This window comes from Pseudoalteromonas sp. S16_S37 (assembly GCF_014694405.1).
GTDB lineage: Bacteria > Pseudomonadota > Gammaproteobacteria > Enterobacterales > Alteromonadaceae > Pseudoalteromonas.
In genome coordinates, this window is sequence record NZ_JAAUWV010000016.1 from 1 (window position 1) to 57,671 (window position 57,671).

Below are 57,671 nucleotides of genomic sequence, written 5' to 3' on the forward strand. Positions count from 1 at the left end.
TGGCTTAGAAACAAGGCAAATATTTCGCTATGTAGTTATTCTACATGAGAAATATTTAACGCAGTTAATGAGTCATTTAGCTCGCTAGAATGATCAATGTATTAATAAAATTGGTATTAAACCAAGATCCTTCAAAGTAAGCAGAGAAAACTGAGTCAAACAGTCTGTTTGAACATTTTTCAGCCACATTTAGCGGTCGCCATTACACTCATTTAGGATGAGATTTAAACAAAAAAAATCAGAAAAAGGGATTGGTCACAACTAAAAAGAAGGTTAACTATAAGTGGATAAAAGAAATTTTAGTAAGCTCAACACAACATCTGTCAAGCTTATTAAATCATCGGGTAATATTACTTAACAAAAACTATTTGATCGTCCTTCACATCAACGGTGATATGGTCACCACTGACAAACTCACCCGAGAGTAAACGCTGCGCCAATGGGTTTTCAATATATTGCTGCACGGCACGTTTTAGAGGCCTCGCACCAAATACCGGGTCAAAACCGCTGGCAGCAATTTTATCTAATGCCCCTTCTGTTAGCGTAAACTCATAGCCTTTTTCAAGTAAGCGCGACTCGAGTTTCTCTAATTGGATACTCGCAATTAGCCTTATATGCTCATTTATTAGTGGATGGAATACCACGGTCTCATCAATACGGTTAATAAACTCAGGCCTGAATTGACTTGCTAGAACTCCCATCACCAACTCTTTTAATCTCACATAATCATTGTTGCTTGCTTGCTCTTGAATGATATCGGAGCCTAAGTTAGAGGTCATAATGATCACGGTATTTTTAAAATCTACGGTGCGTCCTTGACCATCGGTTAAACGCCCATCGTCCAACACTTGCAGCAGAATGTTAAACACATCAGGGTGCGCTTTTTCTACTTCATCTAATAAGACGACTGAATATGGTCTGCGCCTTACAGCTTCAGTCAGGTAACCACCTTCTTCATAACCCACATAGCCTGGAGGTGCGCCAACTAATCGAGCTACCGAGTGTTTTTCCATAAATTCAGACATATCAATGCGCACCATGGCATCTTCAGTATCAAACATAAAGTGTGCAAGCGCTTTGGTGAGCTCTGTTTTACCAACACCTGTTGGGCCTAAGAATAGGAAAGAACCTATCGGACGGTTTGGATCGGCCAAACCGGCACGAGAACGCCTAATCGCATTTGCTACGGCATTAACTGCTTCATCTTGACCAATCACTTTTTTGTGTAATTCGTCTTCCATTTGCAGTAGCTTTTCGCGTTCGCCTTGTAGCATTTTTGCTACCGGGATCCCTGTCCAGCGAGATAGGATCTCAGCAATTTCATCTTCGCCAACTTGGTTTTTCAATAAACTCATTTCTTGCATCTCTGCTTGAGATGCTAAATCTAATTTTCGTTCAAGTTCAGGAATACGACCGTACTGCAGCTCAGACATACGCTGTAAGTCACTTGCTCGACGGGCAACTTCTAAGTCTAGACGGGCTTGCTCAAGCTCCGCTTTGATAACTTGGGTACCCTGCAAAGATGCTTTTTCTGCATTCCAAACTTCATCTAACTCTTTATATTCAGTTTCCAGCTCTGAGATCAACGACTGCATTTCGCTGCGACGTTTTTGGCTCGCTTCATCTTTCTCTTTTGCTAGTGCGTTATCTTCGAGTTTTAACTGAATAATGCGGCGTTCAAGCTTATCTAATTGCTCTGGTTTGGAGTCTATTTGCAAACGAATCGAACTACCTGCTTCGTCAATTAAGTCAATCGCTTTGTCAGGTAATTGGCGGTCACTGATATAGCGATGAGATAAGTTCGCCGCAGCTACTATCGCAGGGTCGGTAATATCAACCGAGTGGTGTAATTCGTAACGCTCTTTGAGTCCTCGCAAAATAGCGATGGTATCTTCTACACTTGGCTCACTAACAAACACTTTTTGAAAACGTCGCTCAAGCGCTGCGTCTTTCTCAATATATTGGCGGTATTCATCCAACGTTGTAGCACCCACACAGTGCAGCTCTCCTCGTGCCAATGCTGGTTTAAGCATATTGCCTGCGTCCATCGCACCATCTGTTTTACCGGCACCAACCATAGTATGAATTTCGTCAATAAATAAAATAACTTGGCCCTCTTCTTTTGCCAATTCATTAAGTACCGACTTGAGCCTTTCCTCAAATTCACCTCGGTATTTAGCCCCCGCGACTAACGCCCCTAAGTCTAAAGATAAAACACGTTTGTTTTTTAAGCCCTCGGGCACCTCTCCGTTTATGATGCGTTGCGCTAAACCTTCAACGATAGCTGTTTTACCTACCCCTGGTTCACCTATCAAAACTGGATTATTCTTAGTACGGCGCTGTAACACCTGAATGGTGCGGCGAATTTCGTCATCACGACCAATAACAGGGTCTAATTTACCCTGCTCTGCGCGCTCAGTTAAGTCTATGGTGAATTTTTCCAGTGACTGGCGTGTATCCTCTGCATTCGGACTATCAACCTTTTGACCGCCTCTGATAGCTTTAATAGCGGCCTCAATTTTAGGCTGAGTGATATTAAGCGCTCTAAATATGTCCCCTAGCGGCCCTTTATCTTCGCAAGCAGCAAACACAAATAATTCGCTAGAGATATATTGATCTTTGCGCTTTTGCGCGTATTTATCACAGAGGTTGATTAACGAAATCAAGTTGTTTGAAAGCTGTACGTCACCGCCAACACCTTCAACTTTAAAAATCTTTTCGATCGCTTGTGATAGCTTGCTATTTAGCTCATCAGCACTGACACTGGCTTGTGCGAGCAAGGCGCGAACACTTGAGCTATCTTGCTGCAATAATGAATACATTAAATGTACAGGCTCAATAAATTGATGGTCTCGCCCTAAGGCTAATGATTGAGCATCTGAAAGTGCGGCCTGAAATTTACTGGTAAATCTATCTAAACGCATGGGTATCGACCTTTACAAAAAACTTTAACTAGTTAATTAATGGGTATTGCATGCGAATTGTTCAAGTTATAAATAACAACAAAACAACATTAATTGCGCCAGATCAAGCTGGCCATGCGCCCCGTTTTGCCATCACGACGATATGAAAAAAACAGCTCTTTTTGCGTTACAGTACAATATTGACCACCAAATATCTTAGTAACACCAAGTTGGGCCAGCTGACGCTTTGCTATGGCATAAATATCAGCAATGAACTTGCCATCTTTTTGTGCAAAAAAGTCATCTGCATGAGCTGGATTGAGCGCACAAAATTGTGCCTTAACATCGCTACCCACCTCAAATTTATGCGGGCCTATCGCAGGCCCAAGCCAAACGCACAACTGCTTTGGGTTTGATTGAAATAGAACCAGCGTATTGTCAATAATTCCCTTCGCAAGTGGTTTCCAACCACCGTGGATCGCCGCAACTTCACGACCTTGCTGATCACAAATTAGGATCGGCAAGCAATCGGCAGTCATAATAGCTAATGGTTGCTGTGATAATCGTGTATATAGCGCGTCAGCTTTGGGCCATACCTTAGCTGGCGTGTTTTTATCAATAACCAGCACATCAGCACCGTGAACTTGAGTGAGCCAATGAGCTGGGTTGGGTAAGTACTCTAGCAGTTGCTTATGATTGGCATCGACATTTCTGGGCTCATCATTCACATGATAACCTAAGTTAAAATTCGCAAAAGCCCCACTAGAGCAACCACCTACTCGAGTTGTAGAAAGTGCACCAACGCGATGTTGCATGGACCAATCCGGCAATAGCATAAGCTTAACGCCTAAAGCGCTAGATCTGGATTGGCTTTCGTATCTTCACGTAATGCTTGTGTAAGAATTTGCATATCTTCAGGTACCGCCGCTTCCCATGTCATCATTTCGCCAGTAATTGGATGCGCAATACTTAACTTAATTGCATGCAATGCTTGGCGTTTAAAGTCACGCAGCTGAGCAAATAACTCAGGTGTTGCATTACGTGGAGGACGAGGACGACCGCCATATAACTGATCGCCAATCAATGGGTGGTTTAAATAAGCCATATGAACACGAATTTGGTGAGTACGCCCCGTTTCCAAGCGTAAACGTAGTCGCGTGTGAGCTCTGAACTTTTCAGCCACACGGTAGTGCGTAATTGCTGGTTTACCCATTTCATGTATAGCCATATGCGTACGTTTTGTAGCGTGACGGCCAATCGGTTTTTCAACCATACCACCCGCTGTCATTGTGCCATTACAAATGGCTTCGTATTCACGGGTAAAGTTTTCACGGGCTTGTAGATTTTTCACTAAGTGCGTTTGTGCTTGAATAGTTTTTGCAACCACCATAAGACCCGTAGTGTCTTTATCTAGACGGTGCACTATACCAGCACGCGGCACATTAATGATATCAGGGTGATGATGCAACAGGGCATTAAGCACTGTGCCATCTGGGTTGCCAGCCCCTGGGTGCACTACTAGCCCCATAGGCTTATTGATCACTAAAATATCGTCATCTTCGTATACTATGTCTAAGGCAATATCTTGTGCTTCATACTCTCGTGGTGCCTCAATTTGCGTCTCTATCGCAACCACTTCACCTCCCAGTAATTTTTCACGAGGCGTGTTTAATACACTCCCGTCAACCGTGACTTTATCGTCTAAAATCCAAGTTTTTATTCTCGAACGAGAAAAATCTGGGAACAATTGCGCCAAAATTTGGTCTAGACGTTTACCGCCTAACTCAGTGGGAACTTCAGCTTGAAGAGAAATTTGCTCTGACATCTGTAACTTTACCTAATTTACCAGTGCAAGCTTTGCTCGACTGGGTTAGAATCGCATAAATGCATAGTTTACTCGGTTTTACCCACTTGGCCTAGCCGAAGACAACAAAGGTAGTAAAATAAAATGATAAAAAACTTAAGGAAGCGCGCCTTTTCCATCGTACTTAGCGCCTCATTTTTAGGCTTAGCAGCCTGCTCTTCTGCGCCAGAACAAGATGAAATAGAACGCGTACCAAATAAGTCAGCGCAAGCTTTGTACGAAGATGCCAAAGAAACACTAGATTCGGGGCTGTATGCAAGAGCAATCGAATTATTAAGCGCCATTAATTCACGTTACCCATTCGGACCTTTTTCTCGTCAGGTGCAGATGGACTTAGTATTTGCACATTACCAGACAGGTAACACTGAACAAGCACTGGCACATATTGACCGTTTTATTCGTTTAAACCCGAACCATAAAAACTTAGATTACATGTACTACATGCGTGGTTTGGTAAATATCAAAGCGGATGAAAATGCCTTTCAAGATTACTTTGGTGTTGATAGAGCAGACCGCGACGCTAACCGCACACGAGTGGCATTTCAAGACTTATCAACGCTAGTTAACAGCTACCCTGACAGCGAGTATGTACCTGAAGCTAAAAAGCGACTGGTTTGGCTGTTAAACAAAATGGCCCGCTATGAGTTGAAAGTAGCTCAATACTACTTTGAGCGAGAAGCATACCTTGCTGCGGCAAATCGTGGTAAATACGTTGTTGAACACTACTCTCAAAGCAGCTACCTAAATGCCGCTTTAGAAATGATGGAAAAAAGCTACAAAAAGCTTGGTTTGAACGAACTAGCAGACAATGCTCGTCAGACAAGACAGCTGAATAAACGCTGATCAATCGACTGGTTCGCTAGAGTGTAATACGCCCTAGCGAACTGTATTTATGCAAATACAAGCAATATAAAAAATCCCCACGGTATTGGTCGGGATATCAGAGACTTATATTTATTAAATTGCGTCTTCGTCTTCTTCGCCAGTACGAATACGCACTACACGCTCAACTTCAGTGACAAAGATTTTACCATCACCGATTTTGCCTGTTTGAGCGGTTTTTAATATCACATCAATGGCTCTATCCACATCTTCATCGGCTAACACTATATCCAGCTTCACTTTAGGTAAGAAGTCAACCATATACTCAGCGCCACGATATAACTCAGTGTGACCCTTTTGACGTCCAAATCCTTTTACTTCGCAGACAGTCATACCAGTAATACCGACGTCTGATAAAGCTTCTCTTACATCATCTAGTTTGAATGGTTTAATTATCGCTTCTATTTTTTTCATGGCTCTGCACTTTCCTATGATGGTGCGTCGATTTTAATCAATACTCAAAATGTTAGCAAACAAAGTCATTGCCTTAGCATCAAAAAGCGCGCGATAATGAATAAAATTAATGTAGGACAAGCTGTAAGATGTATAAACGCTATTTGTTTAAAGCCAAAGGTTTTACACTGGTTGAATTATTAATCACCTTCGCCATATTAGCTGTCTTAGCTAGCATTGCATTCTCTGGTAACAATACGCTTGTTGATAACAACCGAGCTGAGTCATACTTGCAAGAATTAAAGCGCAACATTATCTTTGCAAGAGCCAAAGCGACTTCAAGTGATGAAATTGTCATACTATGCCCTGTGGATGAAGGAAATCTAAACCGTGGCAGCGACTTAACTTGCCTTAACAACTGGTCCAGTTCAGCAAAAGTGGTATTCGTTGATCATAATAATAATGGCAGCTTTGATAGCACGAGCGAGTCTATCTTAAGAGTGATAGACCCAATACCTGGTACTGACTCGTTAAGTTTTGCTAACAGCTTCATCCGTTTTGATGGCAGCGGACAAGTTACCAGCAATGTGGGTAAATTCATATACTGCCCTGAATCCACCAGCGCTTCTAATCAGATGTTAACGGTGACGCTATCTGGTAATGCTTTATTCAATGGCACAACTACGTTAGCTTGTAATTAGCACGCATTTTCTATCCCTAAACGCTTATCAAAACTCGAAATTAATTAACGTTATTTCTTTTCCTATGGCTTGATTTTAAGCACTTATAAACTAGCTTTTTAGTTACTTTTCTAAAGTTACAAATCCAAGGATGGATATGACTATAAGTAAAAAATGCGCTGGGCTCACCTTGCTTGAGATACTAATAATTCTCGCTTTGATGGGAGTTTTTCTAAGTCTAGCATTATCAAGTTACGGCGAGATCATCTCTGAGCACAGACCAGAATTTGCACTAAAACAACTCAAACGAGCATTAGCACTAGCCAGAACACAAGCCGCCTCGACAGGCAGCAAGACCACAATTTGCCACCTCGATAACAATCGCTGCACCGCCAACGCATGGCATAAAGAAGTCACTGTGTTTATAGATAGGGGAGAGCTTAAAGTACTCGATAAAGACGATGTACGCTTATATGAATTACCCGCAATACCAAAACAAGATTCACTAGCCTATCCAAGGCCGGCAATTATATTTAATTATGATGCATCAATTAGAGGATTTACCAATGGCACTTTCATTTATTGCTTAGCAGAACAAAATGACGAATCTAAAGGTTTAGAAATGAGTGTAAGTAACGCGGGCCGAGCTCGAATTAGGGACACTGACAAGTGTCCCTTGTAGCAATTTATTAGCGCTGCCAGCAATACTCTTTTGAGGCACTACCTTTGCTAAGCTTTTGACCTAATTCATTGATCATTAATGCAGTGCACTCTTTATCTCCATACACAGGTCCCGCTATTGGTGTTGCAACTACCTCAAATTTAGTGTCATCCACCGTCACGGACATCGAATAGAAGCCATTCTCTGTTTTTTCTGGCACGCCAATATCAGACAGCTTATCGGTGAAAACTCGGTTGTCGACAAAATACTGCTCTTGCTTATTTGCAGCATCAAGCAGCACAACCATTGCCTCTGAACGGGCTGCTTTTACAAGAAATTGTTTATAACTAGGGTAAGCAACCGATGCCACTATTCCCAAGATAACCAAAACGATTAGTGCTTCTAAAAGCGTAAACCCTTTTCCTTTAATCTGATTATTTTTCATCGTTCTCTTCTTTTTTGTAAATGAACATCTGCCTAGTCTTCAACCCAAAGTCTACTTGCTCGCGGATCAAGTTAACTTTGCCATTGATAACGACAGGTTGTGCTTCAGTCACAATCCCCGCCGCCTTCCATGGTGTTCCCACCACAGGCCCCTTGCCTTGGCCCGAACCTTCACTTTTTTTAATTGCAGGCCCAACCATGCGAACAACCGTTTCGCAATCAGTACCACTGCCGTTTTCGCAGCTCACATACTTCTTAGGGGTGTCTGGTACTACAGGTGTGGTTTCGTATTTGAGCTTGTCATACACTTGCGTACCATAATGTAAATGAAATGCATAAAGCCCGCCCGTTCCTGCCGACGCTTCACAGCGACTCACAGTGGCAGGGGGTGTAAAAGACGTAAAGTAAGCAACGCCTCCAACGACTGTTGGTGATGCAAGGGATTTTTCATTAGCTGAAAGTGCATATTTCCAACCATGGAAGCTACCTAAAGTCACCTCAACATCGGTAAAGCCATCAAGATCACTTAGTTTTGCAGCAAAAGGGTCATTACTAATGTCCATTAAATTATTAATTTTTATCGGCTCAGGAACATTGGATTGAAAAGACTGTGTCACCGTATTTTCATCTCTGATCATAAACAGATAGTCCCTCACGCCATTTAGCGTGGGTCGAGATCGATTGCCAGAGCCTAATAATATCGCCTCATAAGGCGTATCTTTGCGCGTTTTAAAGGTTGTTCCTGACACCGTCGTACGTGTTACTTTACTAAAATAAGTATTGGCTACGGCAGGTTTGTAAAAGAATCGTCGGTCACCTGTAGCGCCTACATCAGCTAACTCCGCTAATTTAAAATGGGTCCACTTCGTGTCTGCATCATTTGGGTTAGCTCCTGGCATGTCTACTCGCCATACATCACCCCCTGTATCAGCAAAATAAAGCCTATCGGTGTAGCCGTCATAATTAGAGTCGAGTACCTCGACATCTCCCGGAATGCTGTGCTTACCTTTAAACCCAGTTTTAGGCGTCAACGACCACACCAAAGTGCCAGTTTTAGCATCAACTATGAATATGCCTCTACCCACGCTATCCAAAGACTTTCCATTACTGTCTTTGTTGGTGTCATAACCCGCAGCAAAGATCAAAACAGGCGAATTACCTTGTTTTTCAATAAAGGTAACCTGTGGCTTTGACCACGTTTGTGCCAGTTCTTTAAAATCGCCATCAGTACCACCAACAATTGGCCCTCCCCACAACAAAGTCGGACTATCTGGAGTTGTTATATCAAACGCATAATAACGATTACCACCACGACGCATCCCCGCAAATAGCCATACTTTGTCTTCACCATTAACTTTTTGGTCTTGGTTAATATCGTGAAAGTAAACGGTCAAAGGCCCATCCATACCATACAGTTTGGTGTCAGCCTTACTCACTCGAGTACTATGCAATATGTCAAACAAGTCTTCAGGAATAAATGCCCAGCTTTCAGATACCGTCTTACCTTCATCTTTAAACATATGTAAAAGGCCTGCGTTGGTACCAACAATGACTCTAATATCGCCATTGCCATAATCCATGGTCACTGGCTTAGAATGCAGAGGATCACCAAAAATGGTTTCCCTGCGCTCATTTGTATCACCATCTTTGTCTTCATCATCAACATCTTGTCCGTAGACCCAGTTAATTAATTGCTCTACGTTTCTCTTCTTTGGCCCTGAAATGTTGCCTATATTGAGCTTATCTGCAAAAGTCTTCCATTTACGGTACTGTCTTTTGCCTTCTGCTGCACTAAACTCGCGCAGCACGCCTGAGCCATAATCCGAATAGATAGTACGCTGGCTCTGCTTTTGTAATCTCTCGTTCACTCCACCGCGCTTGACGCTGTTACCATCTTGAGAGCCCGACTCTGACCAAAATGTCGTTGCGCCCGCTTTAATTAAACCATTTTCATCTAAAGCTGCGGCACCATGCATATCAACAACGTTATTATTTGAGAACTCAAGTTTTTTTAAATTTCCTTGCCAGCGTGCATTTGGAGAAGCCAAAAACATAGTGTAATAAAGGGCTTTCCCGCTTTGCGTTTGATCTGAACTACTAGTTGCAATAGAGGGAGAGGTAAAACTATCATTTAACTCACGGATGTTATCTAACTGATTTTTTAATGCCTCCGACAGTTCACTTGCGGTATTCGCTTGGGTGTAAACACCACCACCTAGCTCTGCCGTTTTTTCTAGTATTTCAATGCCGTCAGCGTCCATTCCTGTACCAAAGCCAATGGTGTACACTCGACCTCGGTCCTTAACACTACCACCACGCAATGTATAAAGGTCGTCCCGCTGGTGGATAACTTCAGCAAGGGCGGGCAAATAACTGCTGTGCAAAGTCGTCGGCAGTATTGAGAATGTTGCAAGGTATTCGCTGATGATGCTCAGATCACTGTCACTATCATTTGATGGTTCACCATCTGTCATGATAATTACATTAGCGGAACTACCGCAGACATTTGGGTCGTTGGCGATAGCCTCAAAAGGTGAAATATAATGACCATAACGTTCTACACTGGTATCTTGATCGGCAGATGGCCAAAACCATGAATAATAACGAGTGCGCCCACTTAAGTATAAGTAGGATTCCCACAGCGTTTCACTTAATGGCGTTGCACCGTTGGCTTCAAGCGAGCTTACTTGACTCAATATGGTTGAGCGATTCGCCCCGAGGCCAGCTAAAATATAACCGCCATTACTACCATTAAAACGCATCAGACCAAAATCGATATCAGCGTTGTCATTTATTAGCTTGGCGATAGCATTTTTCGCAACCCCTAAGCGATTATCAGGACACAAAATGTAGCGATTGAGACCATAATCGTAACCACATGAGTCACCCGTTATACTCGAAAATGCCATACTGCCTGATGTGTCAAAGATGATCATCACTTTAGGTGTTTGAGGCGCATTAACGTTACGCTTTAAATAAAGCTCTATGTCATCAGCGAAGGCCGTTTTAGTTATGAAAAGCAAAATGCAAACTAACAGTTTCTTCATCTTCATTAGCGCCCTTCTTCTATGCTAATCATTTCTTGACCAATACCTGTGACAACTGTCATTGTATGCTGAGATTTACTGCCATAGGTAATTTTGGTTTCCAACTGAGTCATGTTACAGATAAGCCCTGATGTATATGAGTACGACCTAGGACAATTCAGTTCCAACGGCCCATTGTTTAAGCTCGTCACGGTATTGACCGTGCCGTTTAAACCATTGAAGCTGTTTCCTGAAGCAAGCTGCGCTTTACTGCGTGTAAATAAGCTCTCGGCACCTAAAGCCGTTTGCGTAGCAATCGCCCTTTGCACCTCGCCCATCAATACACTGTCGGCTTCTTCACGCTCTTGTGCGGCATTGGTGATTTTTAAGTCCAAGCTACTGGTACTCATTAAAGTAACTGCAATTGCGCTGACAGCCACTATCATGATCATGGCACTGATCAGTACAATACCTTGTTGTTTTTTTATAGACGCCATGCGATTGTTCCCATGTTATTTAGCCTCACAGTGGTTGAAAATACAGTGCGACGAAAATTGTCAGTTACGGTATGCACGCGCTTGTCGGGATCTGAACCTAGGGTATAGGTGCGATTTTTTAGCTCTAAATCAGCATCAGGCTCTAAAGCACGAACCAAAACAAAAATTTGTACAGTTAAAATGCCATTTAAACGTTCCCAATCAGATGCTGTCATATCTTGTGTACTGCGATAACTGTCCACGCGATAATCTGCATCCGTATCTAAACCAAATACAAAGCGAATATCCTCAACACCTTCCATCACGACTTCAACACGCATTCCTCCATCTACCGTTAAGCGCTTACGTGCTAGCACTGGAATTACAAGCTTTTGATCTCTAATGGTGACTTCCTGCTCAGTCACATAATAAACATGATGACTGTAAGGCCAAAGTGTGGAGTTAACCGTAGGCAATGCTGTTTTTTTCACCCCTGATGTGAAAACAGCTTTTTCTTGATCGGCAATAAAATAGTAACGATTGCTAGCCATATCATCGCTCTTGGCCAACCGCTTGCCTTCTAAAAACTTAAACTGCACTACATCGGTGTTTTTCTTAGCGTTTGATATACAGTTGAGCACATCGCTGCTGGTGGCAAGCGTGGCAAAAACCGAGCGAAAGTTAGTTGGGTCAACACTTGGAAAACTGCCATTATTTATGCCACCAAAGCAATCGCCTCTGGGATTTGCAATACCATCAGCCATAGTGACATTGGTTTCGCTGAAGCCTTCTTCATAAAAAGTCCCCCAAAACCCCACTTGCTCAATATCGCGTTTTAAAATATCTAAAGTCAGTCGCCCTGTTTCTTGCATTTCACCGATAACCATCGTATCTCGAGTGGTGACTTTCATACTGACATATGTCGCCCCCACACCGCCTAAGATGAGCACTCCTATAAACATCGCAATAAGTAGCTCAACGATAGAAAAGCCTTTATTAAACATGTATTAGGCCCTCAAAAGAATGTAGCTATTGAGCACCACCAAACGACGTTTATCATTTTTGATACCACAGTTAATAGCTTGATTATCTGCACTTGCTTTCATCGCTTGCCTGCCTTGCCATGCCACCACTACTTCAACATTAAAACCACGATTACGGGTACCACCAACAACGGTTGGGGTAATACATACCGTGGTATTGTCTAACGAGCCGGTATTCTCTCGAGCACGTATGGCTTGACGCCAGTGTTCAATATCCGTTGCCGCAATCGCAGCGGCATTACATTGGTCACTAAAGCAACGGGTGACGGGGTTTAGAGCTGTTTTACTATTGAACACTACTTTGTAGTTAGCACTAATTGCTTGTGTGTCATTCACTCGCAGCCGTTGCATTATATCGTTGGCAAGAGCAATGGCTGCGGCGCGCTGCATCGCGTCAAAACTTGCTTGTTTTGCCTTGGCTTGTAACGCCACAGCACCTAGCAACCCAAAGCTAAGCACCATAAACGCTATCAAGACTTCTATCAGCGTAAAGCCTTTGCTGTTGGCGGCTTTCATTAGCATGTCTAACCTTCAGATAAAGTTATATAGACTTAGCGTACAAAAAGGTAGGAAATAAACAAGGCTATTGACCCATGAATGGTAGATATTGCCGATAAACGGTCAATTGCTGGATTTTATTGCCTTTGCAGCACGGCGGCTCACTGCGATCTGCTCTGGAAAACCTTCTACCGACACAAAGTAACCACCGTCATTATTGACCAGCGCCTTCATGGCACTGCGTTTAACTAAGGTATTTCGATGAACTTGTACAAAATGTTCAGGGTAGCGTTCAGATAGTTGTTTCAGGCTGGTCTCTATGATGGCCTGTCCTGCACGAAAATAGAGTTGCGTGTATTTATCGTCAGCTCGCGCGACGAGTATCTCTCTCACCTCAACCCAGCGAGTCTGATTGCCAAGGGTATATTGAATTTTTGGTGGAAATAAGTGTTGTAACAACTGGTGTAATTCGCTTTGCTCTATTGGTTTAACCAAGTATCCACTGGCAAACACACCAAAAGCATCCAACGCATATTGTGGATGCGCAGTTACAAAAATAATCTTAGGTATTGCGGGTAAAGAATTGATACGCTTTGCCAATTCTAGACCAGATATCTCGGGCATACTGATATCTAAAAATATCAATTGCGGCTGATGTTGGACTATTAATGTCATCACTTCATCGGGCTTGCCCGTTTGCGCGATACATTCAAACTCTGCAAATGAGGCGAGTAACCTTTTGATCCGCTGACGAGCCAGAGGCTCATCATCAACAATCATGTACTTCATGAAACACCTACCAATGGCAGCGTCAAGCGGACGATATAGCGATCACCCACGACCTCTGTATGTAAACCTGCTTTGGCCCCAAAGTGCAATGCTAACCTAGCTCGGATATTTTTCAGCGCCAGCCCGTTCCCTTGAGGCTGGTATGACTGAGAATACGCATAGCTATTGCTTATTTCAAGCTCAATAAATGCCTCACTGTGCGTCAATTTGATGTTTATTTGTGTCGCACCTGAATTACCTTCAACACCATGTACTATGGCGTTTTCAAGCAAAGGTTGTATCGTCAAAACGGGCAGTTGAACATCGGGAATATTTTGTGGTAATTGCCAGTCAATGGCTAAGCGTTCGGCAAATCGCCACTGCTCTAGTTCCAAATATCGCCTAGCTAATTGCAGTTCAGCGGCTAATGAATTGAGTTGCTGTACATGCATTGTTGCTTTACATAACTGAGCTAAGGTGATCACCGCTTGCTCTGCAGCATGTACATCTAACTGGGTCAGTTCGGCAATTGTGTTCAAGCTGTTGTACAAAAAATGCGGCCGAATTCGAGCACTGAGCGCCTCTAGCTCTACTTTTGACAAAGTCTCTACGGTTTGAAGCTTATCTAAAAAAATCGTCATAGTGTGGATAAACAATAACGACACAAATAAGCAAATAGTCATATTTTTGAATAAGAATGACCAATCAATATGTGGTTCTTGCTCAGGGAACAAAAAAGTAATAATGAGGCTGAGCATGCCAGTAATGGCTGCAAAGGTTGCAACGATTAATATTACTTGGCGATACATGCCATATTGGCACAAATACGCTCTCAGCACATAAAGCGCGCTAAAACCAACGGCGCTCACAGTATGGACAAACAAGCTAAACATGCCGAGGCGAACCCAAACATTTTCATAACTCATTGGTGCAAATGCTAATACAAAGGCAAGAATTTGCGAGGTGACAAGCATAGCAAGTACACCTCTAGGTGTGATAATGGTAGGCAGCAGCTGAGATGTTAAATCACTCGACTTAAACATATTAATCCGCCAATAGACTTATCTAAGCTCTACAGGTACAGCGAAGACCACGTTTTCTACTTCGCCTGGGTTTTCAGTTACAGTTTTACCACCTAACTCTTTGAGTTTACTTATCACTTGTTGAACCAGAACCTCTGGAGCAGATGCGCCAGCTGTAACACCAACCGACTTAACATCACTAAACCATTGTGTTTCAACGCTTTGTGCATCATCGATTAGGTAAGCTTTCGTGCCCATTTTATCTGCAAGCTCTCTCAATCTATTTGAGTTCGAGCTATTTTTCGCGCCTACAACAAGCAATACATCCACTTTGTCAGCTAAGTCTCTTACTGCATCTTGTCTGTTTTGAGTGGCATAGCAAATGTCATCTTTTCGAGGTCCATGGATCTGCGGGAATTTCGCACGCAACGCGTCAATTACATCTGCTGTATCATCAACCGATAAGGTAGTTTGGCTACAGTAAAATAGATTTTCTGCGTTCTTCACCTGCAAGTTAGCAACATCTTCTGGGGTTTCAACCAGATAAATTCCACCATTGGGATTATCGTATTGCCCCATTGTGCCTTCTACTTCTGGATGACCATGGTGACCTATCAACACGCACTCAGTACCTTTGCGGCTTGCTCGCGTAACTTCCATATGTACTTTAGTTACTAGCGGGCATGTGGCATCAAATACTTTAAGTTCACGGCGCTTAGCCTCTTGACGTACTTGCTGAGATACACCATGAGCACTGAAAATAACTATGCTATCGTCAGGCACTTGATGCAGCTCTTCTACAAACACTGCACCGCGTTTGCGCAAACCATCAACCACATATTTGTTATGAACAACTTCATGACGAACATAAATAGGCTTTTCAAAAATATCTAAGGCTCGTTCAACAATGCTGATAGCACGGTCAACACCAGCACAAAAACCTCTTGGGTTTGCTAGCAAAATATCCATCAGTTCTTAACCTCTAGAATTTCAACTTCAAAGGTCACAGGCTGACCAGCTAAAGGATGATTAAAGTCAACGGTCACAGAGTCACCCGCGACATCACGGATAAGACCAGGAAGCTCAGTACCATCAGGCTGTGTAAAAGCAATAATATTCCCGACTTTAGCAGGCGCATCAGCACCAAATTTACTGCGCTCTAGGTAATAGATGTTGTCAGGGTTTGGATGACCAAATGCATCTTCGGGCTGCAAATCAAACGATTTGCTTTCACCTGCTTTTAGGCCTAACAAACACTTTTCAAAGTTTTCTGTCAGGCTGCCATCACCCATAAACAACTTAGCAGGCTTATTATGGACCTTTGTTGAATCTGCAGCAGAGCCATCTTCCAATTTAATTGAAAAGTGAAACACGACTTCAGATTGCGGACCAATCACTTGCTCACTCATGCTTTTTTCTCCTGCGCTTTATCGCCTTTAAAGGCATCAAAAATTAACAAACCTGCGCCACCAACAATCGCCATATCTGCCACGTTAAACGCCGGATAGTGCCAATTTTGGTAGTAGAAGTGCAAAAAGTCGATGACATAACCATGGATCAATCTGTCTATCAGGTTACCTAGTGCACCCGCCAACACCATTGCGTAAGCGCTACACAACACCCAGTTACGCGCCGAGAGCTTTTTCAACCAGTATAGTAAGAGTGAGCTGATCGCAATCGCTATGGTGCTTAGAAACCAGCGTTGCCAACCACCTGCTTCACTTAAAAAACTAAATGCCGCGCCGTAGTTATGCATGTATGTAAGGTTAAAAAATGGCAGGATCTCTATTGATTCATAGAGCTCCATATTTGCAATTACAACTGCTTTGGTTACATAGTCTACTGCAAATAGCAGTAGACTCAGCCATAACCAGACTAAACCACTTTTTTGAGTTGTGTTAGTCACGTATTGCTCCTATGCGAACTGACGTTCTTCGCCTTCACCATCAACATTGCTTACACAACGTCCACACAGTTCAGCATGCGCTTCATGTTGTCCTACATCATCACAGTAGTGCCAACAACGCTCACATTTAGCCGCTTGTGTTGCATTAATGGCAATGTATAAACCGTCAATTTCAGTTGAAATCGCGCCTTCTGGCTTCGCATTTACTACTTCAACAACGGCTTTAGATGTCAGCAATACAAAACGCAATTCATCACCGATTTTCTGTAGTGACTCAGCTAAATCGCCGCCTGTGTATAACGTCACTTCAGCTTGTAATGTTGCACCTATCAGCTCTTCTTTACGTGCACTTTCTAGTACTCGGTTCACTTCATCACGAACTTCTAGCAGGTTTTGCCAGTATTCGTTGTTCAATGCACCTTCAGTCACATCTGTAAGACCGCTGTACCATACGTCAGTAAATACAAACTCATCGCGCTCACCAGGTAGAACTTCCCAGATCTCTTGTGCCGTAAAGCTCATGATTGGCGCCATCCAACGAGTCATTGCTTCTGCGATATGATAAAGGGCAGATTGACACGAACGACGCGCGTGGCTATCGCTCTTCGCCGTGTACTGACGGTCTTTAATAACATCAAGGTAGAATGAACCCAACTCGCCTGTACAGAAGTTCATTAGCTTTTGTGTTACGACTAACATCTGGTAGTTATCGTACGCATTGATGATTTCGCTCTGCAGTGCTGCAGCACGAGCCACAATCCAACGGTCTAGCTCAACCATATCTTCCACAGCAACTAAGTCAGTCGCGGGGTTAAAACCACTTAGGTTAGCCAGTAAGTAACGGCTGGTGTTACGAATACGACGGTAGCGATCAGCTGCGCGTTTGAAGATTTCGTCTGAAACCGTCATTTCCGCAGTGTAATCTGTCGATGCAACCCACAAACGTAAGATGTCGGCACCTAGTTTGTTCATCACGTTTTGCGGAGAGATAACGTTACCCAAAGACTTTGACATCTTGCGGCCATTTTCATCTACCGTAAAACCATGCGTTAACACTTGACGATAAGGTGCGTGACCGTTAATTGCGACCGACGTCATCATTGATGACATAAACCAGCCACGGTGTTGATCTGAGCCTTCAAGGTAAAGATCAGCCGGACCAGTCAAGTCTTCACGGGCATCAACAACACATGCGTGTGTCACACCTGAGTCAAACCACACATCGAGTGTATCGAGCACTTTTACAAATTGCTCAGCGTCATCGCCAAGTAACGTTGCAGGCTCTAAGTCATACCATGCTTGAATGCCTTTTTCTTCAACCAACTTAGCTACTTGCTCAATAAGCGCTTTGGTATTTGGATGAAGCGCGCCGGTGTCTTTATCTACAAATAGCGCAATTGGCACACCCCACGTACGTTGACGAGAAATACACCAATCTGGGCGGCCTTCAACCATGTTAGCAATACGGTTTTCGCCCCATTCAGGGATCCACTGCGTTTTGCCAATTTCAGCTAATGAGTCTTTACGTAAATTAGCTTGATCCATGCTTACAAACCATTGTGGTGTTGCACGGAAAATAATTGGCGTTTTGTGGCGCCAGCAATGTGGGTAGCTGTGTTGAAGCGCATGGTGGTGCATCAAAACACCTTTCTCCGTTAGTAACTCAACAATGCTCGCATTTGCTTTAAATACATGTTGGCCTGCAAAAATAGGGGTATCAGGTAAAAAGACACCATTTGCACCTACTGGATTTGCCACTTCTAGGCCATACGCTAGACCTGCCGAGAAATCCTCAGGACCGTGACCAGGTGCAGTATGAACAATACCAGTACCAGAGTCTGTTGTTACATGGTCACCCAAAATTACAGGTACATCCATTTCTAAGAACGGGTGTGCCACTCGTAAGTTTTCAAGAGCTTCACCTTTTACATAACCAAGTACGTGGAAGTGCTTGAAGCCAAAACGGTCCATGGCATCTTTAACTAGCTCAGAACCTAGGATAATACGTTGCTCTTTACCTTCATCTTCTACTTGTACAAGTGCATATTCCAAACGCGCGTGAACTGCAACAGCACGGTTTGCTGGTAATGTCCAAGGCGTTGTAGTCCAAATAACAGTACTTACTAACCCTTTACCCTCATGGCCTGATGCTAAATCAAATGCTTTAATCACCGCATCTTGGTCAACAAAGTCAAAGCGCACATCAATTGCTGGAGATTGCTTATCTTGATATTCAACTTCCGCCTCAGCAAGTGCAGAACCACAGTCTGTACACCAATGCACAGGTTTAGCACCTTTATGTAAGTGGCCTTTTTCGATAATACGACCCAGCACACGAATAGCATTCGCTTCAAAATCGAAGTTCATGGTCAAGTAAGGCTTATCCCAATCACCCAATACACCTAAGCGTTTAAAATCTGCTTTTTGACCTTCCACTTGCTGTGCCGCGTAAGCACGACATTTTTCACGAAACTCAGCAGCAGATACTTTATGACCTGGCTTTCCTACTTTTTTCTCAACTTGCAGTTCAATAGGCAAACCATGACAGTCCCAACCAGGCACGTATGGCGCGTCAAAATCAGACAATGTTTTCGACTTGATAATAATGTCTTTTAGGATCTTGTTTACAGAGTGACCAAGGTGAATATCACCGTTCGCGTATGGAGGACCATCGTGCAAAATAAATGGCTTCTTACCCTTTTTCGCGTCACGAATTCGACCGTATAAATCTTTTTCATACCAAGCATTAAGCATTTTTGGTTCGCGTTGCGCCAAGTTTCCGCGCATTGGAAACTCAGTTTCCGGTAGATTTAAAGTATGTTTGTAGTCGCTCATTTATCCTAGTTTCCGTATCGGCTACTTAAAATTAAAACATTGTTTTGCAGCAGCAACATCTTGAGCGATTTGCGCTGTTAGTTGTTCCAATGTATCGAATTTTTGCTCATCGCGAAGCTTCTTTATCAGCTCCACTTGCATAAAATGTCCGTAGACATCTTCATCAAAATTAAATAAATGTACTTCAAGCAAAGCTTTTGTACCATTTAACGTAGGCTTATTCCCCACATTAGCAACGCCTTGGTATTGATTATCGTCAAGCGTCACTTTAACAGCAAATACCCCTCTAACGGGATTTACCTGACGTTTAAGCGCTATATTAGCGGTGCGAAAACCTAGCTCCCGTCCTTTTTTCCAACCATGAATTACACGACCAGAAATAGCATAAGTGTGGCCTAGCATTTCATGCGCTTTATCAAGTTCACCTTGTACCAGTGCTTGCCTAATTAACGTGCTACTCACTCGGTGGTCATCGCGGCGAAAGCTTGCCGTACTTTTTACGTGCATATTGTGCACATCGCCAACACGCTTAAGCATGTCGAAATCACCCTGACGGCCTTTACCAAAACGAAAGTCATCACCAACCGTTAACGCTTTTACGCCTAATCTGTCTATTAGTACGTGTTTGATAAAAGTCTCGGCATCTTGGCCTGCAAATTTTGCATTAAAACTCACACAAATCACACGCTCAATGCCCAACTTAGACAGCAACACCAATTTATCTCTTAAGCGAGTTAATCGAGCGGGTGCATTGTCTTTGGCGAAAAACTCTTGCGGTTGCGGCTCAAAAAGCATGACCGTACTGGGCAATCCATACTTTTGCGCATCTTGCTTAAGCCCTTTTAATACTTCAACATGGCCAAGGTGCACACCGTCAAAGTTACCAATAGTCAACACGCAACCAAAATGATGCGCTCGAATATTGTGAATACCTCTGATCAGCTGCATAGTATCAATGCCTTATTTCCGCAATGGTTGAAAGTGAGCGATTATACCCAAGTTCCCCAAAAATGCGAACATCAGATATGCTACTGCCTGAGTTCCTTAATGGTTGATAGCCTTACCCCGAGCACAAACATAACGCTAAAATACACTGCCATCGCTTGTACGAGTAAACCACTGAGTAAGATAATTTGCTCAACCCAAGGCCAAGTCTGCCAATTGTATAAAGATATTACGTAGTAAACACTCACAGACATAAGCAGTGCAGCCAACACACTTTTACCTGCAAACATAAAAGTGAAAGTAGAAATGCGATACACATTCTCTTTATTGAGCTGGCGATATAACAAATAGGCGTTACATGACGCAGATAACGAGGTTGCTAAAGCAAGCCCGATGTAACCAATAAAAGGTGCCAAAGCGATATTAAACACCATATTCAGCACCATGGTCATAATGCCGATACGCACCGGTGTTTTGGTATTTTGACGCGCGTAAAAACCTGGAGCCAATACTTTGATCAGCATAAAGCTAACTAAACCAACACTGTAAGCCGCAACACCATAGCTAACTGCTTGCACATGATCCACTTGCGAGTCAGAGAAAGCGCCGTGATCAAACAATACCGAAATGATTAATGGACTGATCGCAATAAGTCCCATCATAGCTGGAAAGCCTAAAAACAGCACAAATCGCACCCCCCAATCTAGCGTATTCTGGAAGTCTTCAAGCTTATCGCCAGCATGCAATTTAGAAAGAGCAGGTAAAATGACGGTCGCGATCCCTATACCAAATAAGCCAAGGGGAAATTCAATTAATCTATCAGAGTAATAAAGCCAAGAAATTGAGCCTGTTACCAACAAAGAGGCTATAACAGTGTCAAGCAATAGGTTGATCTGACTGACTGAAACACCAAACATCGCCGGTAACATAAGCTTACGAACTTTAGTCACCTGTGGAGAGCGCCATGCAAATTGCGGTCTTCGTAGCATTTTTAAGCGATACAAAAATGGTAATTGAAAAGCAAGTTGTACAACTCCCCCTACAAAAACCCCTACAGCTAAGGCATAAGCACTAACAGAAAATGCGTCATGCAGAAATATTGCACAGCCGATTATTGATACATTCAAAAGAACGGGCGTAAAGGCAGCGACGGCAAAACGATTGTATACGTTCAACACAGCCCCACTCAACGCAACGAGACTCACAAAGAATAAATAAGGAAAGGTGAGCTTAAGCAAACCGCTGGCTAACACAAACTTTTCTGCATCTGCGCCACCGTGCCACCAGTCAATAAACCAACCGGTTCCAAACAACGCAGCGATAACCGGGGAGCCAACAACTCCCAAAAGTGTGACTAACATCAAAATAGTACCTAGCGTACCTGCAGCCTGCGCCACAAAGTTCCTGACTTCATCATCACCATGTTTTTCTTTAATCTCAGACAGAACTGGCACAAACGCCTGTGCAAACGCCCCTTCGGCAAACAGTCGTCGTAAAAAATTAGGAATGCGATTGGCAAATAAAAATACATCGGCAGCAAGTCCGGCACCCAGCAAATTTGCTACAACGGCATCACGCACCAAGCCCATGACTCTCGAAATCATGGTCATCGCACTGACAATCATACCCGACTTAAATAACCCTTTGGCCACCCTCTTCCCCTACATAGCAAAAACATCATGAAAAACCTGTCAATTATGCCACAAGATTGTGCCACGATAACCACTCAATTGAGTTCAAACGATGCCCAGAATAAAATTTCTTCCCCTAACACTATGTGAACGTTGCAAGGTTTGTTACAATACGCGCCATTAATCGCAACAGCCGAGGAATTTCTTTGGCATTGATGTGATTCTAATGCCTGAGATTACTGGATTGAGCAAATGATTTGCTGTTGTTTTAGTGTGAACAGGCCACCGATGATAAAGAAACAAAGGCCGCAGTTGTCAAATTGTATTGACTTTTGCGATTAAAACGGGCATATTCCTCGGCCTTTAAATTAAGCTTATTTTAAGATTGTTAGGAGCAAACCTTGGCTAACATCAAGTCTGCAAAAAAACGCGCTATTACTAGCGAAAAAAGCCGCCAGCACAACGCAAGCCGTCGTTCAATGATGCGTACATACTTCAAAAAAGTAATCGCTGCAATTGAAGCTGGTGACAAAGAAGCTGCAACAAAAGCATTTGCTGTTGCAACACCAATTTTAGACCGTTACGCAACTAAAGGTCTTATTCACAAAAACAAAGCTGCTCGTCATAAGAGCCGTTTAGTTGCTAAAATTAAAGCACTATAATTTGTTTTTGATTGAAAAAACCGACGAAAGTCGGTTTTTTTATGCCTGAAATATGAGACTTACTTAACTTATTTCTAGCTCTGGATAAAACTTTTTCAACATAGCTGCAATTTTTTTTGGTGAAAATGGCTTTACAACAAACCCCTTCGCGCCAAGTTCAATCGCATCTTTAACATTTTCGACCGTTGAGTGAGCAGACACCATCACTACATTCAGGTCGGGGTTTATTTCATTTAACTGAGCGATTATCTCTTTGCCATCCCCATCTGGCAGTTCAATATCTAAAAACACAATATCAAAATGCTGCTCTTCACATGCACTGATACACTGACGAACCGTTGATGCTTCCTTCACACGATCAATACCTAGGTGCATTAAGGTTTGGTGTAAAAAGCTACGTACCGTACCGACATCATCGACGATTAGTATTGAGATTTGCTGATCCATAATCCTTTCCCATAGGCTGCGACATAAAAATACGCTATTATTTAGATGATAGAACTATTATAGAGTGCTGCAACTAAAAGGCTACATCTAAGCATGTCAAACAATTTAAATAAACAAAAAAAGCATAAAAAACAAGCATTACTTGGTCAAGTTCAGGGAAAGCACAAAGCTCGGATAAAAAGAACACCTCATCAAGGTAACTTAACGATTGAAAAATCCGCCCCTCAAAACGCCGAGGTAGTCGCTCAACCCGCGAATGAAAAAAAACCTATTGGAAAATGGGTGGCATTGGCCGTATTCACATTGGTCGCATTTATTTTTCCAAAACCAAAGTTAATCACCTACGAAAAACTTGGTTTAGTCTCGCAAAGCGTTTATTGGGATGGCTTGCCTGGCATAGACCCTGTTTTATTCGATTCAAACTTGCACCCTAGACCAGCTTTAGAGCGTAACACCTTGTATTTATGCGTTGATCAGAACAACCCAAACACCTGCCAAAAATATCAGATCCTTGAACAGGCTGGGTTTATTTCTGCGCTAAAAAAGCTAGCTTTGGATTAAAAAAACTAATCTGAAAATTATAAAAATACTCGCTTGAAGCATGGTTAAATGATCACCATAATGGCGCTCCTTTAATCAACAATGGAAGACCAAACAGACCATGCTCAACGAGTTCAACTGGCTCATTAATATTGTATTGCTTACTCTAGGCTTAGGCGCCTTTTTTATTAACCAAATCACGCTTCTGCGCGCAGCTGCAATTGCCGCATGTAGCTTGCTGTTTTTATCGTTCAGCTTGGATCTAGTCAATACGAGTGTGGTATCTAACCTCAGCCTTATTCTAATTAATACATTTTATTTGTTTAAGGTTTATACTTTCGGACAAATCGAACTGAGTTAGTAGTCATCCGTGTTCGACTAAGCTAAAATCCCAGCCATACTCTCAGTTGTATTTCTCAGGTGTAGTATGGCTATGACAGACGAAGAATTATTCCTAGCTTCGATGGGGGATGTCACCCCATTAGCAAAAACCAATCAAATTGAACTTGCACAGATCAAGCACTCACCAACCATATCTCAGCTAGAAAAACGTCGTGCTGCTCAACAAGAAATAGATTTTGATGCCAACTTTTTATCTACCGAATATGTCGATTTAGTAGACCCACACGACCTATTGGCATACAAAAAATCAGGCGTTCAAGAAGGCGTGTTTAAAAACCTGCGGTTAGGCAAATACCAAATTGATGCCACGCTGGATTTACACGGTAAGACGTTCCACCAAGCTCGCAGCGCAATATTTGAGTTTGTTTTAGATTGTCAGCAAAGAAATATCAGAGTGCTCTTGGTTAGGCACGGGATAGGACTGAAAAGTAAACCTTTTCCCGCAATTTTAAAAAGCTATATCAATAAGTGGCTACAAGAGATGCCTCAAGTTTTGGCTTTCCATAGCGCATTAAAGTGCCATGGCGGAAGCGCTACGACTTATGTGTTACTTAAAAAGAGTGATGAGAAAAAGTTAGAAAACAGAGAACTTCACGCTAAACGTTAACGGTCACTGTTGTGTTAGGCTCTTGAAACTCACTTGCTTGAGCCTTTGTAAACCAAGCTGAAACTCCCAATAATATGACCGAAAAAAGGACAATTGAAAACTTCACACCGCTTTGTTTACCTTTCATTTTATAGCCTCCTGTTTTTATTATTTTCTAATAATCTACTGAATATCCCATCAACAAACAAGGTGTTTTTATATACAGGAAAATGAATGTAAAGTGAACTTTTTGTGACTTGGCAGGTACAAGTTTAAGTTAAAATACGCAATGATAAATTTATTACCACTTTTACAAACTAACTCTAACCTATCAAGCAAAGGGTCAAGAATGATTAATACCCTTTTGTTCTATCAACAGTATTTGTTAGTTTATCACTATTCAATAAAGATAAATAATTTTTTGCAATTTGCTCACAAGCCGTTGTGACACTTGTTAGTGCAGCACAGTGTGGCGTAATAGTAATATTTGGGTGCAGCCAAAAAGGGTGATCACTATCGAGCGGCTCTTGAGTAAATACATCTAAACTTGCAGCCGCTAGCTCATTGTTATCCAACGCCCAGATTAAGTCTTCCTCAACAAGGTGCTGACCTCTTGCGACATTAATCAAAACACAGTGGTTTGGCAGTAATGAAAATACGCTTTTATCTAATATACCTTTTGTATGCTTTGTTAACGGCAATAAACATACAAGATAATCCAACTTATGCAAAAACAGCTCTAACTGCTCTTGGCTAGCATATGTCGCAACATTAGCAATATTTTTTTCTGATGCTGACCAGCCACTCACTTTAAAACCATTGTCAACTAATTGATTTGCAACCGCTTGGCCGAGTTCACCTAACCCCATTATGCCAACATGATTTCCTTGATGCGCTCGTTTAGGTTTCCATACTCCCTGCTGCTGTTGCACAAAGTATTGCTTTAATCTCAACTTATGAGCCAAAACATGAGTCAGCACGTACTGGGCCATATCTTTAGTTAGCTGACTGTCTACGATACGCGTCACAGTAACATGCTCTGGCAAAAAATGCATTGCAATACCATCCACACCAGCACCATATGACTGTACAACCTTTAAATTTGGTAGCTGAGTCCAAAGTTCATCAGGTGCATTCCAAGCGAGAACAAACTCAACTTGAGCCAAATCGGGGCAATGAGGCCATTCATATATATCTACGTCAGGCAACTGTGCGTTTAATGTATCTAATAGCTTTGTATTGTCTTTTCGAGTTACGCAAACAAGCAATGACATATGTTTATCCAGTTCGTAATGATTACGGCCAATGCTAACTAAATCAAAACCAAAAACCCAGCGCAGTAAAAAACAAAATGCAGTATTTCAATGTCATATAAATGACAGAATTTTGCAACATGGGTGTCACTAGATATTTTTAATCTAATGTTAATGATATCCAATAGGACAGTTTTATGATCAGTGTCGATAAAGTGATCGAAGCTAACTTGCCACAGTTAGAGCACTCCCCAAAAGTAAAAGGATTAGTTAAAAAAGGACTAGGCTACCTGTTACATGAGCAAGAGTTTGTTGCGTTTGCTGACACTTACCCACACCTACAAGGCATTGAGTTTGTTGAGCAAGTTTTAGATGAACTTGATTTTGATGCACGCTACAAGCCAAAACAGATTGAGCATATCCCCAGTGAAGGAAGCGTTGTAATCGTTGCAAACCACCCAATTGGCTCGTTGGATGCGCTAGCCTTAATTCGTGTTATTGCCAAAGTACGCCCAGATCTGAAAGTAGTCGCAAACCGTATGTTAATGTCGCTTACTCCCATGCACTCATTATTACTCCCCGTTGATAACTTATCAGGGACTAGTCGTAAACAAGAGTTAGCAAACATCCAAGCACATCTGAAAAATGAAGGAATACTCTTAATATTCCCAGCTGGTGAAGTTTCACGCCTTGGCCCTACAGGCATCAAAGACTGTAAATGGAATTCAGGCTTTTTACGTATGGCCAAAAAAGCCAATTGTCCTATTTTGCCTATATATATTAAGGCAAAAAACAGCCCGCTTTTTTACGGCACTTCTATGATCTACAAGCCGCTTGCGAGTTTATTATTGGTCAAAGAAATGTTTAAACAGCGCCAGAAATCTCTTGAGTTCGAGATAGGCGCATGTATTCCTCCTGAGTCGTATATCATCGAAAATTTGAAAGATAAAGAAGTAGTCGGTTTGATACGAAAACAGCTTTATCGACTCAATAGCAAAAAAACACTGCCTCTTAAAACTCAAACCCCAATAGCGGTTCCTGAGTGTAAAAAAGAGCTTAAAAAAGCTCTCGAAGAATGTGAACTACTAGGACAAACCCAAGATGGTATGCAGATTTACTTATACCATTATCAGGGCAGTTCCGTTATTTTCAGAGAGCTTGGCCGCTTGCGAGAAATCGCCTTTCGTGCAGTTGGCGAAGGCAGTGGCAAACGCCGAGATATTGATAAATACGACATGCATTATCACCACTTAGTACTTTGGGATCCAAGCCAGTTAGAACTTGTTGGCGCTTATCGTATGGCCAGTGCTAAACAGGTTATTGAAGAATATGGCCAGCAAGGTTTGTATACTGATAGTCTATTTGATTACAGCGAAAAAATGGCGCCATACTTCGAGCATGGCCTAGAGCTTGGCAGAAGCTTTGTGCAACCAAAGTATTGGGGAAGGAAAAGCTTAGATTACCTTTGGTATGGCATTGGTGCCTTTGTTAAACGCTATCCAGAACACAGATATTTATTTGGCGCGGTAAGCTTATCCAACAGTTTGCCTGACGAAGCGAAGGCGATGCTGGTTTATCACTATCAACACTACTTTTCTCGTTTGCCAGACCATGCTCAGCCTAAAAATGAGTATAAGCTTACCAGCCAACAAATTGAACAGTATAAAAACCTATTCCATGGCAATGACATTAAGGAAGACTTTGCAGAGCTGAAACATGTTTTAGCTAATTTAGGTGCTCAGGTGCCCACACTATTTAAGCAATATACCGAAGTTTGTGAAGAGGATGGCGCTAACTTCCTTTGCTTCAGCATTGATCCCGATTTTAATAATTGTATAGATGGCTTGGTACTGTGTGATTTAACTAAAATTAAACCGCAAAAAGCAAAACGCTACCTAGGCTAGAGCCATAGTGTGATGTGCGTAGGGTAGGTGCATCACACATTCCCCTGCAATCCAAATCATAGTAAGCTTTGGCTACGCTTTCTAACTGTTAATAAGCTTTATGGTCAAAACACTTTTACAAATTGTCATCGCCGTTATTGTGTTCTTGCTATTTAACGCTTACCAACAAAGAGACATGCTACCTACAAGTGAACATCAACCAGCCCCCTATTTTTCACTGCCGCAACTTAACTCTGCAGAGCGTATTAGTTTAGCCGCATTCAGAGGGCAAAAAGTCGTGGTTTACTTTTTTGCGCCTTGGTGCAACGTTTGCCGCTACAGCATGCCAAACCTGAATAAGCTCTATGAACAACAGCAAGTGAATGCAGTGGCCATTGCACTCGACTATGAGAATAAAGCCCAGATCAGTGCGTTTGTTGCCGACCTAAAGCTATCGTTACCTATCTTGCTTGGCAACGAAAATATTGCAGCAAACTATAGAATCAGAGCTTATCCAAGCTACTATGTTATTGACGAAAGCGGAAATATAATCCAGCGAGATATGGGTTACTCAACAGAACTCGGTTTACGTTTGAGAATGTAAGTATATGTAAGACTTATCACACACATTATTACCCAAATTTAAAACACTTCTACATGTCAACAAAGTACAATTCTTGCACTCAATAATGAACTTAGTGCAGGAAATAAACCATGCTCTCTCGTGCCCAAAATAAAGTATTTTTGTTATCCCCCATAATGATGTGTATTGCACTTGCAACACACGCCCAAGACAAACCGAACAATATGGAACACATTGAAGTGCACTACAAACGTAGCAGCATCACAAGCTCTATTACCGAGGATACTGAAAAGCTAGTTGAAATGCCGGGCGCTATGGGCGACCCTCTGCGTGCCGTTTATGCTCTGCCTGGCGTAGTGGCTGCAGGAGGTTCGATGAGCGAGCCTGCGGTAAGAGGTTCATCGCCCAGTGACAATATTTTCGAGGTCGACTTTATGCCTGCAGGTTATATTTTCCATGACTTCGGAAGTTCTATATTCAACCGCCATATTATCCAAGATTTTCAATTGTATTCCGCAGGCTATGGCGCGGCATATAGTAACGCAACCGGTGCGGTATTTGACGTGACTTTGCGCAACCCCAAATATCAACCTATCACCACAACGCTTGATTTTACCATGTTTAATGCTGGAGTTTTTGTTGAAGGCCAAGCTACCGAGAACACCGCTTTTTATTTTTCGGCACGCAAAAGCACCCTGCCATTATTTTTCTCTGAAGGTGAAGAGTTAGAAGATGATGATGGTGAAAAAAACGGCATCGTTGTCAACGATGCGCCTGATGATCATGACTATCAAGGTAAATGGTTATGGGATATAGATAACAACAATACCCTCACCTTTAACTTCACGGGCGCTGAAGATTCAGCAGCAGCTGGATTCAATGAGCGTGCTGAACTCGCAAAAAAAACACCAGAGCTCCAAGGGGATGCTCGGTTTATTCGTGAGTTCACCAGCCAAAGTTTACTGTGGGATCACTACAGTAAAAACTATCATCTAAGAGTTGGCGTGGGTGCACTAGACCATTCAGGACGACTTGAATACGGTAAAAAAGCGACTTTAAGTTCGGGTTATTTTGAACAAGAGGAAGAGAAGCAATACAGCTATAAGGCACAACTTAACTATCGTATCAACCAAGCACATAGGATCATTACTGATTTTGCTTATTTTGATAACGAGACCACCTTCAAATACGATACTTTTCAGTACTTATGTACCGAACTTGACCCTGATTGCGACTTAAAAAAAGGTGAACGTATCACAGGCAAACAACAAATTGCTATCGACTCCGGTTTTATCGGTGTAACGCATGTTTGGCAAGTCACTGACAAATTGCAATCAGAAGTGGGTGTACAATTGCAACACAATGACTACACCGATGAAGACTTTATGTCACCGCGTGTAGCGCTTAATTATTACCTTAGCGACGACAGTACGATTACTGCTAAATATGGTCAATACAATCGCATGCAGGACGTAGACTACATAATCCCTAAAGTGGGTAATCCCAAGTTAAAATCACAAACTTCCGATCACTTTACACTCGGATTTGAACAGCAACTTGAAAACGAGTGGTCATGGTCGATTGAAGGTTACTATAAAACTATGGATGACTTACCTTTGGCAATAGATCCAAGTGCGCCAGATGCACACTTGCTGTATAGCAACCAAGTTGAGGGTAAAGCTTACGGGGTCGATTTATTGCTTAGCAAAAACAAAACCGACAACTGGTATGGATGGGTTGCTCTGAGTTACGCTAAAAGCGAACGGACGGACAACAGAGCCAACGTAACCCGTGACTATTATGCCGACACGCCTTTGGTCTTTAATGCCGTATTCCATTATGAAATAAACGAGCTGTGGGAAGGCGGTTTTAATTTTACCGCACGCAGTGGACAAACCTACACACCGATTGTTGGAGTAAAAGAAAACCCTGACTATGTAGACCACTATTTACCAGTTTATGGCGAACCGTTTTCCAAACGTCATGACTTGTACCACAGATTGGATATTCGTTTTGAGCGAAAAACCCAATTGTTTGGACTTGATGGCAAATTGATCCTTGAATTAATGAATGCTTATGGTCAGAAAAACATTAGCTACATTGATTTGGACTACAAGAAAGTTAAGTCGGTTGATGATTTATACATCAAAGAAGAAGAAGACGATTTTGAAATGCGCCCTTCAATCGGCTTTAGCGTCACTTTCTAAACTTCTAATTTTGGCCTTTTCCCCTCTTTCAGGGCTTGTTTTTTAATAGCAAGCCCTTCATGATCCCGCCTGAGTAACTATTTTAGGAGTAACCATGCCAAAAGCGTGCGCATACCATATCTTGGTCAAAACCGAAAAAGAATGCTTAGACATCAAAGCAAAACTTGCTAAAGGCGGTGACTTCAACAAGCTCGCTAAACAATACTCAATCTGCCCTTCAAAAAAACGTGGCGGTGATTTAGGTGAGTTTAATAAAGGTGATATGGTCAAAGCATTTGATGATGTGGTGTTTAAAAAACCCTTGTTTGAAGTGCATGGTCCTGTAAAAACAAAATTTGGCTATCACCTTATTAAAACCGTTTACAGAACGTAATCGGAAATACCGATTGCTTTGATTGTTTTTTGTCTCTTTTACTTCGAGAGAAATCCTCTACACTGGGTTTAACTAACCAGCTTATGTGAAGAGGATTTTTTATGTTTACAGTTATTTTTGGTCGCGAAGGATGTCCTTATTGTGTGCGTGCCAAAGAAGTTGCCGAGCGCTTATCAAGCCAAAGAGATGACTTTAACTACCGTTACGTTGATATTATCAAAGAAGGGGTCAGTAAAGCCGACTTAGAAAAGTCTGCAGGAAAACCTTGTCCAACCGTACCGCAAGTGTTCATTGATCAAAACCACATTGGCGGTTTTACCGAATTTGAAGCTTATGCAAAAGAGAACTTGGAGCTTTACAACTAAAAGTGATTGCTGTTCAAAATATGCGAATTAACACCGACTTAGTAAACACGATGTTAATTACCCACTTTGGGTTTGATTAAAAAACACACAACTTCAACCACATATAAATTAGTTCTAATTAGTACAAGCATTTGATTCGCTTTTCCTATACAATGCGCGCCTCTTTAAATTCGTTGAGGCGCATTAATGTCAGAACCAGTCACGTTTAAATCTTTAGATCTTTCTCCTGCAATTTTAAAAGCAGTCGAAGAGCAAGGATACAAGACACCATCTGAGATCCAAGCTCAATGTATACCGTTATTGCTAGAAAGAAAGGACGTACTGGGACTAGCGCAGACGGGTACAGGTAAAACAGCAGCATTTGCTTTACCACTATTGAACAATATTGACCCGGCTACTAAGCAGCCACAAATTTTGGTGTTAACACCAACTCGTGAACTTGCCATTCAGGTGGCAGAAGCATTTGAACAATATGCTAAATATACTAAAGGCGTTGAAGTACTAGCGCTTTATGGTGGACAGAGCTATGGCATTCAGTTGAGCGCATTGCGCCGTGGTGCACAAATCATTGTTGCTACTCCGGGCCGCTTAATTGACCATATCAACCGTAAAACAATAGATTTATCTGATTTACGTGCACTTGTGCTCGATGAAGCAGATGAAATGCTACGCATGGGATTCATCGATGATGTTGAAAGCATCATGGAAAAAACGCCGAAGAATAAACAAACTTGTTTGTTCTCTGCAACCATGCCTAAGCAAATTCAATCTATTTGTGCAAAATACTTAGATAATGCTCAACAGGTTCACATCTCTGCACGTAACTCTACGGTTTCTACTGTAGAACAAGTGTTTTGGAGAGCAAGTGTTCACAAAAACAAGGCAATTGTACGCTTCTTAGAAGCTGAAGAGTACGATGGTGCTATTGTGTTCGTTCGTACACGTAACGACACAGTGCAACTTGCTGAGCTGCTTGAGCATGAAGGTTTTTCAGCGGCACCGCTTAATGGTGATATGAACCAGCAAGCACGTGAGCGCACAGTTGAGCGTTTGAAAAATGGTCTATTAGACATCGTTATCGCAACTGATGTTGCTGCACGTGGTCTAGACGTTGACCGTTTAAGCTTAGTTATCAACTATGATATTCCGCAAGATAGTGAAGCATACGTTCACCGTATCGGTCGTACAGGCCGTGCAGGTCGCAGCGGTAAAGCGATATTGTTCGTAAAACACAACGAACGTTACTTGCTGCGCAATATTATGCGTCACACTAATTCGGAAATTGCTGAAGTTGAACTTCCTTCTGCTAAAGCGGTTGAAGCAAAGCGTATCGCAAGCTTGCAAACTAAGCTTTCAACAGCTCTTGAGCACAAAGACATCACCTTCTTTAATGATGTAGCAAAAGATTTAGCTGCGAAGCTTGAGTTAAGTGCTGAAGACTTAGCTGGTGCATTACTTTGTTTAGCTCAGCAACAGTCGCCACTTAAGGTCGAAGAGATCAAGTTCCAACGCGAACGTCGTGAACGTGATGATCGTCGTGAAGGTGCTCGTGAAGGCCGTGGCCGTGATGCTGCGCCTCGTGGTGAACGTAAAGGTCGCGAACGTTCAGAGCGTTCAGGCGAGCGTTCAGGCGAGCGTTCAGACAGAGGTCCACGTAATAGCTCACAAGGTCCAATGGATACCTATCGCATCGAAGTGGGCCGTGATCACGGTGTTCAAGTTAAGAACATTGTTGGCGCTATTGCGAACGAAGCTGATATTTCAAGCAAGTTTATTGGTGATATCCGTCTGTTCAATGAACACAGTACGGTTCAATTACCTCAAAATATGCCTGCGGATGTGGTATCGCACTTCCAAAACGTCATTATCTGTAAGCGTCCTATGAAGCTAACTAAGAGCTCACATCCTGCTGATCAAGCAGGTGGTTCAGAGCCTCGTGGTGATAAGAAGCGTAGCTTCAAAGAACCACGCAACGACGGTAAACGTCCACCTCGCCGTGACGGTGAGCGTAAGGAACGACGCCCAGTTAGCTTTACAGCCTAACCGCTAGTCTCAACAAAGCCGCTTTATAGCGGCTTTGTTATATCTGCCAAAAACTCCCCACCTGCATTAGATGAATAAATCACTTTATGCTACATTTTTGTTCTTGAATAAAAATTGAGTATAAACATGGCGCTACTGTATCGTTGTTATCACTTCATTTTGAAATGTATTGTTATTTTTATTGGTGTGCCAAATCCCCAGTTACATCGTGGTAATAATGCCCTTGCTGATGCCATCAATGCACTAGATCTGAGTGAAGGTAGTAAAGTGCTCATCGTTACAGATCGAACTCTTATTCAGCTGCCCATAATCAATAAGCAAATTGAGCTCATTAATAAATTAGGCCTTATCCCAGTAGTATTTGCTGACGTTAACCCTAATCCGAGCATTACTAACGTAGAGCAAGGCTTTGCTTGTTATCAGCAAAATAACTGTCGCGGGATCATCGCCATCGGTGGTGGGTCGGTGATAGATTGCGCCAAACTCATCGGTGCAAAAGTGGTCAGGCCAAACAAAGCTGTGTCTGATTTTAAAGGTCTTTTCAAGGTACTCAGGCGTCTTCCTCCCAATATTGCGATTCCAACTACAGCAGGAACAGGTGCAGAAACCACAGTAGCTGCGGTTGTAAATGACCCCCAAGCGCAACTAAAGTATGCAGCAACCGACTTTTCTTTGGTGCCACAACACGCGGTGTTGTTACCTGAGTTAACTGCCAGCTTACCTGAGCATCTCACCGCAACCACCGCCATAGATGCTCTGACGCACGCGATTGAGGCGCTGTTGAGCGTCAATACACTAGCGTTTAGTAGGCAACGAGCACTACAAGCCTGTGATATTATTTTTACTTATCTCCCCAAAGCATATGCAAAAGGCAACGACTTGCATGCCAGAGAGCAACTGTTGCTGGCGTCATTTTACGCCGGACAAGCATTTACCCGCACCTCGGTTGGCTATGTACACGCTATTTCACATCAATTAAGTGCTAATTATGGTACTGCACACGGGTTGTCGAACGCTGTTTTATTACTGCCTGTATTGCGCTGGTATGGGCAAAGAATTGACGACACGCTTGCTATGATAGCGCGAGAATGCAGGCTCACTTCTTTGGACTATCCAATAGCTCGCCAAGCACAAGATTTGTTAACACACATTGAGCAGCTACTGAAGATGATGAATATCCAAACCCACTTCACAGAGCTGCGTAATGAAGATATTGATACACTCGCCAAAGAGGCTTTAAAAGAGGCCCACCCAGATTATCCTGTGCCCTACTTTATGAACCTCAGTGAGTGTCGTAACATTTTACATTCGGTCAGCGTTACAGCTTAAAGCGACGCACTAACTCAGTTAATGAGTTTGCAAAGCGACTTAAGGACTCACTCGCTTGTGCCATATGCTGCATCTCATTGGCATTCTCTTTGGCAGTTTGCTGAGCATTCGCCATAACACTTTCTATTTTTTGACAATAAGAAACTTGGTCATTCGCTACGTCACTAGCACGCGCGCTCAACCCATGCACTTGTATCAACACTTGCTCTATTTGGGCAATTGCTTCGGATAAGGATTCACTTCTTTGTGCACATGTTTGACTTGTGCTTTGACCGTCTACAATCGCGCTATTGGCAAGTTTTGTATCCTGCTGCAGCGACTCAATCATGGTATTAATTTCATTGGTAGAAGACTGAGTACGAGCGGCCAATGTTCTCACTTCATCTGCGACGACCGCAAAGCCTCGCCCCTGCTCTCCTGCACGAGCCGCTTCTATGGCCGCATTGAGTGCCAGTAAATTAGTCTGCTCAGCTATCGAGACAATGGTATCTAAAATTGATCCAATATTATCGCTGTGAAGGGTGAGCTTATCCATCACTTGTACAGCATTAGCCATCTTAGTATTAAGAGATAGCATGTGCTGTTTATTGTCGTTGGCAATTTGGTTAACACTTAAGCTCTGTTGCTGCGCTTGTTGAATACTGTTTAATGTTGTCGCAGACTCCGTACTTACTTGTTGCGCGCTGTTGGCAATTTCTGATGCTAAGCTCGCTGCACTATCAATGCGCTTTAATTGTTGTTGTGAATTCTGTGCCAAAGTTTGGCTACGCAGCTGCGTTGACTCAGACATTTGCTCAAGCTCATGTACCTTAGTGTTTATATCCTCAAGGAGTACTCTTAGACTATCCTTTACGCGATTAATGTTGTCTATTAGCATGCCAAATTCGTCATCGCTGCGCTTTTTCATTGCCCGAGAAAAGTCACCCTGCGCTAAATAACCAAGCATCTTGTTAACCGCAGCCAAAGGCCCCAACATCGCTCGACTGGTTGATATCGCAATAAAAACAGCCAAAGCAACAAATACCATAGCCATTATCAAAGCAGTTTGTTGTGCCTGTTGTATTTTTTGCTCAGCCACATTCTCATAGAAACTAAATTGCTCATCTGAAACCATTTGCAATTTTTGTAGTGTATTTTGCACCTTTTCAGTAGAGAGCTCTGCTTGTTTATATGCCATTTCAGCCTGTGCAAGAGCCGCTAATTTTTTCTCAACACTTTGATATAAAGAGCCTGGCTCATCTAACAATTGAATCATGTTAGTTAACTGCTCACTAAACTCTTCCAGTAGTGCGCTAACATCTAAACCTTGCGACTGGCGCTTTAAAAACTCAAAATTATCTTGAACATTGCCAAGCAAAAAGCGTACGTCCTCTTGTTGGGATTGCCAATTAGCCGCTTCTAGCTGATTTATCACTTTCACATTGTCACTTAAGGTATACATCATGTCGTCGATACGTATACCCGTTCCCGCAACCTCGGCACGCTGTCGAGTATTATCTGTTTCAACCAGTTCAAGATTTAGCATGGCGTCGCTGGCGGCAGCACGATACTGCTCGAATTTTTGCATGTTACTTTTAATTGAAAGGCGTGCTTCAAAAATCGTTTGCTTTGCTAATAACAACGAATTTGCTTGTTGATCTATTTCTTTACTCACCGACACTATGCTACTGAGCAAAGCAGAAAATTGAGGGTTGTTTGCGGTTACCTCATGTAGCTCGGATAGTTTCTGCTGATAGCGCTGTTGCCCTTGTGCAAATCGGGTGGTGATAGTTTTGAGGTTTGCTTGATCATTTTCGCTAAATGCTTTTGAAACCAATTTACTTAAAGCGCTTTGCTGTAGCTGAAGCGCATTAGCGGTTTTTAAAATTGGTAACGCAACGCTTTTAACCTCCATATTAGCGTGATGTATCTGCTTAAGCGCGGTATATGCTAGCGCACTTGAGATTAATAGTAGAGTTCCGAGACTGGAAAACCCCAATATTATCTTTTGCTTAATGGAAAGTTGTTTGAGCATTTTGGCAAATCGTGCAGAACGCACACTCCTAGTACAAATCAAAAGGTTAATATTTCATACATGGTTAGAAATTAGAATAAAAACTTTAAAATTGTTTGGTATATCAAACCCCTAAACCAGTAAAAAACTACAAAAACCTTGTTAAACATGGCACAACCAAGCTAACTCAACAACTTTATGTGCTATTTTTTGTTTATAACAGCCCTGAATTGAGCTACATGATGAGCAATAAACAAGCACAGCTTATACAACAAGCAAGACAGCTAGTGGCTTGTGGAAATATGGCTGTACTATCAACATTGTCTAGCACTATGCCAGGTTATCCTTTTGGCTCAACAGTACAGTATATTTGTGACGATAATGCATACACACCTTTTTTATTTATTAGCGATTTAGCACAACATACAAAAAACCTCCGTCGACACGCCAAGTTATCACTCACCGTGTTTGATGAACATAATATCAATAGCCCTGAAATTTCTAGGCTAACTTTACTGGCCACTGCAAAACAGCTACCCAGGCCCTCTAGCCAATATCTAATTCAACAGTTCGTTGAGCGTATTCCTGAAGCTCACAATTACGCCAACCTATTAGATTTTAATATATGGCAATTGAAAATAGAGCGGGTACGTTTTATAGCAGGCTTTGGCGACATTGTTTGGTTCGAACAACCGCAGTGGTGTGCATAAAATCAGCACTATTGGGCAAAGCCAACCTAATCTGTTAGTGTGTTAATAGCAGAAGTTGAGGCTTTCTTATTATAAAAAACAACGTATTCACAGGGATATTGACCTATGAAAATGACTAGATATTACGTCTTAATGCTTATTTTGTGCTGTGGCTTAGTCTGGTTAAGTTATGGCGGTTGGTTTTTGTTTCCTGCACTTTGGTTAACTGCCTCCATTGCTTGTGTCACGTTCGCTTACGCCACCAATTACCCTAGTCTATTTAGAAAATCGGCAACTGGTGCTATCCCGCATTGGGTTAAGGTGCTCTTTTTGCCCTACTTACTCGCTACCCAACTATACAATGCGTTTATGCGCCATAATGACTCTGTCCCTGCAATTCAGGAGATCACCCCCAATTTATATCTTGCTTGTCGCTTATTTCCAACCGATGTAGAAGCGCTTGAAGCACAAGGAATAAAAGCCATTTTGGATGTCACCGCAGAGTTTGATGGCTTAAATTGGTCGGCTGAACAAGAGCATCTGTTTTATCTAAATCTACCCGTTCTAGATCATTACTCTCCCAGTGAAGCTCAGCTGCTACATGCCATAAACTGGGTTAAAGCACAGCATCAACTTGGTAACAAAGTGGTGATCCATTGTGCTCTTGGTAGAGGCCGTTCGTTCTTTATGTTATGTGCCTACTTATTAGCAACCGAGCCAACCCTTAGTGAAAGACAGGTAATTGAAAAGGTTCAATCTATTCGTAGTACCGCAAGACTCAATAAAAAGCAGCTAAAGCGCTTGCTCACACTGAGTAAGTATATTCGTGACCATCAACCCCCTGCAATTTCTTTAATCATTAATCCGGTTTCCGGTGGCGGAAAATGGCAGCAATATGCGAATCAGATACTGGGTCTACTATCGCAAAAATATTCGCTCAATTGTCATTTCACCGAAAAAGACACCGATGTGACTGAGTTAGTCAAAACTATCGCGCCAAACGAAGCACATACCTTTGTTGCTTGTGGGGGGGATGGAACAGTGGCTCAGGTAGCGGCAGCAATTAAAAACACCCAACATACATTAGCTATACTGCCGATGGGAACCGCCAATGCACTTGCGCATGTTATGTTTGGTATTACAAGTAAAGTAAATCCATTCAACCATGCCTGCAACGCATTGCTTGACTATCACACTGTGCAAATGGACACACTCTTGTGCAATGATAAAACAGCTTTGCTGGTTGTGGCGCTTGGCATAGAAGAAAAAATGATCACGCATGCTAACAGAGATCAAAAAAATCAACATGGACAACTTGCTTATATTCAGGGTTTTATGGACGCACTATTAGACAGCAAACCGCTCAATGTACAGATGCAAATAGATAATGAGGAAACACGGCAGATCACAAGCTCCAGTCTGGCCATCGCAAACGCTGCACCAATCACAACACTATTAGCACAAGGCGGTGGCACACCGGATTGGCAAGATGGCTTGTTTGATATTACACAATTAGAATATCAAAGCGATACCAGCGACAAACTGCTTAGTCTAACCGAACTACTCAATAGCTCTTTATCGAACCAGTCGAACAATATTAACGTAAAGCACCACAAGGGTAAGACGCTAGAAATTAATGCCACAGAGCCTTTTCATTACTGCATTGATGGCGAAATTGAACAAGCACAAAAACTCAACATTGAAGTATTGCCTAAGAGCTTGTCAATCATTGCACCAGCAACAATGATAAGCGGTTAATATAACTGACCAAAAGCTAAAAGCTAGCCGTGATCACCAATTCCCAATTACGGCCAACTTGTGGCATCACTGAATTATAAAACCCTTTTGTACGTAAAAGGTTACCGTCAGCATCAGTAAATGCATTACCTGAATCTGCGCTGCCAACGCCAGGATGATACACTTGGCTATCGAACACATTGTTAATTTTAAAGTGAGCACTTAACTTATCGTTTTGCCACACCACACTTAGGTTAGTTGTTAAATAATCACCAAGCTTAATACCTTCATCCCTAAGAGGGTTTCTTAAATATAAATGTCTAGCAGACAAATAATTAAATCGTGTATTTATGCTCCACTGGCGGCTCACAGGCACATTCACACCAACATTCAATTTATGCGGTGCAATATCACCAAGTGGTATACGATAATCATCACACAGAGTGTCATCTTCCTCACAAGCGGCACTACCATTCCCTATCCAACGTCCACGTTTATGATCGTAGTAGATATAGCTGGTCACATCGGTATAACTGTAGTTCAAATAGCTGCTAATCTGTGCGGCATCAAACCAGTGATTATCCGTTTCATATTTCAAGCGCCACTCTATTCCTTTCACATCTCTTTTGCCGGCATTATCCGCTTCTTCTTTTATGACATTTTTGTATTTGCTGTAATAAGTCGATAAATCACTAAACCACGCACCGCTTTGATACATCCAGATAAAAGAAAGGTCACGAACTTCTTCAGGCAGCAAATTTGGATTCGCATTTCGGCCATTCCATCCTCCATACAACTGAATCGGAGCTGGTTCTTGAAATGCTGTTGCGTAGATTAATTTTAAGGTGTTGTTTTCATCGTAATCATAAGTCGCTGCAAGTCGAGGCTTGATAAAAGTGCCATAAATCGAGTTGTTATCCCACCGAAGTGCGCCACTGAGCGACCAGGATGCTTCTTTTAATGTTGCTCGAAAGTAGGCTCCCCTGTCTGTTGTGTTGATGAGGTTTTCATCTGACATATCACCTAACCCGCCAAGCGATACGGGCATTGTTTTATCCGTCGAATAATAAACGCCTTTACCCAGACCATATGGACCCAATTCATCATCACTTTCTAATGAGCAAAATGCCGATGCCCAATAACCGCAAATTTCATAGGCTTTTGTCAGCTCTTTGCGTTCGTATTTTAAGCCAAGCGCAAAGAGTAATATATCTGAGTATTGATATTCATAATCCTGCCGAACTTTCCAAGACGAGCTTTGTGAGTTCCAATCCGAAATGGTCACATATGATAGACTTGCTCGTTCACTTTGCTCATCAGGACTGGCCTCCGCCCAATCTCCGTACCTGCGCTCTTTGCGAAAACTCACAAAGCTCTTGATACCAATGCCACTTTGTAATGTATCTTGATGCTCAAGATAATACATGGTTGTTTTTCTACTCCAAGCAGCATTAGGTTGGCCCCTGTCAAAACTAAATTGCACCCCATAGCCATTATGTGTGATCCAATGATTTAGCCCTACAGTAAAATTATCTAAACTCACCTCACTAAAAACTGCATTTTCCCTGTCTTTTGAGACGTACTGACCATATGGCACACCGTCATGTCCATGAGTCAGTACAGGCCCCCAAATTCCCTTGTCAGATAAATATTTTTCATCAACAAACCCCCAACTTGCCATATCATCAAGCTGTGGACCATCACTTTCAAATACCTTTGCAGTTAACCAATAACTCCATCGTTCATGTTTGCCTTGAACACTCATATCTATCCCTTTGGAATTGAAGTCAGCCAACTGAGCTTGCAGGGTAAAATCACTGCCATCTTTGTCTAAGTCTTTGCCTTTTTTAGTAATAATATTGACAATTCCTAGGAAAGCATTCGGACCATACACTGCGCCAGCAGGCCCAGATAGCACCTCGATACGCTCAATACCCGTCAGTGGAATTTGCCTGTTAGCAGGAAAGTCATGACTCCAAAGATGGTTATTAATTATTCCGTTAACCATGATCAAAGAGCGCTGAACGCTAGGTGTACGATAGCCACGCTGATAAAAAGTAACCCTATCAGGGCTATTAGCGATATTGATATCAAACCCTGATAAGTCAGAAAGCACTTCACTGATATTGGTATAGCCACGTTGTCGGATTTGGCTGGCAGTAACAACTTGAATAGAAGCGGGAGTATCTCGCAGTTTCTCTTCTCTATCTGACCCTGACGTAACCGACAACCCCAATAGGTCGTCTAAGGTCAACTCGAATAACTCGTCTGATGATTGAGAATAGGCAGAAAAGCTAACTACACAGCTGCACAAAACGCAGCCAAAACTAAAAAGAGCTTTCATTATAAATGTAAACCAGAGATAAAATCAGCTAGTTATAGGTATAGTGTAATCTGCCTAAATCGCAATATTTCGCACCACCAGTTACTGTGAATTTATGGCATAGTTTACAACCGCTTGGGCATGCAAATACGTTGTATCGAATAGTGGTAAAACACAATCTTGCTGTGCAATAAGCAAACCTATCTCAGTACATCCAAGTATGACCCCTCGCGCTCCACGCTGCGCTAAGGTGTTGATAACTTCTATATACTTCGCTTTTGAACTTGGGACTATCTTACCCAAACATAACTCTTGGTAAATAATGCTATCAACCGCCTTTTGCTCTATCTCACTAGGTACAATTACCGACAACCCATGGCTTTGCAGACGCTCAATATAAAACGACTCTTGCATAGTAAAGCGCGTACCTAGCAGTGCTGCACATCCAATACCCTGTGCTTTTAACGCGTTAGCAACCACATCTGCAACATGTAACACAGGCAATGATGTATGCTGCGTGATCTGCTCAACTACCTTATGCATTGTATTGGTACAAATGACAATGCACTGAGCGCCTGCAAGTTCAAGCCCGTGTGCAGCTTCTCCTAAAATTTGACCGCACTGGTGCCAATCACCAGCGCGCTGCAAGACTTCAATATCTGCAAAATTGACACTGTGAAGTATAAGTTTTGCTGAGTTAAGCCCACCAAGTTGCGCTTTGACCGCTTCGTTGATCAAACGATAATAACTGAGTGTTGACTCCCAACTCATTCCGCCAAGTAGCCCAATGGTTTTCATATTTGCTCCTAAACGATTTCTTCGCCGGCTTCATCAATAGCAACGATATCTTGCTCAAGTAACGCTGCATCTATCCACCTTTTCAGTGCAGGGCAACTGAGAACCTTGTCCATGTAAATCTTGGCCTGTGGGTTTAACTCGATGCCATAGGTTTTGAATCTTAATACAACAGGAGCGAACATCGCATCAGCTATCGACCACTGACCAAATAACCATCCGCCATTGTCAGCGAATTGCGCCATTTGCTCAGTCCAAATTTGTTCAATACGTGCAATATCCTTTTTACATGCCTGTGAAATAGTTAAACGACGTTTAGCGCGAATATTCATTGGCATTTCGTTGCGTAAAGCACTAAAGCCGGAATGCATTTCACATGCTATCGCACGCGCTTTAGCCTTTGCTGAAACATCCTCCGGCCAAGCCTTTGCTGATAAATAAACATCATTGATGTATTCACAAATTGCGAGTGAATCCCACACATGGATATTTTGGTCAACCAAAGTAGGTACTTTCAAGCTGGGCGTAATGCCTTTTAAGCGTTCGTAGAAGGCTGCCGTGTCGAGTGGTAATTTAATTTCCTCAAATGGAATATCATTTTTTTCAAGTATTAACCATGCTCTTAACGACCATGTTGAATAGTTTTTGTTGCCTATATATAACTGCATTTTAATGTTCCTTGATAACTAATGTTCACTTATTAAAACGGATAATATCGGCCATGACTAACGGATAATTTTGATATAACCTATCAGCATTACTGATAGGTTTGGACGCAAAATGGATATCGATGCATTGAGAAGCTTTTTGGCATTTGTTGAAACGGGTAGTTTTACCCGCGCAGCAAAACAAGTGAGTCGTACTCAATCCGCCATCAGCATGCAGATGAAAAAACTAGAGCAAGACTTAGGCAAGTCTTTATTTATAAAACAAGGCAGAACGCTAAACTTATCTTTGGATGGGCAAATTTTTGCACGTTACGCTAAGCAATTAGTGCAACTTCATGATGACACCTTGCAACAAATGAATGCCGCCAAGCCAAGTACGCTATTGCGATTAGGTTGCCCTGATGATTACGCAGAATCCGTGTTACCAATATTAGTTACTCTGCTGCACCAACATTGGCCAAACCTTGATTTACAAATAACCTGTACGCCTAGCAATCGCGTTAAAATTATGATTGATAGTGGTCATCTTGATTTGGCCATCATTACTCGTTCTTCAGACTCAGAGGAAGGTTATTTGCTCGAATCAACGCCCGGTGTTTGGGTTCATCACCCGGATAAACACGCTGCCCAACACACCCCGCTCCCCATCGCTATTTTTCAGCGGGATTGCCGCTTTCATCAAGCAGCCATTGAAGGATTGCATAAACAAAATCGTGCTTACAAAATTGTCGCCTGCAGCGGTAGCGCAAGTGCACTTAGGGGAATTGTAAGAAGTGGTTTAGCAGTTAGTGCTATGGGTAAACTCAGTATTGGTGATTTGACGATATTAGATGATAAATCTTTACCAAGCCTACCCGTGGCGGATGTGGTTTTAGTGCGCTCTAATAGTCAGCAAAACCCAGCATCGGACAATTTTTGTTCAAATTTGGCGCAGCAATACGCCGTACAAACACAGTGTATCGACATCGCTAGTTGACAGTACACATGCCGCTGCGAAACAACGGCATATTTTGTTTAGCTCGTTTGCGCTTCAAACTTATAACCCGCACCATAAATTGAATGAATAAACTCATGTTCAGGCGCAATACCGTGTAACTTTTTGCGGATTTTTTTAATGTGACTGTCGATGGTTCTGTCGCTAACAATGTGACTGTCGTCATAAATATGGTCCATCAGCGCATCTCTACTATAGATCCGCCCAGGATGACCATACATGGCCTTTAGCAGCATAAATTCAACATGCGTTAAAGACACTCTGGCGCTTAAGAATGACGCAAATAAAGTTTCTTCATCGAGTTTTAGCTTGCTTTCAACATCCGTTACCTGGCCATGCTCATTCAACGCCACACGTCGTAAAATAGCTTTAACTCGGGCAACCACTTCTTTTGGGCTGTAGGGTTTACAAATATAATCGTCGGCACCAATTTCTAGACCAAGTAATCTATCAACCTCTTCTACCTTGGCGGTGATCATCACGATTGGTACATTTGAGTAAGCTCGGATCCGCCTACAAATTTCAATGCCATCTACGTTTGGCAGCATTAAATCGAGTAAGATCAGCGCTGGCTGCTGGCTTTTAAAAGCAGGCTCCGCGTCGGCGCCATCTAGTACAATATGTGAGGTATATTCGGCTTGTGCCAAATACTTACTTAAAATATCGGCAAGTTTTGGCTCATCTTCTACGATAAGAATATGTTTGTTTGACACACAGGCTGTCCATTTAATGTCTCAGTTCAATCATAATAGCGACACCGCCCAGTTCACTCAAGCGCGCTTTTATATCTCCATTGTGTGCCTGTACAATACTTTGACATATCGCTAAGCCTAAACCTGACCCTCCAGCGGCTCTGCTTCGCGCCCCTTCAACCCGATAAAGCCTGTCAAATAGCTTCTCTAGCTGACTCTGTGGCACGCTAGGTGCGCTGTCTTGCCAGCAAATGCTAGTAACACCATCTTGCTGCAACACCTTAACGTCCAACGTACCAGGTTGTTGTTCTGATGAGTCGGTGTAACGCAAAGTATTTTGTAATAAATTATCAAATAACTGCCCTAAACGTTGCTCATCACATTCAATCTCAAGGTGTTCGTTACACTGTAACGAAAAAGCGAGGTGTTTGGCATCGATAAGGTGTCGGCTTTTAGCAAAGGTGCGAGACAGTAAGTCATATAAATTATGCTGGGCCATATTGTAAGTTAGTGCTCCCTTATCGGATAACGACAGTTGATGTAAATCATCTACTAGACGAGTTAAGCGCTGAATTTCTTCATTTAATGACATTAACTGCTCGGTTTCTGTTGGGATAACACCATCAATCATTCCTTCTATCTCAGCACGGATCACCGCAATTGGTGTGCGTAGTTCATGCGAGATATCGGCAATCCATTGTTGCCGCGCACTTTGGTTTTGTGCCAAGGTATCTGCTAGGCGATTCATATCCCGAGCAAGTAGCCCCAATTCATCCTTACTATGAATATCAACTTGCGCGTCATAGTTACCTTGTGCCAACACCTTGGCATTTTTTCTAAGTAGAACAATTGGTTTTACTAAGTATTTACTAAACGGAACTGCCAATATCACCGTCACTAATAGCGCAATAAGAGCAATTAAAATAAACTGCTGCTGTTGCTGTTTAGCAAAAAGCGTATCAAATTCGTTTCTGATCAGGCCACTGCCTTCAACACCAAGAAATGCAATCACGTGTTGCTGTTTAGGCTCAGGCAAATGGTCAGTTTTATAAACGGGGAACCAAAAGGTATTTTTAGTGTTTTGCGCGTTACCCATTAACAGCTTACCGTGTGCATCTTTGAGCAAAATCCGCCTATTTTCACCTCTTCTTGGTGGTGGGGGTCTTCTATCTCTTGGCGGTCGAGCTTCGTCTTCAGCGCGTCTCCTTTGAGGACGATGTCTGGGCTCATCATCTGATCTTTGTTCGTAGCGACGAGGCGGCGGACGTGACTCTACACGTCTGCGCGGTGCGCCATCGTTGGTAATACCATAATATAAGCGAACCACTCCCTCCCATTCGTCAGAGCCTTTATATACCCAATCAAGTGATTGGTGTTGCTCATAAGTTTGGGCTACTTTTGCTATTACATCTTGTAACTGCACACGAGAAGTATTTTCTATGTACTGAGAAAAGCTCTTCTCAAATGCCAATTTATTTGCAAGATAGATGGCCAGTACCAAAGCGGTATTGGCCAATAAAATAATAAGCAATAGTTTGACGCGAATGGTCATTTTCATAATATTTGGCTATCCACCTACTGGTCGTGGCGTACGAAGGCGCAAGTTGTCTGGATCTGGCATTCTGCGATTGGGTACCCATCTTCTAATACATTCTTGATCTTTAGCACAACGGTCAGTGAGCGCATGTAAAAAGGCGACTAAATCCTGCTGTTGCCCTGCATCTAAGTTTGCGGCAACAAAAGGCGACTGACGTAATAACTGCAGAGCTACTTCACTGTTTTGACGTGCATTTAGGTTAAGTGTCTCACACTGAGCGCTGGTGGCAAACTGCTTTAAGCCACATGCACCACCGCGTTGAAAAAACTGCTCAACCGCTTGCTCAGGGTTAGAATAATGACTAACCACCTGCTCCAAGCTTTCGTAGGCACCTGCATGGCTGTATGGCGCAGTTAATGCCACATTTAACAAACTTGGGACACGAAACGCAAATTGATTTCGCGCTTGTGGGTCAATCGCTGCACGCCCGATATCTGCATGTGTTTCATCTTTACCAATACCATACTGTGGAAACGCTAAATTAAAAAAGCCATCATTAGTGAAACGCTCTCCACTGTGGCAGTTGACACAGCCCGCTCCGCCATCAGCAATTTGTGTGAAGAACAGCTTTGCGCCGTTTTTTTGCTGCTCGCTCAGCGCACTCAAGTCACCGCGTACATAACGATGCCAATCTGTGTTGATCATGACAAAAGAAGCCTGATATTGTCCCAGTGCAAACGCTATGTTATCAAAAGTTACAAGCGATGCGGCATCAGCTTGTGAATCAAACGCTTCGCGAAACACTTGTAGCCAATCATTGGTTGCAAGTGACCCTTGCTGTGTACCGTAATCACCGATACGCTCTGCAAGGTGTGTTCTGAGCGCGTCGTTTGTCGTTACCTCAGGGAATGCCTCGCCACGCATTTCTTCTTTTGAAGTAACGGGAAAACGTGCCAAAGTACTCACTAAAGTGTCACCAGCTTTATCATCAGGCACACCAAAGCCCGAGTCAGGCGTACTAATAAAGCTTGTTTCATTACCTTGCTCATCGGTTACCGTGACACGTTCTACACGCCCATCCCAAAATAATGAGTTAGTTGCAAAGCCGGTATTAAAAATAGTCGGCGAATTGCGAGGTATGTTGATCTCATCATTGATGGCTCTGCGATTTGGGCCAACGACGTTTTCTTCCACCGCATTGGTGCCTATGGGCAACGATAGACCATCCGCGCCGCCCAAACGTGGGTCATGGCAGCTTGCACAAGCGACGGATTTTTCCCCCCCGAGTGCTTTGGTAAAAAACAGCTGCATACCCAAACGAGCGATGGGATCAGAAATTTTAGGTAACTGCCTGGCACCCGCTACGCGACCAGTCAAACCATGTTGCGAAATCAAAGTGCTAAGCTCTTGGTCAAGTGCTGTAGCAGGTTGTTCTTGTGGTGGCTGACGTGGTGGCGGCGGCGTTCTTGGTTTTGCTTGCAATGTTGCTACATGAATTGTACTTAGCACAGCAACTAACATTGCAGCGTGCTTGAGAGGTGCTTTGTTCATAGTCACTCCAAACCAATTGTGTTTTGAAGTTTAACAATGGCAAGCAAAAGTGCAGCAAATGTGAAAGCAATCGCTTATTTTAAAAAACTGCACATTTTGAATTTAGACACTCTGACAGTGATTAAATAAGAGCTTATAATCATTTTAATTTTACAACGCCAGATAGCTGTAATTTATCTCCCATAAGACTAATCAATCTCATTACTTTCAAAGACAAAACCGACTGTTTAATATTGTTTAATTCACTGCTTTTATTAGCTTTGCCAATTATTGCATTACCCATAACTGTATTTCCATTCAATCCTAAGTTGTGCCATTATTGATAAAAACCGAGCAAGACTCGAACGATGATTTCTAACACAAAACATAAGCTGAACTAATGTATAAAGAACTCAATCACTTTACCGCTTTACGTTATGTGGAAGCTGCTGCACGTCACCACAGCTATAGTTTGGCAGCCCAAGAGCTATTCGTAACTCAAGCGGCAGTCAGCCAACAGATACGATTGTTAGAATCCCACCTAGGCTGTAAGCTTTTTTATCGCCAAGGCAGAGGTATGAAGCCCACCATCCAAGGCGAGCGCTTAGCTAAGTCGCTATCTGATAGCTTTGAGGAAATTGCACAAAGTGTGCGTAAAGTTACCTGCGAACCACTCTCTGGCACACTCACAGTGACTACCACACAGTCGTTTGCTTCGATGATTTTGATTCCAAACATGTGGCGCTTTTCTGAGGCGTATCCCGACATAGCGATCAGAGTGCTGGTTTCTCCCAATGTTGAAGATATCAAACATGGTGATGTTGATGTGGCGATTAGATATGGCTACACGCACTTTCCTGACTTAGAGCAAGAGGTGGTCTTAGAAGACCAACTGGTTCCGCTGTGTTCTCCTGCATTTGCAAAAAAAGCAAACCTTCATAACATTGAAAACATGTCGCACTGCCAATTGGTTTACTATTCATATAACGATTATTGGCAAAACTGGTTCAACGCAGCAGGTATTGAGCGCGGTGATAATCGCAGTCAGTGGTTGGAAGTAACTAACATGGACTTTGCACTCGGTGCCGTTTTGACTGGGCACGGCATCTTCTTAGGCTCAGCAGTGCAAGCTAAGCATTATTTACAACAAGGCATGTTGGTGCAACCATTTGATATTAGCTGTGGACCAGGCGTGCGTTATAGCTTCTTACACAATCCAAATTCTCCACGTGCAGCGAGAATTAAGGTGTTTAAAAAGTGGTTACTGTCGCAGTTAAATAACCTCAACTTAGGATAAGTTAATTTGCGCAATAACGCTATTTTACTCACTCATCTTGGTTATTGGTGCGACGATATTTTTCCTTGTTCTTTGCGCCAATTCGATAAAGCAACCCTCTAACGGCGCGGCGAAAGCTCGGAAATAAATAGCTAAAGGTTGCCAATTTACCACTGGCACTTGGCATGGCAATTTCGGTTCTAGTTGACTGGCTAAGCAACACAATTGCATCAGCTACTTGCTCTGCGCTGCTCATTGGCTGCGAATAAACAATGTCTTCAACTTGATCTATTTCATCCATAATGAAACCCGTATCAATAGGCCCAGGTGACACAACCGCAACATTTATTTTGCTCGTTGCCAGTTCATCATGGAGCGCATAAGTAAAGGCTCTCAAACCAGACTTAGTACCGCTATAAGTCGCAGCCCCTTGCAAAGGTGTTAACCCCGCTAAGGAGCCAACCATTACAATGGCATTGTGCTCTGTACTGGGCATATGCTTTATAGCCAAAGCGCTCAGTACCATTGGCGCCCTCATATTCACATCCACCATGGCTGCAACATGCTGCGCCGACAATTTACTAAAATCACCTCGATAGTGCAGCCCAACATTATTGACCAACACGTTAATAGAGCCAAATTGCTCAACAGCTTGAGCGACGATTCGCTCGCAATCACTTAATGACGCTACATCAGCTTGGATCAACAAAACTTGGCATTGCGCGTAACGAGCCAACTGCGATTGCATATTCTCAAGCGGTGCCAAGTTTCTCGCCACCAGCACTAAATTCACACCATCTGGATAAGCGTTGGCATAGGCATGAGCAGATGCAGCCCCAACCCCCTTTGATGCGCCAGTTATGATGATTGTTGGGTTGATCTTTTGCACCATTGTATTTGCTCTATGTTGGTCTTAGTATGTGTAAACAACACTATAAATGGTGTTGTTCAATATACTCAACTAAAAAGGACTATTTAACCATGCCAAAGGTTGTTAAAGGCTTATTATTGTTCTGTGCACTAATGACGGTAATTACCGCGATAGCACACAGCAGCTGTCTTGTTTTAGGAGAGCAATGCTTCAAAGCACAGCTTGCACCACAGTTTATTATTGATTCAGCCAATGCAGGCACTTTGCTTGCGCCTCTAACAACGCTTTTTTTGAGTACTTTATTCTTAGTTTGCGGCGCCTATGCATTGGCTGCAATAGGATTCATTCGCTCGCTTCCCCTGCAGCGACTCGCGCTAGCGATGTTGGCTATACTGTGTTTACTCAGGGGTATGGCAGCCATTCCCCTAAGTATTATATTTTGGCAGCAAACCAGCGTGTTTTCGATTATCGCCAGCACCATCTGGTTTGTATGTGGTTGTGGGTACGCTTTAGGCTGGCGCTATAGTAAACATGCCGCCCCTTAAGATAACTTTTCAATCGCAATGGCGGCACGCAAGCGGTTTTTACCAAATGTTGCCATTTTAGAAAACTCTTCTAGGCCAATAGGCACATGTTGACAGTCTATCGCCTGCTGCGAGGCATCCAAGTCTGGATCATGTACATACACACAATGCTCATCAATGGCCGTCACACATACCCAGTGCGGCGCTTTTTTACCATCAAGACGATAGGTGCTAATAAGCATTAATACGCCACATCCTGCCTTGAGCAGCTCATACAATTGATCTAACTCAAGTGGTTTTTCATGCAGCGCACATCGCAATTTATGTGCTTGGAGAATAAACTCATCGTGCACAGTGCACATTACTTGCTTTTTCTCTTCGCTTCTCACGCCATCCAAAAAAAGTGCGCTAAGCTGCGTTAAAAAGACCTGAGCTTTAAAGCCACGCTTGATGGCCGATAAAGCAAGCCCAACGGGGTGGCAACCACCATGTCCGCTAGTCATAAAAATCGTAGTCGCTTCTCGCCAAATAGCTAACTCATCAACTTGTTTAAGCACAGTTCTGGAATCTAGGCTGTGCATTGCCATCAACAATGCAGCTGGGCCACAGGTAAATTCGGTAGTTTGCTTGTACCAAGGCACATGTAAACGAATGCCCTTACCATCATAGCGTGCAACGCGTTTTTGCATGCGTAATGCTTCACTACCATCACCATAATAATCACTATAGGCACCAAATACTTGGTAGCCTAAGCTCTTGTACAGCGAGATAGCAGCATGATTAAGTGCTGAAACCTCTAAACGAAGATAGGCTCGCCCTTTGCGCTGGGTCAGTTGTTCTAATTCACTTAACAGCAACTGCGCAATGCCCTGACCTCGATATGCAGGCAACACAGCCAAAGAATACAATCGAGCTAGCCGTGTTCCTTTCAAACACCAAACTAAACCATAACCCACAATTGCGTCGTAGCTGGTTGCAACCAAAAATAAAGCATGTTTCGCCCCCAACCAATGCCGTAAGCTGCGTTTACTCAAACGGTCGCTACTAAAACATGCTTGCTCAATTTTTGACAACTGCGCTAAATCCTCTGGCTGAGCTAAGCGCAAACCAATGGTGTTGTTATTCATCTTTGCCTCTGGCTTCGAGGCGTCTTACAAACTCAGCCATAATTAGCATGTATAGTTCGTTACCTAAATAAGCATCTTCAACTTTATGATCGATACTCGGATTATCATTTACTTCAATTACATAGGCTTTGCCATTAAGTTCTTTGATGTCAACGCCATAAAGACCATTGCCAATGATTTTACAAGCCTTTAGCGCTGCGGATAACACCGCCCTTGGTACTTCAAATGTCGGTAGTGTTTCAAAGCCACCAGAATTAAAACGCTTGGAGTTATGGTTGTAAATTTGCCAATGGTTTCTGGCCATATGATAACGACACGCATAAATCGCTCTGCCATTAAGCACCCCAATTCGCCAGTCAAAATCGGTATAAAGATATTCTTGTACCAATACCAATGCACTCTCTGCCAGCAATTCTTCTAAATGCGCCAACAACTCATTTCTATCAGCTACCTTATAGACACCTCGAGAAAATGACCCTTCTGGCATTTTTAGCACCATAGGGTAACTAAACAACGACTCTAAAAAGCTTAAAGTATGCTCTGACGCATCACTGACTACATGGGTTTTTAACGTTGGCACCTTCGAATAACTAAATGCATCATGCAAATACACTTTATTGCAGCAACGAAGAATAGATGTTGCGTCGTCAATAACCACCACACCTTCCCCTTCAGCTTTGCTCGCTAAGCGATATGTCTGATGGTCGATGGCGGTGGTTTGACGTATAAACAAAGCATCATATTGGTTGATGTCTTCAAGCGTATTGATGGTTTTTACTAGCGCATGGATCCCATTTTTGCGTGCAGCTTTAACAAACTTTGCAATTGCGTCATCATCACTTGGCGGTGATGGCTCTTGTGGGTCAACTAAAATGGCCATTTCCCAACGAGCGTGATGCTGTTTGGAGCCAAATCGCCAAGTTGACTCACCCAGTTTAGTTACTACATTGAGAAACTGCGCTTTTTGCGCATCATCTAACTGTGCAATTGAGCCTTGCTCCACCATCAAACGATTTTCATTAACAGCACGCACACGCAGCAGTGGTGCCGCAAAACGTTTGTATAAAGTAGTAGCCAATGAGTTCAAAGCTGCTACTTCAGTTTGACCAAAGAACAACCATTGAGGCTGTTGCTCCAATGCCTTACGTTGAGCACTACTTAAGTTAAGTTCAATATGTTCGGTTCGTAATGCATTAATGGTTTTCACTGTGGGCAAAACCACGTGCTTTCGAGCTTCAGCCAATAATGAACAATAGTAGCCTTTACTCAGATACTGGCCGGTATCACACAAATTGATAATACGGGTTTTTGGCTCATCGCGTTTTGGATAATCTTTCAAGTATTGCTCAAAACTCAGTACGTTGGCTAAACCAAACTCAGCTGCGGTTTTTTCCGACTCAACCACAATCAAAGTTTTTAACATGGAAATTCCTATTCATAAAAGGTCATTAATCACTATAAAAATACATTTTGTATCTGTATAGCGGCTTTGTGCTCTCAAGCATGGAGCGATTTATAATGCGAAAGTATCTCACTGACTAGCAAGTTATTTTTATCTATACGATGAGAGATTTACACAAACGAACTAAATGAATTTACACATTCCTAAACCCAAGGGTTCACCAGTTCGAACTACATAATCATACTGCTCGTAAAACGCCTCTTTACCTTTTGCCGATAGCAAAGCAACTGTAGCACCAGCTTTCGCATTTTTAGCAACAAACCTTTCTATCTCATACATCACGGCATGACCAAGTCCTTCACCTTGGTAATTAGGCGCAACAACTACATCTTGAATGTAATAGAATAAACCTCCATCACCGACCACTCTGCCCATAGCAATAAGTACATCTTGATGACGAATTGTGACATGAAATAAAGAATTATTTAGGCTTGTTTGCGCCAAAATTTCATCGGTTTCACCCCAACCGACTCTTTTCCTAAGAAGAGCAAACTCTCTCACCGTTGGTGCCTTGTTGCTAATTTGATAAGCCATGTAGTTCAATCTCTAACGCTTGATGATGTCATTCTTAACTTTATACTTTAAAGAATAGATTTCACCAATTTTCATGTTGAGCTAGTGTTTTCAGAAGTCGTACTGATATGTTTAGGTAAAGTAATACAAAATTCAGTACCCTTACCTAGTTGACTAAACACCTCAACACTGCCTTGTAAGCTATTTTCTACTAGGTTTTTTACTATGTACAAACCAAGCCCACTACCACCAGCACCTATGCGCGTGGAGTAATATTTATCAAATATCTTATCTAATTTTTCTCCATCAATGCCTTTGCCGTCATCTGAGACTTTCAAAATAACGTTATCATCTTGTGGAGTTGCTTCAATGTTAATGTTGCCACTGCGATTATCTTCAAAGGCATGAATAAGGGCATTATTGATTAAATTAATAAGAACCTGTGATAACGCGCCCGCATCGGAAGTGATTTGCAATGGATCAGGACAGCTAATATTGACGCTATGTGGTGAGCGTTTTAGCTTAGGTTGTAACACTCTTTGAATATCATACAAATAATCAGCTAAATTACACTCAGTAACTGCGCCGCTAAACTCGCCCACAACAATATGCTTAAAGCTATTGACCAAATTCATCGCATTATTGAGATTAGACAAAATAATATCGTAGCTTTGCGCTGCATTATCAATAAAACTCTGTAACTCACTTTTTGCTAATGTTTGCTGCTGTATATGTTGGTTTATTTGCTTTTGTTTATCGTCAAGGTGACTGATAGCGGTGCTAATAACACTCAGTGGGGTGCCAAGTTCATGGGTTAGCTCTCCCACCATTTCACCAATATGGCTAAATTGCTGGGAGGTTTCTAGCTGTTGCTCTTTTAATTTCGATAGCTTTTCTAGTTCAATGGTTTTATCACGCAATGTTCCTATCAGTTCATCTCGCAAGTTTATCAACGCTTGTAACTGTAAATGAGTAGAAACCCTCGCTAACAGCTCTTCTTGGCGAATTGGCTTAGTTACATAATCAACTGCCCCTACGCTAAATGCCTCAACGATGTCACTAAGCTCAGCTTTACCAGTAACAAATATCACGGGCACATCTTTAACTTTATCAAGAGATTTTAAACGGCGACACGTTTCAAAACCGTCAATACCAGGCATCATGACATCAAGTAGAATTAAGTGAGGCAAAAAGATAGTAGCAATATTAATCGCTTCTTTCCCTGAGGTTGCAAACGCAACTTCATATCCCTCAGCCTCTAAAAAACTGGTGAGTAGCTCTAAGTTCTCTGCTTTATCATCAACTATCAAAATCCTGCAATTATTGAGTGATACCAGATCATCATTCATCTTGCACCTCATCTAGCGCAGCTATAAAGCCAGCCATATCAAACTTACTTATAAACTTAGCCAAATATTGTGCAAGTTGCTTATTGTTTGGCTGCTCTTGCTCTATTTTTTGCAAAATTTGCTTTATTTTTGAGGTGCCATTAATTTGCGCTGATAACTTTAGTTGCTCTAGCAACTCATGGGGCAGTGAAAAATTCGATAAATCAATACTGCTGACTTCATTGTTCTCAGACTCGTCCTGTTGAAGCTCTTCGCTTTCAAAATGTTCAGGAAAGAAAGACATCAACGAATCAAATATTTGCCCAATGGTATAAGGCTTACCAATAAATTGATCAAAACCAATGCTCAGATAATGCTGCACTTCATGATGCAAACTAAAAGCAGAAATAGCGACGCATTTTAATTGCTTAAGATCCAACTCTCCGCGGATGATCTGTACTGCTTCATCACCACGCATTACAGGCATAAGCAAGTCCAAAAACACAATATCGAATTTTTTTAGCTTGATTTTATCGATAGCCTGCTGCCCATCCTCAGCATAATCAACACTAATGCCGCATGACTCTAAAGTTTGGCCTAATATCTCTCGGTTATAAGCAACATCATCCACACATAAGGCGTGTAGAGTTTTACCTCGGCGAAGAGTAAGTTGGGTGTGTTCAGTGTGCTTCGACTGTGCAAAATCTTTATCAGCCTCGGGTAGCACAAGACTGAAGGAAAAGCGACTTCCTTGGCCTGGTGTAGAATCTACCTCAAGCTTGCCTCCCATCATTTCAACTTGCTTACTAGAAATGCACAAACCCAAACCGGTGCCACCTTTTTCCAGCCCTGCACTCCCCTGCGTAAAGCTGCTGAACAGGCTCTGCAATTCCTCTTGTGAGATCCCAGGCCCAGTATCGCGCACTTCAAAACGATAGGTGTTTTCATCTACAAGAGAGTGACTCAGAGAGACTTCACCACGGTCAGTAAATTTAACGGCATTACCCAACAAGTTGATTAAAACTTGCCTTATCTTACCCTGATCACCATGTACGCCAATTTTGCCACCAACATTATTGTGTAAACGCCAAGACAACTGTTTTTGCTCACATTTTAGTTTGAACATGCTACCTAAGTCTTCAAGTAAACTACTCAACTCAAAGTCAGTTAAATTCAACTTACTTGAACCCGCCTCAATTTTAGAAATATCGAGGACATCGTTAATAATATCGAGTAAGTGATTACCAGCACGCACGATTTTGTTCATGGTTTGTTTATGGCTTTGAGAGAGATCTTTGGCGCGCTCCATTAATTGAGCAAATCCTAATATTGCATTTAGGGGCGTGCGAATTTCATGGCTCATATTAGACAAAAACATACTTTTGGCTAAATTCGCTTGTTCAGCGCGCTCTCTTGCAGCATTGAGTTCAGCAGTACGCTCTGTCACTTGACTCTCTAACTCAATGTTGTTTTCGCTTAACTTGGCTTGCAGCTGGCTATTTCGCCATGCAATTTCGATATTTTGCCCTAGATTTAACAACAGTAATTCTTCTTGTTCATCGATGTGATTAACATATTGCGCTATGGCAAATAGTGGCACACCCGTTGGCCGCTCTCCGATATATAAAATGGCAAAGTTATCCATGACTGCACTATGGAAAAATCGTGCATCATACTTACCTATAAAGGATTCCACTAATGTGCGGGGGATCTCAAGCTCGGTGCTCTCAGGTAAACTCACCTCAAATTGCAAAGACTCTAAATTTAGTTCTGCAATAAATGAAGCGACTGGCGTGGGTTCAAACTGCTGACAAAGAGGTAATGTTTCAGCTAAAGATTGTAATGCTCTTATTTCAAACTCCACCAGCTCAGACTCGCTAAGCAAAGAGTTAGTACATTTGATTATTTTATCTAGTCCAAGCTGCACACACTCCATTTTTTCTAAATGTTGATAAGTGCGCAGCGCCACTAATACAGCCGCTTTTAATTTGCTGCTAGTAAGCTCGGTTTTCGTTTTATAATCATTGACATCATAATCTCTTGTGATCTCCGACTCAGGAGCCATACCCGGTTGTCCAGTGCGCAATATAATGCGAACTTTACTATTTAGCTCAACCTCTCGCACATATTTTGCAAAGTCTAACCCTGCTTCAGCCGTTTCCATCACAACATCTAGCAAGATCAGCGCAACATCTTTGTGCTCAGTTATCACTTCCCTTGCTTGTTCACCACTGTGTGCATGCAAAAATGTGACACCTCTTTCATCAAATTGCATTTGCGCAAGCACTAGCTTAGATATCTGATGAATGTCTTCCTCATCATCTACTATTAGAATTTTCCAAGGGGGTTTTACTATAAGTTGTTCAGGTTCATCTTCCGAGCTAAATAAGATTGAATCATCGTCAAACATAGGACTTCTCATTTTGTGATCCAAGCTTTAAGTGTAGTGAAAAATTCAAAAAACTAGATACCTAATTTACGATCATCCTCATATTTTTTAGCCAATTAGCTAATCAGTCTTATTTTTAAAAGAAAAATAGTGCCGAAAAATGCTAGTAGGTGCTTAATAAACGTTTTTTCAGCAGTACACTTGATACCTAACTTTATCTTAGCTCTATGATAATACTCCCTTTTTAAGACAAACTGTTCTACACTGGATATAATTAAATCAAGCTATTTTTGGTAGAGCTATGAGTGAAAAAGAGTCAGTACAAACGCTAATTGAAATGATCAAACAACAAGACAAGCAAGCTCTTGTTGATTTTTACCAACAAAGCGATGTTAATGAAAACATTTCACAGCTCAAGTATCTATATCAACAAGCCTTAAAGGACCAAGCTCATTATCAATTTTTTCAGGACTTGGTTGCCTCTTTTCTAGAGCATAAGCCGCTCCCTAAAGCACTCATTGGGGGGATTAATGACATTGATAAGTTGACATTTTTTACACCTGCACTGAGTGC

52 protein-coding genes (1 of these 52 running past the window's edge) are annotated in these 57,671 nt (G+C 42.3%); 20 read left to right on the plus strand and 32 right to left on the minus strand.

The annotated features are described in order from the left end of the window. Positions 1–350 precede the first annotated feature (350 nt). From clpB to rluD, 3 genes are all read right to left on the minus strand, one after another. Positions 351–2,924 carry an ATP-dependent chaperone ClpB gene (gene clpB, locus HC733_RS09485; protein ID WP_190364804.1) on the minus strand — a complete coding sequence of 858 codons (2,574 nt, stop codon included), beginning with the start codon at positions 2,922–2,924 and terminating at the stop codon, positions 351–353. A gap of 89 nt (positions 2,925–3,013) precedes the next feature. After that, a complete protein-coding gene (gene pgeF / locus HC733_RS09490; RefSeq protein WP_190364805.1) occupies positions 3,014–3,739 on the minus strand; it encodes a peptidoglycan editing factor PgeF in 726 nt (241 codons plus the stop codon). Between the two features lie 11 nt (positions 3,740–3,750). Continuing rightward, complete coding sequence (gene rluD, locus HC733_RS09495) at positions 3,751–4,728, minus strand: 23S rRNA pseudouridine(1911/1915/1917) synthase RluD (RefSeq protein ID WP_190364806.1); 978 nt, start codon at positions 4,726–4,728, stop codon at positions 3,751–3,753. Positions 4,729–4,851: 123 nt separating this feature from the next. Between rluD and HC733_RS09500 the strand changes: the two genes are divergently transcribed. Next, on the plus strand, positions 4,852–5,610 hold the full coding sequence (locus HC733_RS09500; RefSeq protein WP_190364807.1) for an outer membrane protein assembly factor BamD: 759 nt from the start codon (positions 4,852–4,854) through the stop codon (positions 5,608–5,610). 114 nt (positions 5,611–5,724) lie between these two features. Here the strand turns inward: HC733_RS09500 and glnB are convergent, their stop codons facing one another. After that, positions 5,725–6,063 carry a nitrogen regulatory protein P-II gene (gene glnB, locus HC733_RS09505; RefSeq protein WP_190364808.1) on the minus strand — a complete coding sequence of 113 codons (339 nt, stop codon included), beginning with the start codon at positions 6,061–6,063 and terminating at the stop codon, positions 5,725–5,727. Between the two features lie 128 nt (positions 6,064–6,191). Here glnB and HC733_RS09510 point away from each other — a divergent pair, with 128 nt between their 5' ends. After that, positions 6,192–6,743 carry a GspH/FimT family pseudopilin gene (locus HC733_RS09510; RefSeq protein WP_190364809.1) on the plus strand — a complete coding sequence of 184 codons (552 nt, stop codon included), beginning with the start codon at positions 6,192–6,194 and terminating at the stop codon, positions 6,741–6,743. A 136-nt stretch (positions 6,744–6,879) separates the two neighbouring features. Further along, positions 6,880–7,404: a GspH/FimT family protein gene (locus tag HC733_RS09515; RefSeq protein ID WP_190364810.1), complete on the plus strand. Its 525-nt coding sequence runs from the start codon at positions 6,880–6,882 to the stop codon at positions 7,402–7,404. A 7-nt stretch (positions 7,405–7,411) separates the two neighbouring features. Here HC733_RS09515 and HC733_RS09520 read toward each other — a convergent pair whose 3' ends face one another. The 13 genes from HC733_RS09520 to murJ all read right to left on the minus strand — a co-directional run bounded on the left by HC733_RS09520 (position 7,412) and on the right by murJ (position 21,998). Continuing rightward, on the minus strand, positions 7,412–7,828 hold the full coding sequence (locus HC733_RS09520) for a type IV pilin protein (protein WP_190364811.1): 417 nt from the start codon (positions 7,826–7,828) through the stop codon (positions 7,412–7,414). Beyond that, complete coding sequence (locus HC733_RS09525; protein ID WP_190364866.1) at positions 7,818–10,874, minus strand: pilus assembly protein; 3,057 nt, start codon at positions 10,872–10,874, stop codon at positions 7,818–7,820. Before HC733_RS09525 ends, HC733_RS09520 begins: the two co-directional genes overlap by 11 nt. A 5-nt stretch (positions 10,875–10,879) precedes the next feature. Further along, positions 10,880–11,350, minus strand: coding sequence for a pilus assembly protein PilX (locus tag HC733_RS09530; RefSeq protein WP_190364812.1), 471 nt, complete (start codon positions 11,348–11,350; stop codon positions 10,880–10,882). Then, positions 11,338–12,333, minus strand: coding sequence for a PilW family protein (locus HC733_RS09535; protein WP_190364813.1), 996 nt, complete (start codon positions 12,331–12,333; stop codon positions 11,338–11,340). Before HC733_RS09535 ends, HC733_RS09530 begins: the two co-directional genes overlap by 13 nt. A 3-nt stretch (positions 12,334–12,336) precedes the next feature. Next, positions 12,337–12,894 carry a type IV pilus modification protein PilV gene (gene pilV / locus HC733_RS09540; RefSeq protein ID WP_446727636.1) on the minus strand — a complete coding sequence of 186 codons (558 nt, stop codon included), beginning with the start codon at positions 12,892–12,894 and terminating at the stop codon, positions 12,337–12,339. A gap of 99 nt (positions 12,895–12,993) precedes the next feature. After that, entirely contained in the window at positions 12,994–13,659 is a 666-nt protein-coding gene (locus tag HC733_RS09545) for a LytR/AlgR family response regulator transcription factor (RefSeq protein WP_190364814.1), read from the minus strand. Then, the gene (locus HC733_RS09550; RefSeq protein WP_190364815.1) at positions 13,656–14,681 is read right to left on the minus strand and encodes a sensor histidine kinase; all 1,026 of its coding nucleotides are present in this window, start codon (positions 14,679–14,681) and stop codon (positions 13,656–13,658) included. The genes HC733_RS09545 and HC733_RS09550 overlap by 4 nt, the downstream gene beginning before the upstream one ends. 18 nt (positions 14,682–14,699) lie before the next feature. After that, on the minus strand, positions 14,700–15,629 hold the full coding sequence (gene ispH / locus HC733_RS09555; RefSeq protein WP_190364816.1) for a 4-hydroxy-3-methylbut-2-enyl diphosphate reductase: 930 nt from the start codon (positions 15,627–15,629) through the stop codon (positions 14,700–14,702). Beyond that, the gene (gene fkpB, locus HC733_RS09560) at positions 15,629–16,069 is read right to left on the minus strand and encodes an FKBP-type peptidyl-prolyl cis-trans isomerase (RefSeq protein ID WP_190364817.1); all 441 of its coding nucleotides are present in this window, start codon (positions 16,067–16,069) and stop codon (positions 15,629–15,631) included. The genes ispH and fkpB overlap by 1 nt, the downstream gene beginning before the upstream one ends. Continuing rightward, positions 16,066–16,566, minus strand: coding sequence for a signal peptidase II (lspA, locus tag HC733_RS09565; RefSeq protein WP_190364818.1), 501 nt, complete (start codon positions 16,564–16,566; stop codon positions 16,066–16,068). Before lspA ends, fkpB begins: the two co-directional genes overlap by 4 nt. Positions 16,567–16,575: 9 nt before the next feature. Next, positions 16,576–19,401 (minus strand): isoleucine--tRNA ligase, encoded by a 2,826-nt coding sequence (gene ileS / locus HC733_RS09570; protein ID WP_190364819.1) that lies wholly within the window; start codon positions 19,399–19,401, stop codon positions 16,576–16,578. Between the two features lie 21 nt (positions 19,402–19,422). Next, positions 19,423–20,349 (minus strand): bifunctional riboflavin kinase/FAD synthetase, encoded by a 927-nt coding sequence (gene ribF, locus HC733_RS09575; protein ID WP_190364820.1) that lies wholly within the window; start codon positions 20,347–20,349, stop codon positions 19,423–19,425. A gap of 80 nt (positions 20,350–20,429) precedes the next feature. After that, positions 20,430–21,998 (minus strand): murein biosynthesis integral membrane protein MurJ, encoded by a 1,569-nt coding sequence (gene murJ / locus HC733_RS09580; RefSeq protein WP_342366004.1) that lies wholly within the window; start codon positions 21,996–21,998, stop codon positions 20,430–20,432. A gap of 380 nt (positions 21,999–22,378) precedes the next feature. On the opposite strand from murJ, the gene rpsT reads away from it, so the two are divergent. Further along, positions 22,379–22,639 carry a 30S ribosomal protein S20 gene (gene rpsT / locus HC733_RS09585; RefSeq protein WP_190364821.1) on the plus strand — a complete coding sequence of 87 codons (261 nt, stop codon included), beginning with the start codon at positions 22,379–22,381 and terminating at the stop codon, positions 22,637–22,639. A gap of 63 nt (positions 22,640–22,702) precedes the next feature. On the opposite strand, the gene HC733_RS09590 is transcribed toward rpsT, so the two are convergent. Beyond that, positions 22,703–23,086 (minus strand): response regulator, encoded by a 384-nt coding sequence (locus HC733_RS09590; RefSeq protein WP_190364822.1) that lies wholly within the window; start codon positions 23,084–23,086, stop codon positions 22,703–22,705. 93 nt (positions 23,087–23,179) lie between these two features. On the opposite strand from HC733_RS09590, the gene HC733_RS09595 reads away from it, so the two are divergent. From HC733_RS09595 to smrA, 3 genes are all read left to right on the plus strand, one after another. Beyond that, positions 23,180–23,647: a hypothetical protein gene (locus HC733_RS09595; RefSeq protein WP_190364823.1), complete on the plus strand. Its 468-nt coding sequence runs from the start codon at positions 23,180–23,182 to the stop codon at positions 23,645–23,647. Between the two features lie 100 nt (positions 23,648–23,747). After that, positions 23,748–23,987, plus strand: a complete 240-nt coding sequence (locus tag HC733_RS23125) for a hypothetical protein (RefSeq protein WP_152085332.1) — start codon at positions 23,748–23,750, stop codon at positions 23,985–23,987. A gap of 66 nt (positions 23,988–24,053) precedes the next feature. Then, positions 24,054–24,635, plus strand: coding sequence for a DNA endonuclease SmrA (gene smrA, locus HC733_RS09600; protein WP_190364824.1), 582 nt, complete (start codon positions 24,054–24,056; stop codon positions 24,633–24,635). 332 nt (positions 24,636–24,967) lie between these two features. Here the strand turns inward: smrA and HC733_RS09605 are convergent, their stop codons facing one another. Beyond that, positions 24,968–25,888 carry a 2-hydroxyacid dehydrogenase gene (locus HC733_RS09605; RefSeq protein WP_190364825.1) on the minus strand — a complete coding sequence of 307 codons (921 nt, stop codon included), beginning with the start codon at positions 25,886–25,888 and terminating at the stop codon, positions 24,968–24,970. A gap of 176 nt (positions 25,889–26,064) precedes the next feature. Between HC733_RS09605 and HC733_RS09610 the strand changes: the two genes are divergently transcribed. The 7 genes from HC733_RS09610 (at position 26,065) to HC733_RS09640 (ending at position 34,650) form a co-directional block, all read left to right on the plus strand. Then, positions 26,065–27,771, plus strand: coding sequence for a lysophospholipid acyltransferase family protein (locus HC733_RS09610; protein ID WP_190364826.1), 1,707 nt, complete (start codon positions 26,065–26,067; stop codon positions 27,769–27,771). A gap of 100 nt (positions 27,772–27,871) precedes the next feature. Then, positions 27,872–28,354 (plus strand): TlpA family protein disulfide reductase, encoded by a 483-nt coding sequence (locus HC733_RS09615; protein ID WP_190364827.1) that lies wholly within the window; start codon positions 27,872–27,874, stop codon positions 28,352–28,354. A 110-nt stretch (positions 28,355–28,464) separates the two neighbouring features. Continuing rightward, on the plus strand, positions 28,465–30,540 hold the full coding sequence (locus HC733_RS09620) for a TonB-dependent receptor plug domain-containing protein (protein WP_190364828.1): 2,076 nt from the start codon (positions 28,465–28,467) through the stop codon (positions 30,538–30,540). Between the two features lie 94 nt (positions 30,541–30,634). Continuing rightward, positions 30,635–30,913: a peptidylprolyl isomerase gene (locus tag HC733_RS09625; protein ID WP_190364829.1), complete on the plus strand. Its 279-nt coding sequence runs from the start codon at positions 30,635–30,637 to the stop codon at positions 30,911–30,913. 101 nt (positions 30,914–31,014) lie between these two features. Beyond that, complete coding sequence (locus HC733_RS09630) at positions 31,015–31,278, plus strand: GrxA family glutaredoxin (RefSeq protein WP_190364830.1); 264 nt, start codon at positions 31,015–31,017, stop codon at positions 31,276–31,278. 186 nt (positions 31,279–31,464) lie between these two features. After that, entirely contained in the window at positions 31,465–33,321 is a 1,857-nt protein-coding gene (locus HC733_RS09635; protein WP_190364831.1) for a DEAD/DEAH box helicase, read from the plus strand. Between the two features lie 126 nt (positions 33,322–33,447). Then, positions 33,448–34,650 carry an iron-containing alcohol dehydrogenase gene (locus tag HC733_RS09640; RefSeq protein WP_190364832.1) on the plus strand — a complete coding sequence of 401 codons (1,203 nt, stop codon included), beginning with the start codon at positions 33,448–33,450 and terminating at the stop codon, positions 34,648–34,650. Here HC733_RS09640 and HC733_RS09645 read toward each other — a convergent pair. After that, on the minus strand, positions 34,640–36,688 hold the full coding sequence (locus tag HC733_RS09645; protein WP_342366005.1) for a methyl-accepting chemotaxis protein: 2,049 nt from the start codon (positions 36,686–36,688) through the stop codon (positions 34,640–34,642). The genes HC733_RS09640 and HC733_RS09645 overlap by 11 nt on opposite strands. 194 nt (positions 36,689–36,882) lie before the next feature. Here HC733_RS09645 and HC733_RS09650 point away from each other — a divergent pair, with 194 nt between their 5' ends. Together HC733_RS09650 and HC733_RS09655 are read left to right on the plus strand one after the other, a co-directional pair. Continuing rightward, on the plus strand, positions 36,883–37,353 hold the full coding sequence (locus HC733_RS09650) for a HugZ family pyridoxamine 5'-phosphate oxidase (RefSeq protein WP_238937512.1): 471 nt from the start codon (positions 36,883–36,885) through the stop codon (positions 37,351–37,353). Between the two features lie 105 nt (positions 37,354–37,458). After that, positions 37,459–39,090: a diacylglycerol kinase family protein gene (locus tag HC733_RS09655; protein ID WP_190364833.1), complete on the plus strand. Its 1,632-nt coding sequence runs from the start codon at positions 37,459–37,461 to the stop codon at positions 39,088–39,090. 16 nt (positions 39,091–39,106) lie between these two features. Here HC733_RS09655 and HC733_RS09660 read toward each other — a convergent pair whose 3' ends face one another. From HC733_RS09660 to HC733_RS09670, 3 genes are all read right to left on the minus strand, one after another. Next, the gene (locus tag HC733_RS09660) at positions 39,107–41,413 is read right to left on the minus strand and encodes a TonB-dependent receptor plug domain-containing protein (RefSeq protein ID WP_190364834.1); all 2,307 of its coding nucleotides are present in this window, start codon (positions 41,411–41,413) and stop codon (positions 39,107–39,109) included. 81 nt (positions 41,414–41,494) lie between these two features. Continuing rightward, on the minus strand, positions 41,495–42,190 hold the full coding sequence (locus HC733_RS09665) for an aspartate/glutamate racemase family protein (protein WP_190364835.1): 696 nt from the start codon (positions 42,188–42,190) through the stop codon (positions 41,495–41,497). An 8-nt stretch (positions 42,191–42,198) separates the two neighbouring features. After that, positions 42,199–42,855, minus strand: a complete 657-nt coding sequence (locus HC733_RS09670; protein WP_190364836.1) for a glutathione S-transferase family protein — start codon at positions 42,853–42,855, stop codon at positions 42,199–42,201. A gap of 112 nt (positions 42,856–42,967) precedes the next feature. On the opposite strand from HC733_RS09670, the gene HC733_RS09675 reads away from it, so the two are divergent. After that, the gene (locus HC733_RS09675; protein ID WP_190364837.1) at positions 42,968–43,831 is read left to right on the plus strand and encodes a LysR family transcriptional regulator; all 864 of its coding nucleotides are present in this window, start codon (positions 42,968–42,970) and stop codon (positions 43,829–43,831) included. A gap of 38 nt (positions 43,832–43,869) precedes the next feature. Here HC733_RS09675 and HC733_RS09680 read toward each other — a convergent pair whose 3' ends face one another. Genes HC733_RS09680 through HC733_RS09690 form a run of 3 tightly spaced genes read right to left on the minus strand, consistent with a single transcriptional unit; the run spans position 43,870 to position 47,629 of the window. After that, on the minus strand, positions 43,870–44,562 hold the full coding sequence (locus HC733_RS09680) for a response regulator (protein WP_190364838.1): 693 nt from the start codon (positions 44,560–44,562) through the stop codon (positions 43,870–43,872). A 13-nt stretch (positions 44,563–44,575) separates the two neighbouring features. Beyond that, on the minus strand, positions 44,576–46,099 hold the full coding sequence (locus HC733_RS09685) for an ATP-binding protein (RefSeq protein ID WP_190364839.1): 1,524 nt from the start codon (positions 46,097–46,099) through the stop codon (positions 44,576–44,578). Between the two features lie 9 nt (positions 46,100–46,108). Then, positions 46,109–47,629 (minus strand): cytochrome-c peroxidase, encoded by a 1,521-nt coding sequence (locus tag HC733_RS09690; protein WP_190364840.1) that lies wholly within the window; start codon positions 47,627–47,629, stop codon positions 46,109–46,111. 379 nt (positions 47,630–48,008) lie between these two features. Here HC733_RS09690 and HC733_RS09695 point away from each other — a divergent pair, with 379 nt between their 5' ends. After that, positions 48,009–48,905, plus strand: coding sequence for a LysR substrate-binding domain-containing protein (locus HC733_RS09695; protein ID WP_190364841.1), 897 nt, complete (start codon positions 48,009–48,011; stop codon positions 48,903–48,905). A gap of 28 nt (positions 48,906–48,933) precedes the next feature. On the opposite strand, the gene HC733_RS09700 is transcribed toward HC733_RS09695, so the two are convergent. After that, entirely contained in the window at positions 48,934–49,776 is an 843-nt protein-coding gene (locus tag HC733_RS09700; protein ID WP_190364842.1) for an SDR family NAD(P)-dependent oxidoreductase, read from the minus strand. Positions 49,777–49,865: 89 nt separating this feature from the next. On the opposite strand from HC733_RS09700, the gene HC733_RS09705 reads away from it, so the two are divergent. After that, positions 49,866–50,300, plus strand: coding sequence for a hypothetical protein (locus HC733_RS09705; RefSeq protein ID WP_190364843.1), 435 nt, complete (start codon positions 49,866–49,868; stop codon positions 50,298–50,300). On the opposite strand, the gene HC733_RS09710 is transcribed toward HC733_RS09705, so the two are convergent. The 5 genes from HC733_RS09710 to HC733_RS09730 form a co-directional block, all read right to left on the minus strand. After that, positions 50,297–51,406 (minus strand): GNAT family N-acetyltransferase/peptidase C39 family protein, encoded by a 1,110-nt coding sequence (locus tag HC733_RS09710; protein ID WP_190364844.1) that lies wholly within the window; start codon positions 51,404–51,406, stop codon positions 50,297–50,299. The two genes, HC733_RS09705 and HC733_RS09710, sit on opposite strands and share 4 nt — an antisense overlap. After that, positions 51,399–52,829, minus strand: coding sequence for a RimK family protein (locus HC733_RS09715; RefSeq protein WP_190364845.1), 1,431 nt, complete (start codon positions 52,827–52,829; stop codon positions 51,399–51,401). The genes HC733_RS09710 and HC733_RS09715 overlap by 8 nt, the downstream gene beginning before the upstream one ends. A 162-nt stretch (positions 52,830–52,991) precedes the next feature. Continuing rightward, complete coding sequence (locus tag HC733_RS09720; protein ID WP_190364846.1) at positions 52,992–53,402, minus strand: GNAT family N-acetyltransferase; 411 nt, start codon at positions 53,400–53,402, stop codon at positions 52,992–52,994. A 71-nt stretch (positions 53,403–53,473) separates the two neighbouring features. Beyond that, a complete protein-coding gene (locus HC733_RS09725; protein ID WP_190364847.1) occupies positions 53,474–54,730 on the minus strand; it encodes a hybrid sensor histidine kinase/response regulator in 1,257 nt (418 codons plus the stop codon). Next, complete coding sequence (locus tag HC733_RS09730; protein ID WP_190364848.1) at positions 54,723–57,131, minus strand: response regulator; 2,409 nt, start codon at positions 57,129–57,131, stop codon at positions 54,723–54,725. The genes HC733_RS09725 and HC733_RS09730 overlap by 8 nt, the downstream gene beginning before the upstream one ends. 268 nt (positions 57,132–57,399) lie before the next feature. Between HC733_RS09730 and HC733_RS09735 the strand changes: the two genes are divergently transcribed. Then, positions 57,400–57,671, plus strand: partial view of a hypothetical protein gene (locus HC733_RS09735; protein WP_190364849.1) — the 5' portion only. The gene runs 424 nt beyond the window's last position; 272 of the gene's 696 nt are visible here — the first part of the coding sequence; the start codon lies at positions 57,400–57,402; its stop codon lies off the right edge, out of view.

Coding starts and splice junctions, on each gene's coding strand:
- HC733_RS09730 (WP_190364848.1), bottom strand. CDS start 57,131: ATGAGAAGTCCTATGTTTGACGATGATTCAATCTTATTTAGCTCGGAA.
- pilV (WP_446727636.1), bottom strand. CDS start 12,894: ATGCTAATGAAAGCCGCCAACAGCAAAGGCTTTACGCTGATAGAAGTC.
- rluD (WP_190364806.1), bottom strand. CDS start 4,728: ATGTCAGAGCAAATTTCTCTTCAAGCTGAAGTTCCCACTGAGTTAGGC.
- HC733_RS09665 (WP_190364835.1), bottom strand. CDS start 42,190: ATGAAAACCATTGGGCTACTTGGCGGAATGAGTTGGGAGTCAACACTC.
- HC733_RS09530 (WP_190364812.1), bottom strand. CDS start 11,350: ATGGCGTCTATAAAAAAACAACAAGGTATTGTACTGATCAGTGCCATG.
- HC733_RS09520 (WP_190364811.1), bottom strand. CDS start 7,828: ATGAAAAATAATCAGATTAAAGGAAAAGGGTTTACGCTTTTAGAAGCA.
- HC733_RS09515 (WP_190364810.1), top strand. CDS start 6,880: ATGACTATAAGTAAAAAATGCGCTGGGCTCACCTTGCTTGAGATACTA.
- HC733_RS09535 (WP_190364813.1), bottom strand. CDS start 12,333: ATGTTTAATAAAGGCTTTTCTATCGTTGAGCTACTTATTGCGATGTTT.
- HC733_RS09510 (WP_190364809.1), top strand. CDS start 6,192: ATGTATAAACGCTATTTGTTTAAAGCCAAAGGTTTTACACTGGTTGAA.
- ispH (WP_190364816.1), bottom strand. CDS start 15,629: ATGGATATTTTGCTAGCAAACCCAAGAGGTTTTTGTGCTGGTGTTGAC.
- HC733_RS09640 (WP_190364832.1), top strand. CDS start 33,448: ATGGCGCTACTGTATCGTTGTTATCACTTCATTTTGAAATGTATTGTT.
- HC733_RS09685 (WP_190364839.1), bottom strand. CDS start 46,099: ATGAAAATGACCATTCGCGTCAAACTATTGCTTATTATTTTATTGGCC.
- HC733_RS09700 (WP_190364842.1), bottom strand. CDS start 49,776: ATGGTGCAAAAGATCAACCCAACAATCATCATAACTGGCGCATCAAAG.
- HC733_RS09635 (WP_190364831.1), top strand. CDS start 31,465: ATGTCAGAACCAGTCACGTTTAAATCTTTAGATCTTTCTCCTGCAATT.
- HC733_RS09690 (WP_190364840.1), bottom strand. CDS start 47,629: ATGAACAAAGCACCTCTCAAGCACGCTGCAATGTTAGTTGCTGTGCTA.
- HC733_RS09725 (WP_190364847.1), bottom strand. CDS start 54,730: ATGAATGATGATCTGGTATCACTCAATAATTGCAGGATTTTGATAGTT.
- HC733_RS09605 (WP_190364825.1), bottom strand. CDS start 25,888: ATGTCATTGCTTGTTTGCGTAACTCGAAAAGACAATACAAAGCTATTA.
- HC733_RS09620 (WP_190364828.1), top strand. CDS start 28,465: ATGCTCTCTCGTGCCCAAAATAAAGTATTTTTGTTATCCCCCATAATG.
- pgeF (WP_190364805.1), bottom strand. CDS start 3,739: ATGCTATTGCCGGATTGGTCCATGCAACATCGCGTTGGTGCACTTTCT.
- fkpB (WP_190364817.1), bottom strand. CDS start 16,069: ATGAGTGAGCAAGTGATTGGTCCGCAATCTGAAGTCGTGTTTCACTTT.
- glnB (WP_190364808.1), bottom strand. CDS start 6,063: ATGAAAAAAATAGAAGCGATAATTAAACCATTCAAACTAGATGATGTA.
- HC733_RS09625 (WP_190364829.1), top strand. CDS start 30,635: ATGCCAAAAGCGTGCGCATACCATATCTTGGTCAAAACCGAAAAAGAA.
- HC733_RS09660 (WP_190364834.1), bottom strand. CDS start 41,413: ATGAAAGCTCTTTTTAGTTTTGGCTGCGTTTTGTGCAGCTGTGTAGTT.
- HC733_RS09630 (WP_190364830.1), top strand. CDS start 31,015: ATGTTTACAGTTATTTTTGGTCGCGAAGGATGTCCTTATTGTGTGCGT.
- HC733_RS09695 (WP_190364841.1), top strand. CDS start 48,009: ATGTATAAAGAACTCAATCACTTTACCGCTTTACGTTATGTGGAAGCT.
- HC733_RS09655 (WP_190364833.1), top strand. CDS start 37,459: ATGAAAATGACTAGATATTACGTCTTAATGCTTATTTTGTGCTGTGGC.
- ribF (WP_190364820.1), bottom strand. CDS start 20,349: ATGCAGCTGATCAGAGGTATTCACAATATTCGAGCGCATCATTTTGGT.
- HC733_RS09715 (WP_190364845.1), bottom strand. CDS start 52,829: ATGTTAAAAACTTTGATTGTGGTTGAGTCGGAAAAAACCGCAGCTGAG.
- HC733_RS09705 (WP_190364843.1), top strand. CDS start 49,866: ATGCCAAAGGTTGTTAAAGGCTTATTATTGTTCTGTGCACTAATGACG.
- HC733_RS09615 (WP_190364827.1), top strand. CDS start 27,872: ATGGTCAAAACACTTTTACAAATTGTCATCGCCGTTATTGTGTTCTTG.
- HC733_RS09545 (WP_190364814.1), bottom strand. CDS start 13,659: ATGAAGTACATGATTGTTGATGATGAGCCTCTGGCTCGTCAGCGGATC.
- HC733_RS09595 (WP_190364823.1), top strand. CDS start 23,180: ATGTCAAACAATTTAAATAAACAAAAAAAGCATAAAAAACAAGCATTA.
- HC733_RS09500 (WP_190364807.1), top strand. CDS start 4,852: ATGATAAAAAACTTAAGGAAGCGCGCCTTTTCCATCGTACTTAGCGCC.
- HC733_RS09550 (WP_190364815.1), bottom strand. CDS start 14,681: ATGTTTAAGTCGAGTGATTTAACATCTCAGCTGCTGCCTACCATTATC.
- HC733_RS09675 (WP_190364837.1), top strand. CDS start 42,968: ATGGATATCGATGCATTGAGAAGCTTTTTGGCATTTGTTGAAACGGGT.
- HC733_RS09525 (WP_190364866.1), bottom strand. CDS start 10,874: ATGAAGAAACTGTTAGTTTGCATTTTGCTTTTCATAACTAAAACGGCC.
- HC733_RS09720 (WP_190364846.1), bottom strand. CDS start 53,402: ATGGCTTATCAAATTAGCAACAAGGCACCAACGGTGAGAGAGTTTGCT.
- HC733_RS09670 (WP_190364836.1), bottom strand. CDS start 42,855: ATGCAGTTATATATAGGCAACAAAAACTATTCAACATGGTCGTTAAGA.
- HC733_RS09650 (WP_238937512.1), top strand. CDS start 36,883: ATGATGAGCAATAAACAAGCACAGCTTATACAACAAGCAAGACAGCTA.
- ileS (WP_190364819.1), bottom strand. CDS start 19,401: ATGAGCGACTACAAACATACTTTAAATCTACCGGAAACTGAGTTTCCA.
- HC733_RS23125 (WP_152085332.1), top strand. CDS start 23,748: ATGCTCAACGAGTTCAACTGGCTCATTAATATTGTATTGCTTACTCTA.
- HC733_RS09610 (WP_190364826.1), top strand. CDS start 26,065: ATGATCAGTGTCGATAAAGTGATCGAAGCTAACTTGCCACAGTTAGAG.
- HC733_RS09590 (WP_190364822.1), bottom strand. CDS start 23,086: ATGGATCAGCAAATCTCAATACTAATCGTCGATGATGTCGGTACGGTA.
- clpB (WP_190364804.1), bottom strand. CDS start 2,924: ATGCGTTTAGATAGATTTACCAGTAAATTTCAGGCCGCACTTTCAGAT.
- HC733_RS09710 (WP_190364844.1), bottom strand. CDS start 51,406: ATGAATAACAACACCATTGGTTTGCGCTTAGCTCAGCCAGAGGATTTA.
- smrA (WP_190364824.1), top strand. CDS start 24,054: ATGGCTATGACAGACGAAGAATTATTCCTAGCTTCGATGGGGGATGTC.